Below are 56,292 nucleotides of genomic sequence, written 5' to 3'. Positions count from 1 at the left end.
CGTCATCGACTGGAAGCTGCCGGTCGGCGACGCGATCGGACTGCCGCTGATCTACGTCAACCAGGATGTCGTCGTCGTCGAAGCCGGGCCGCAGGGCGAAAAGCTGGTGCCGATGATCCCGGCGTTGAAGGCGCTTGGCCATAATGTCGTCAGCTTTCCGCTGCCGTTGAAGGCCAATGGGCTGGAACGTGTCCCCGGCGGCTGGCGCGGCGGCGTCGATCCGCGCAGCGAAGGCTTTGCCGCAGGTTTTTGAGGAACAGCCCCATGGCCCCCCCCAAATTTCCCCCGCTGCGCCCGGCGCGCCTTGCCGCGCGAGTCGATGCCGCGCCCAACCTCGTCACGCTGTTCCTCGACATGGCGGACGAACGCGGCGAAGCGCCGTTCCTGTCCCGAAAGCTCGCCGGCGTCTGGCAGACGCTCAGCTGGGCCCAGTGCCGCGACATCGTCGCCAGCCTGTCGGCAGCGCTGATCGGCCTCGGCATAAAGCGCGGCGACCGGATCGCGCTGGTCAGCGAAAACCGCCCCGAATGGTGCCTCGCCGACCTCGCCATCATGGCGGCCGGCGGCATCACCGTGCCGGCCTACACCACCAACACCCAAGCCGACCACAGCCACATCCTCGGCAATTCGGGCGCCCGCGCCGTCATCGTGTCCGGCCCCAAGCTGGCCGCCACCCTGCTGCCGGCGGTCGCCGCCAGCGACAATTGCCGCATCGTCATCGGCATCGATCCGCTCAAGGACGGGCAGAGCAGCGACATCGTCGATGAACTCCACATCCACCAGTGGCAGGCGATCGTCGCCGCCCGTGCCGGCCATCTGGCGGAGGATATCGCCGCGATGCGCGCCCGCACGCAGATGCAGCGCCACGACCTCGCCTGCCTGATCTACACCAGCGGCACCGGCGGCGCGCCGCGCGGCGTGCGCCAGCACCATGGCGCGATCATGCGCAACATCGCCGGCGCCATCACCATCATCGAACAGGATTTCGAACCCGGCGACGTCCAGGGCGAATTGTTCCTCAGCTTCCTGCCGCTCAGCCATGCCTATGAACACACCGCCGGCCAGTACATGCCGCTGGGGATGGGCGGGCAGATCTATTACGCCGAAGGGCTGGAAAAGCTCGCCGCCAATATCGAGGAAACGCAGCCGACCTTCATGGTCGTGGTGCCGCGGCTGTTCGAAGTGCTGCGCACCCGCATCGCCAAGCAGATCGAAAAACAGGGCGGCGTCGCCGTCACCCTGCTCAACCAGGCGCTGCGACTCGCGCGCAAGGAAGCCCGCGGCGAACCGCTCAACATCGCCGACCGGCTGCTCGACGCGGCGCTGGAACGCACCATCCGCAAGTCGATCCGCGCCAAGTTCGGCGGCCGGCTCAAGGGCCTCGTCGCCGGCGGCGCGCCGCTCAACCCCGAAGTCGGCGTGTTCTTTTCGGCCATCGGCATCATGATCCTGCAAGGCTATGGCCAGACCGAAGCGGGGCCGGTGATCAGCTGCAACCGCCCCCGTGCCAAGCTGAAGATGCACACCGTCGGCCCGCCGCTGACCGGCGTCGAGGTCCGCATCGCGCCCGATGGCGAGATCCTGGTCCGCGGCGAACTGGTGATGGACGGTTACTGGATGAACGACGCCGAAAGCCACAAGGTGCTGCAGGACGGCTGGCTGCTGACGGGCGACATCGGCCATTGCGACAAGGACGGCCACCTCGTCATCACCGACCGCAAGAAGGACATTCTCATCAACGATAAAGGGGATAATGTTGCACCTCAGCGCGTCGAAGGCATGCTGACCCTGCAGGACGAGATCGCCCAGGCGATGGTCTATGGCGACAAGCGGCCCTATCTGGTCGGCGTCGTCGTTCCCGAAACCGAATGGGCGCTGTGCTGGGCACGCGACAAGGGCGTGGCCCCCGACCTGAAGAAGCTGGCAAAGGAGCCCGAATTCCACCGCGCCGTCATGGCCGCCGTCGACCGCGTCAACGCCCGGCTGTCGGTCGTCGAAAAGGTCCGCCGCATCATCATCGCCGACGAAGCCTTCACCACCGACAACCAGCAGATGACGCCGTCGCTGAAAATCCGCCGCCATGTGCTGAAGCAGGTCTATGGTGCGCGGCTCGACAAGCTCTACGCCGGCTGAGCCGCGCCGCCGTCAGTCCGCCACCGGCACCGTGTAGTTCAGCCCCATCCGGCCGCCATCGGCGTAGATCGTCTCGCCGGTGATGTAGCTGGCGTCGTCGCTGGCGAGGAAGGCGGCGATCGCGGCGATTTCCTCCGGCTCGCCGGCCCGCCCCATCGGCGTGCGCGACAGGATCATCCGCCGCGCCGCATCGTCCGCCAGCACCGCTTCGCGTGCCAGGTCGGTCAGGATCGTGCCGGGGCCGATGCCGACGACGCGGATATTGTGCGGCGCCAGCGCAACGGCGGTGTTCCTGGTCAGCTGGTTGAGCCCGCCCTTGGCGACGTTATACGCCAGCAGCGACGGGATGGTCAGCACGGCGTTGACGCTCGACATGTTGATGACGACCCGCCGCCGGCGGCGATCAGGTGCGGGGCGGCCAGCTGGATGGCGTGGAACGCCGCGGTCAGGTTGGTGGCGATCACCCGGTCGAACTGGTCCGGGGTTTCGGTCAGGATATCGCCGCGCGGCGCGATGCCGGCATTGTTGACCAGCCCGTCAAGCCCGCCCCAGCGCGCCACCACGGCGTCGATGGCCGCTGCGATCGCGTCGCGCTGCGTCACGTCACAGGTGACGAACGCCGCTGCATCGCCGACCGCTGCCGCTTCTTCGGCGCCTTCCGGCAGCAGATCGGCGAGCATCACCCGCGCGCCTTCGGCCACAAAGCGCGTCGCGATCGCCAGCCCCAGGCCGCGCGCCGCCCCGGTGACGAGATAGCGCCGGCCCGCCAGCCGTGCCGTCACGCGCACCAGTGGATGTCGATGTCCATTTCAAGGTCGGCGAGCAGCCGGCCGATCGGCAACTGGCTGGCGGCGCCATCCTTGATTGCCTTTTCAACCAGCTTGCGCTTGTCCGTGCCGGTCAGCACCAGCGTCACCACCCGCGCCGACGCGAGCGCCGATTTGGTCAGCGTCACCCGGTTGACCGGCATGTTCGCCGGCATCGGATCGGGCCGCACACCCATGGCGCGGCGGATCCGGGGGCCGTTGATCGCCCCGTCATAATCGGGGCCGGGGAAGATCGATGCGACATGCCCATCGGCGCCGACCCCCAGCCAGGCGAGGTCGAGCGGCCATTCCAGCGCCGCCAGCCGTTCGTCGGCGGCATGGCCCGCCACCTGCGGATCGGTTTCGCCGGCGCACAGCGGCACCACGCGGGCGCGCCTGGGCAGGAACATCTTGGCCAGCATGCCGACGTTCGACCGCGGATCGGTCGGCGGCACCAGCCGGTCATCGGTCGGCACGATCGTCACATCGGCCCATTCGATCTTGCGCGCCGCCAGCAGTTCCAGCGCCGGCTTGGGCGTCTCGCCGCCCGGAAAGGCGACAATGGCGCGGCCGCGCGCTTCCAGCGCCTGTTCGATGATGAACCCGACATCGCCGGCAACGGCTTCGGCAAGTTCGGTGGCATCGTCATAATCCCACCATTCGGCTTCGATCATTGCAGGCTCCGGCAAAATTGAAGGCGGGCTTTGGCACAGAAGCCGCGGCGGGTCACCCCATCGCGGAACAGCGCGCGGCGGCAAGCGTTCCCCGGGCGACCAATCGTGGAGACCTGCCATGCCCGCCAAATCCGCCGCCCAGCAAAAAGCCGCCGGCGCCGCCCTGTCGGCCAAGCGCGGCGACACGCCGAAATCGAAGCTGAAAGGCGCGTCGAAGGCGATGGCCGAATCGATGACCGAGGCCGAGCTCGACGCGATGGCGTCGACGAGCCGCAAGGGCAAGCCGGAGCATGTGAAGAAATAGCAGGGCCGGCGGCCCTGCCCTAATCCGTCAAATCGTTCCAGGCGTCCTTCAGCTTGTCGAAGAACCCCGTCTGGCGCGGATTGTTGCGGCCGCCCTCGCCGGCTTCGAGCGCCTGGAATTCCTCGAGCAGCTCGCGCTGGCGCTTGGTCAGCTTGACCGGCGTTTCGACCTCGACCTGGACGACAAGGTCGCCATAGCCGCCGCCCGAAACGCCGCCGTTGAGCGCCGGCATGCCGCGGCCGCGCACCCGGAACTGCTTGCCGGTCTGGGTGCCGTGCGGAATCTTGACCACCGCCACATCGCGGTCGAGCCCGGGGACTTCGATCTCGCCGCCGAGCGCCGCTGTGGTGATCGAGATCGGCGCCACCGCGAACAGCGTCGTGCCGTCGCGCTTGAACAGGCTGTGCGCCTTCAGATGCACGAACAGATACAGGTCACCGGCCGGGCCACCGCGCGACCCCGCCTCGCCTTCGCCCGCCACCCGGATCCGCGTCCCGTCATCGACGCCGCGCGGCACGTTGACGTTCAAGGTCTTCTGCTTTTCGACGCGGCCGGCACCATGGCAGGTCTCGCACGGATCGGCGATGATCTGGCCGGCGCCATGGCAGGCGGGGCAGGCGCGTTCGACCGCGAACAGCCCCTGGCGCATGGCGACGCGGCCCTGGCCGTTGCAGGTGGTGCAGGTGCGTGCCGACGTGCCGGGCTTGGCGCCGCTGCCAGCGCAGGGCTCGCAGGCGGCAGCGACCTCGATGGTCAGCGTCGCCGCCTTGCCGCCGAACGCCTCCTCCAGCGTCATTTCGAGGTCGTAGCGCAGGTCCTGGCCACGTTGCGCACCGCCGCGGCCGCGCGGCTGGCGCGCGCCGCCCATGAACTCGCCGAAGATGTTTTCGAAAATGTCGGAAAAGCCGCCGAAGTCCTGCGCCCCGCCGCCACCGCCGCCGCCCTGGGTGAAGGCCGCATGGCCATAGCGATCATAGGCGGCGCGCTTCTGCGGGTCCTTGAGGCAATCATAGGCCTCGCTGATCGCCTTGAACTTCTGTTCGGCGGCCTGGTCACCGGGGTTCTTGTCCGGGTGCCACTTCATGGCGAGCCGACGATAGGAGGATTTCAGCACCGAATCATCGGCACCGCGCTCGCATTCCAGCAGCTCGTAATAGTCGATTTCAGTGCTCATCAAGTGGCTCGCCCCGCAGCCGTGCGTCCCTCGACTTCGCTCCGGATGAGCGGTTCTGGGTCACCATGTCCCAAAAGGAATGCGGTGCATCCCCCTCATCCGCTCATCCCGAGCGAAGTCGAGGGACGCACCCATTCCCGACCGCTTACTTCTTGTCGTCCTCGACATCCGAGAATTCGGCGTCGACGACATTGTCGTCCTTCGGCGCATCGCCCTCGGGCGATGCCGCCTTGGCCGCCTCGGCCGTGTAGATCGCCTCGCCCAGCTTCATGGCGGCGGTCTGCAGCGCCGTCGTCTTGGCGGTCAGTGCCTCGGGGTCGCCGCCGTCGAGGATCGCCTTCAGGTCGGCAACCGCGGTCTCGATCTCCGCCTTCACATCGGCACCGACCTTGTCGCCATGTTCGGACAGCTGGCGCTCGGTCGAATGAATCAGCGAATCGGCCTGGTTGCGCGCTTCGGCGACGGCCCGGCGCTTCTTGTCTTCCTCGGCGAACTTCTCGGCATCCTTGACCATCTGCTCGATGTCGTCCTTGGACAGGCCACCCGACGGCTGGATGCGGATCTGCTGTTCCTTGCCGGTGCCCTTGTCCTTGGCGTTGACCGCGACAAGGCCGTTGGCGTCGATGTCGAAGGTCACTTCGATCTGCGGCATGCCGCGCGGCGCCGGCGGAATGCCGACCAGGTCGAACTGGCCGAGCAGCTTGTTGTCCGCCGCCATCTCGCGCTCGCCCTGGAAGACGCGGATCGTCACGGCCGACTGGTTGTCGTCGGCGGTCGAATAGGTCTGCGACTTCTTGGTCGGGATCGTCGTGTTGCGGTCGATCATCCGGGTGAACACGCCGCCCAGCGTCTCGATGCCCAGCGACAGCGGCGTCACGTCGAGCAGCAGCACGTCCTTGACGTCGCCCTGGAGGACGCCGGCCTGGATCGCGGCGCCCATGGCGACGACTTCATCGGGGTTGACGCTGGTATTGGGCTCCTTGCCGAACAGTTCCTTCACGAACTGGCGGACGCGCGGCATGCGCGTCATGCCGCCGACGAGAATGACTTCGTCGATCTCGCTGGCCTTGACGCCGGCTTCCTTGATCGCGTCGAGGCACGGCTTGCGGGTGCGCTCGATGAGGTCGAGGACCAGCTTTTCGAGGTCGGTGCGGGTGATCGTCTTGACCAGATGCTTCGGCCCGGTCGCGTCCGCCGTGATGAACGGCAGGTTGACTTCGGTCGATGCCGACGACGACAGCTCGATCTTGGCCTTTTCGGCGCCTTCCTTGAGGCGCTGCAGGGCGAGCTTGTCCTTGGTCAGGTCGATGCCTTCGGACTTCTTGAAGTCGGCCGACAGAAATTCGACCAGCTTGGCGTCGAAATCTTCACCGCCGAGGAAGGTGTCGCCGCTCGTCGACTTCACTTCGAACACGCCATCGCCCAGTTCGAGCACCGACACGTCGAAAGTGCCGCCGCCAAGGTCATAGACGGCAACGGTCTTGGCTTCGGTCTTCTTGTCGAGGCCATAGGCGAGCGCGGCCGCGGTCGGCTCGTTGATGATGCGCAGCACTTCCAGCCCGGCGATCTTGCCGGCGTCCTTGGTCGCCTGGCGCTGGGCGTCGTTGAAATAGGCCGGCACGGTGATGACGGCCTGGGTGACGGTTTCGCCCAGATAGGCCTCGGCGGTTTCCTTCATCTTCTGCAGGATGAAGGCGGAAATCTGCGACGGCGAATAATCTTCATTGCCGGCCTGGACCCAGGCGTCGCCATTGGGGCCCTTGACGATCTTGTACGGCACCAGCGCCGCGTCCTTCTGGGTCAGCGGGTCGCTGAACGAACGGCCGATCAGGCGCTTCACCGCGAACACGGTGTTTTCGGGGTTGGTCACCGCCTGGCGCTTGGCCGGCTGGCCGACCAGTCGCTCGCCATCCTTGGTGAATGCCACCTGCGACGGCGTCGTGCGCGCGCCTTCGGCATTCTCGACAACCTTGGGGGTCGACCCTTCCATGACGGCAACGCAGCTGTTGGTGGTGCCGAGATCGATACCGATGACTTTTGCCATGATCTTGCTTTCGCCCTTTTGTTCGTGGAGCCCGTGCGACAGCACCCCGAGGCAGCGCCGCCCATCGTCTCCGGTTCGTGTGACCGGGCTGAGATAAGCGCAGCATCGTTGCGTTCAAGTCCGGCGCCGCATTTAAGCAACCGCGGGTCATAGGCAAGCCCCGGTTGCATCCCCCGCGCGCGCCGCCCATGGTCCCGCCATGCCCCGCCGCCCTCCCTCGCCCGCCCCCGGCCTGCCCAGCCGCGACGCCATCTTGGCCTTCATCCGCAGCCAGCCGACCGCCGTCGGCAAGCGCGAGATCGCCAAGGCCTTCGGCCTGCACGCCCAGGACAAGATCGCGCTCAAGGCGCTGCTGAAGGACATGCTGGACGACGGCGCGCTCGAAGTCGGCCCCGGCCGCACCCTGCAAAAGGCCGGCGGCCTGCCCAAGGTCGCCGTGTTGCGCATCGTCGAAGCCGCCGAGGACGGCCCCGTCGCCGTTCCCGACCGCTGGGACCACGCCGCCCCGCCGCCGCGCATCCGCCTGATCGAGGGGAAACGCCGCGCCGCGCTCGGCGTCGGCGACCGCGTGCTTGCGCGGATCGAGGAAACCGGCACAGGCTATACCGCCTTTCCGATGAAGGCGCTCGCCAAGACCGAGGAGTTCGTCCTCGGCATCCTGCGCCGCGACGCCGCCGGCTATCGCATGGTCCCCGTCGACAAGCGCGCCCGCGCCGACCTGGCGGTCAGCGACCCCGGCGACGCGAAGGTCGGCGACCTCGTCCTCGCCGAACCCGCCGGCCGGCCGCCGCGCCAGTCCGCCCGCGTTGTCGAAATCCTTGGCGATCCCTTCGCGCCGCGCTCCTTCTCGCTCATCGCCATCCACGCCAAGGGCATCCCCCACCGGTTCGACGAGGCCTCGCTGGAGGAAGCCGCCCAGGTCGCCCGCCGGCCCCTGAACGTTGGTAGCGGAGACCGCGAGGACCTGCGCGCGCTGCCGTTCCTAACCATCGATCCCGCCGATGCGCGCGACCACGATGACGCCGTCTGGGCGGCGCCCGATGCCGACAACCCGGGCCAGTTCAAGGCCATCGTCGCGATCGCCGATGTCAGCTTCTACGTCCGCCCCGGCACGCCGCTCGACCGCGCCGCCCGGCAGCGCGGCAACAGCGTCTATTTCCCCGATCGCGTCGTCCCGATGCTGCCCGAAACCCTGTCCGCCGACATCTGCTCGCTGGTCGAAGGGGAGGACCGCGGCGTCCTCGCCTGCCATTTGCAGATCGCCGCCGACGGCAAGGTGCTGGCGCAGCGCTTCACCCGTGCCGTCATCCGCTGCGTCACCAACATCGCCTATGAAGATGCGCAAGCGAGTATCGACAGCGCCAGCGGCGACTTCCTCCCCGTCCTGCGCGACCTCTGGGCCGCCTGGGGCGCGCTGTCCAAGGCCCGCGACGCCCGTGAACCGCTGGCGCTCGACCTTCCCGAACGCCGCGTCATCCTCGACGACGCCGGCCGGATCGTGTCGATCGCGCTGCGCCAGAGCCTCGACGCGCATCGCCTGATCGAGGATTACATGATCGCCGCCAACGTCGCCGCCGCCAAGGCGCTGGAAGCGAAGAAGTCGCCGTGCATGTACCGCGACCATGAGCCGCCGAGCCGCGAAAAGCTGGTGGCGCTCAAGGACTATCTCGACACCTTCGATGAAAAGCTGGCGCTCGGCCAGGTCATCAAGCCCGCCACTTTCAACCGCATCCTGGCGCGCGCCAAGGGCAAGCCCGAGGCCGAACAGCTGATGGAGGCGGTGCTGCGCAGCCAGACCCAGGCCTATTACAGCCCCGACAACAAGGGCCATTTCGGCCTGTCGCTGGGCAGCTACGCGCATTTCACCTCGCCGATCCGCCGCTATGCCGACCTTGTCGTCCACCGCGCGCTGGTGGCGGCGTACCAGCTCGGCGACGGCGGACTGTCCGATGCCGATGGTGCCGCGATGGGCCGCACCGCCGACCATGTCAGCATGACCGAGCGCCGCGCCATGGAGGCCGAACGCGACACCACCGACCGCTATGTCGCCGCCTTCCTGTCGACCCGGCTGGGTGAAGTCCTGCCGACGCGCATCACCGGCGTCGCCAAGTTCGGCTTTTTTGCCCAGGTCATCGGGCTTGGTGGCGACGGCCTCGTCCCCGTCTCCACCCTCGGCGACGAACGCTTCGTCTTCGACGAGGATCGCCGCACCCTGGAGGGCATCGAAACCGGCACCCGCTACCAGTCCGGCATGCGCCTCGACCTGCGGCTCGCCGAAGCCAACCCGATCACCGGCGCGCTGCGCTTCGAACTGCCGCTCGGCGAAGGCCAGCAACCCGGCGAACGCCGCGACCGCGTGCGGACCGGCCGCCGACCGGGCCAGTCACGCGTGCCGAAGGGCATCCGGCGCGGGGGGCGGTAGAGCCCCTCGCCGCCTCAGAACGTGCCCGAACGCGGGGACTTGTCTGTCGCCCGTCACTTGACACACGACAGGTACCGCGGTAGTCGGTGCCATGGAAATCGAATCCATCCGGCACAAGGCGCTTCGCAACTTTGCCGAGACCGGAACCACCAAGGGCCTTCCCGGCAATCTGATCGGCCGCCTGCGCAACATGCTGGCCTATCTGGTTGCCATCGAGGCGGCAGACGAATTGCTGGTGCCACCCAATTTCGGCGCGCATCTGCTGACCGGTGATCGCAGCGGCACCTGGTCGCTGACGGTGACCAAGAACTGGCGGATGACCTTTCGGGTGACGCAGGGCCTCGCCATCGAAGACCTCGATCTGGAGGATTATCACTGATGCCGATTACCCTGCACGCCAGCTTCGCCATCCATCCCGGTCCCTGGTTGCGCACCGAATTCATCGAGCCCCATGGCCTCAATGTCACCGTCGCTGCCCAGAAGCTTCACGTTACCCGCCAGGCGATGAGCAATCTTCTCAACGGCAACGCCGGTGTGTCGGCTGAAATGGCGATCCGCTTTGAAAAGGCTTTCGGTCTTCGCGCCGAGACGCTGTTGCGGATGCAGGCAGCGCATGATCTTGCCGCGGCGCGCGCGAAGGAAGCTGCGATTCTGGTGGACCGCATTGCGGCGTAGGGCGGCAGCCGGGGCGCCAACGCACGCCCGCCCTCAGCTGTCGCTGTCGCCGGCCCCCGCCGATCGCCCGAACGGTCCGATCAGGCGCCGGTATTCCGCTTCCGGCTGGCCATAGGCTTCACCGGAAATATCCTCCAGCCGGGCACGGTCGACGATGACGACGCGGCCGCGCTGGGACCGGATCATCCCTGCGCCTTCCAGGAAATGCAGCGTGATCGTCACCCCGCTGCGCTGCGCCGCGATCATCATCGCCATGAATTCATGGGTGATCTGGATCTCGTCGCCGTCCAGCCGGTCGTGACACATCAGCAGCCAGCGTGCCAGCCGCGCCTCCATGCGGTGATGGGCGTTCGACACCGCCGTATGCGCGGTCTGGACGAGGAAACTCTGCACATAGCGCAGCAGATGCGCCTGCAGCGACGGGCTGGCCGCCGCCGCTGCGAGCAGCCGGTCGCTGTCGATGCGCAGCGCGGTCTGCCCATCCACCTGCATGTGCGTATAATGCGGCGAAGACCTGGCACCGAGCATGACGGCCGACCCCGAAAAGCCTTCGCGGCCGAAAATGCCGATCTCGGTCATCCCCTGTTCGGGCAGGCGCGACACCACCGATGCGACGCCGCTTTCGAGGAAATAGACCTGGTCGATCGGCATGTTCGCGGTGACCAGGACCTGCCGCGGTTCCAGCACAACCCGCGTGAAGCCCGGCGCGAGCAGCGCCAGATCCGCGTCGGCCATCAGCCTGAGCAGAATATTGTGACTGTAATTGCGGAGATTCGACATTGTTCGCCTGATGGTCGGGGCGAAAACCTGCGCTGCCTTCAGTCAGTCGCGCCCTGAAACACTGGCGACCGATAGCCGATATATGGGAAAAATAAATTCTATTTACATAGGTAGTTCACGCATTGTCTCGCATAAAACAAGACTATATTAGTCCGGTATTTAGGAATACTGCCTTCGACACGTATCGAATACATCTGCAATCGGCACGTTTGCCGGGCTGGCACGCACGCAGAAATGGCCGCAGTCCGCGACGCGCTGCAGCGCCGCGAGATGGCGAATGACGACCTCGCGCCGGGCCAGCGCCACCAGTCCTTCGGCGCGCAGTTCCTGCAGTGTCCGTTCGATGGTGACCGGCGTCAGCGCCAGCACATCGGCCAGCCCATCGGCCGTCAGCGGCGGATCGAACCCGATTCCGCCGGCGCCGTCCGGCTTGCCCAGCCGATACGCCAGTTCGCAAAGCAGATGGGCGGTGCGCCCGGGCGCCGATTGCCAGTCGAGATGGGCGGACCATTGGGCGCGAATCGCTTCCTCGACATAGCGCAGCCAGGTAAAGCTGCACCTGATCCCCGGGTGATCGGCGACCAGTGCCAGCGCCTGTTCGCGGGTCACGCACACGACCGACCCCGGAGTCAGCATCTCGACACTGTAGTTCGCGCGCGCCAGCAGCAGGGCATCGATGGTGCAGGCATCGGTCGGCGCCAGCACGGCCAGCGTCTCGCGCTGCGCTTCGGGCCCTTCCCGGAACCGATAGGCGCGGCCGTCGGCGAGAAGATGCACTTCCCGCATCGGCTCGCCTTCGCGCACCAGCGGCTCCCCGGCGCTGACCAGCCGGAAATGCAGGCCGACCCCGGCGGCGTCGGGCTTGCCACCGGCCGACGGCGCCGTTGCTGGCCGGGGACCCCGCGGGCCGATCATTTCAGCCATGGGCACATTCACCGACGCTCGACACAACACGACTCCGTCACAATTTGTTAACCATGACTCCAAGATGAACGGGTCGATTGCCGGGCGAAAGCCTCTGTCCGGCAGCGAACATTCCACAGATATCAGAATATTATCTGATTCTTAACGATTGCACCGCAACCGACACGGCCGGCTGCCAACTGCCTGATCCTGTCCTACACGAACCGGATCGGTTACAAGGACGGATGCCCGAACATCCGACACCACGATCGGCAGTCGTATGCCCGCAGGCAGCAGGGCGTGGCGCCCGTTCGGGCGCAACGTCGCATGCCACAATCGGTGTGACTTTCGAGACTTTCGGCAGCGCCCGCCGCGCGGTTTACTCGCAGGCCAGCCCCGCCGCCATCGCCGGCGCGCGCACCAGCCCCGGCGCCACGCCGATCGCCGCATCGGCCCCGGCCAGCGACCAGCCGGCGAAGGTGCCGCCAGCGAACCACAGCGTCAGGCCATTCGGCCAGCGCGCGAAATCGCGGTCGCAGCCGGTGTCATGCCCTTCCGTCGCGGTGCCGAACGACCGTGCCAGGATGGCGAGCAGCAACGACTGGCGCAGCCCGAACGGCGCCGGCCTGGCGGCACCGCCGCGCGGATCGGTCAGCAACAGCCCGTCCTTCGCCACGGCGACGCGATACACCGGCAGCGCGTCCGCGGCGGCCTGCGCCGCGTCGGCGGCCGCCTTGGCCTTCACCTGCGCCGGGTCGGGTGCACAGCCGGCGAGCGCGAGCAGCAGCACGAAACGTTTCATGGCGCGATCACCAGCCTGTCGCCGGGCTGCAGCCGGTCGAGCCAGCGCGCCAGCACCGGCCGGTCGACAGCGACACAGCCTTGGGTCGGCCGGCGATCGGGCCGGGTGCAGTGGAAAAAGATGGCGCTGCCCAGCGGCGCCAGCGGCGGGCGGTCGTTGTGACCGAGGACGATGATGATGTCATAGGCGCCGTCATCGCGCCACAGCCGCTCGGCACCGAAGCGGTGGGGATGGCGCACCGGGCGGTTGTACGCCGGGTCGGCGGCATCGTCGGACCAGCCATCGTCGGCGCGCAGCCAGCGCCACGGCAGCGCCGTCGCCGGCGCCGCCATCCGGTCGGGGCGCAGCAGCGCCGCGCGGACCGGCCAGGCGCCGATCGGCGACGCGCCATCGCCTTCGCGCTTGGCGTCGGCGGCAATGGTGCCGGCGCGGCCGAAGACGGCGGGCACCGCCTCGTTGAAGGCTTCGACCGTGCCGGCGGACAGGCTGGCGAACAATGTCACAGCAAATGCCCCTGGCGGTCGCGCTTGGTGCCGAGATAGCCGATATTGTGCGGGTTGGGCGCCATGCTGTGCGGCACGCGGGACACCGCCAGCCCATGCGCCGCCAGACCTTCGACCTTCAGCGGGTTGTTGGTCATCAGTTGCACGCTGCCGACGCCGAGCTGGTGCAGCATCGCCGCCGCCAGCGTGAAATCGCGCTCGTCGGGCTCGAACCCCAGCCGTGTGTTGGCGTCGACGGTATCGAACCCCTGGTCCTGCAACGCATAGGCGCGCAGCTTGTTGATCAGCCCGATGCCGCGGCCTTCCTGTTGCAGGTAGAGCAGGATGCCGCCGCCGGGGTTGGCGGCGATCGCCGCCAGCGCGGCGTGCAGCTGCGGGCCGCAATCGCATTTAAGGCTGCCGAGCACATCGCCGGTCAGGCACGCCGAATGCAGCCGCACCAGCACCGGCTGGACGGGGTTGGGGTCGCCGATGACCAGCGCCAGATGCTCGGGGCCGCCATCGCCGGGGCGAAAGGCGACGACTTCGGTATCGGGTGCCTGCGCCAGCGGCAGCCGGGCGCGCGACGACAAGGTCACGTCGGCGGCGGCGGCGGGCAGCGCCAGCACGGCGTCGACAGCCACGGTGACGACCGGCGCCGCCGCGGCGATGGGCACCGCATAGACCGCCGGCAGCAGCGCCGCCTGCTTGGCGAGGGTGATCGCCGCCAGCGCCGCCACGCGGTCGCCATCGAGCGCCCGGCTGGTGAACGGCCCCTTCAATGGTGTCGCCATGTCGAGCACCGGGTCGGCGACGGCACGGCTGGCGTCGAGCCCGAGCCACGCCGGCCGCTCGACCCACACCGGCTCCGGGTCGGCGACGGCCGCGGCGCGCTGGTTGGTGATGGCGAGCACCGCCGCCCGCCGCGCGGTGATGATGAGGCCGGCGCGGCCGCTGCCTTCCAGCGCCGCCAGCGACGCCGCATCGGCAAGTTCGGCGGACAGGATCGCCAGGCCGCCATCCGGCCCCGCCAGCCCGACGATGCGCCCACGCCGCAGCGCGTCGATGGCGGCTTCGGCGACGCTCACAGGGCGAAGGTCGCGATCTGCGGGACATGGTCGGACGGCTTGCCCCAGTCGCGCGCGTCCTCGATCACTTCAAAGCCGGTTGCCGCCGCCGCCACCTCGGGCGATGCCCAGATATGGTCGAGCCGGCGGCCGCGATCGGACAGCCGCCAGTCGGTGGCGCGATAGCTCCACCAGGTGAACAGCCGCTCGGGCGGGGCGATGAAATGGCGGCCGAGGTCGACCCAGTCATGGCTGGCCTGCAACGCCGCCAGCGCCGCAACCTCGACCGGCGTATGGCTGACGACGTCGATCAGCGCCTTGTGGCTCCAGACGTCGCATTCCAGCGGCGCGACGTTGAAATCCCCGACGATCACGGTGCCGTCGCGCAGCGATTCCGACCAGCGCAGCATCCGCCCCAAAAAATCGAGCTTCTGCCCGAACTTGGGGTTGAGCGTGCGGTCGGGAACGTCGCCGCCGGCGGGGATATAGACATTCTCGATCAGCACGCCATTGGCCAGCCGGGCGCCGATGTGCCGTGCCTCGCCATTGTCCTGCCAGTCGAACCGCCGGTCCTCGGTCAGCGGAATCCGCGAGACGGTGGCGACGCCATGGTGCATGCGCTGGCCGTTGAGGATGCGGTGGTGATAACCCATCGCTTCGAACATGGCGTGGGGAAAGGCATCGTCGACGACCTTGGTTTCCTGCAGGCACAGCACGTCGGGGGCATGGTCGCGCAGGAAGCGTTCGACGATATCGAGGCGGAACCGCACCGAATTGATGTTCCAGGTGGCGATGCGCAGCGTCATGGCGCAGCGTCTAGCCCAACCCCGGGCAGGCGTCACCTGTGCGATGACAGGCGCGATGACAGGTCGGGCAGTCCGGGCTAAAGCGGCGCCATTCCTTGCAAAGGTCGGCGCCATGTTCATCCGCACCATCATCCTGTCGTTGCTGGCGGCCCCCGTGCTTGCCGCGGCGCCGGCACCGCCGGTCAAGGAAGCATGGGACCGCACGCGGCCGCAGGTCAGCGGCGCCTGGGTCCGCGCCGCGGCCGTGCCCGGGCGCCCGGCCGCCGGCTATCTCGTGCTCGCCGGCGGCGGCCAGCCCGATACACTGGTGGGCGTCACGTCGCCCGGCCTGCGCATCGAGCTTCACAGCATGTCGATGGCGGGGGGCATCATGAAGATGGCAAAGCTTGATTCGGTACCGGTGCCCGCCGGGGCAAGGGTGGCCTTTGCCCCGGGCGGCAATCATCTGATGATCTTCGGCATGACCGGCGCGCCGACCTCGCTGCCGCTGACGCTGGTGTTCCGCAACGGCAAGCCGCTGACGACCGTCGCTGCCGTCCGCGCGCCGGGGGCGACTCCGCCGGCCGATCCGCACGCGGGCCATTGATGCCGCCGATCGACACCGACCGACCGTTGACGGCCGGCGAAGTCGCCATCTGTGCACAGGTGTTCGGGCCTGCGCTCAACCCGGCGCTGGCGTCGATCCGGCGGCGCAAATTCTGGCCGCTGCACCCGCGCCGTGTCACCATGGCGCCCGACGGCCATGTCTGGTGCCACCCGGACGGCAACAACTGGTGCACCGATTATGCGGCAGCATCGCTCGGCCTGCGCGCGCATTTCGTCCATGAAATGGTCCATGTCTGGCAGCATCAGCAGGGCCGCAAGCTGATCTTCGCGCGGCCGCCGCTGGCGCGCTATGGCTATACGCTGAAGCCCGGCAAGGCGTTCGCACGCTATGGCATCGAGCAACAGGCGTGCATCGTTGCCGACGCCTATGTGCTGCGCGCCCAGGGCGATCGCAGCGGGCTGGCACCCTATCGGGCGGTGCTGCCCTTCGGCGACTGGTCAGCCTAGTTCCACACCCTGCGCCGCCGCCGCCGCCGCCAGCACGGTGCGGACATCGACACCCGGCGCATCGAGCCAGCCGGTCATCTGCGCCTTGAGCGATCCCAGGTCGGCCGAGCGCACCATCGCCTTGATCGGGCCGACGCCGGCGGGCGTGATCGACAGGCTTTCGACGCCAAGCGCCAGCAGCGCCAGCGCCTCCAGCGGCCGGCCGCCCATTTCGCCACAGACGGTCACCGGCACGCCGGCGGCATCGGCCTCGCGCACGATGCGGCGCAGCACGCGCAGGATGGCGGGCGACATCCAGTCATAGCGGTCGGCAAGCCGCGGGTTGGCGCGGTCGGCGGCGAACAGGAACTGGGTCAGGTCGTTGGTGCCGACCGAGACGAAATCGGTCAGCGGCAGCAGCACGTCGAGCATCTCGATCAGCGCCGGCACCTCGATCATCGCGCCATAGCGGACATGGGCCGGCAGATCATGGCCCTGGCGCGCCAGCAGTGCCCGCTGGCCTTCCACCAGCGCCTTGGCCTCGCGGAATTCCCAGGGTTCGCTGACCATCGGGAACATGATGTTGAGCGTGCGCCCGGCGGCACCTTCGAGCAGCGCGCGCGCCTGGACTTTCATCAGTCCGGCGCGGCCCAGCGCCAGCCGCAGCGCGCGCCAGCCCATGGCGGGGTTTTCCTCGCCTTCGCCTTCCTGCAGATAAGGCACCGCCTTGTCGCCGCCGATGTCGACGGTGCGGAACACCACCGGCCGCGTGTCGGCAGCTTCCAGCACCGTGCGATACAGCGCCTGCTGGCGTTCGCGCCGCGGCAGGGTGGCCGACACGAGGAACTGGAATTCGGTGCGGAACAGCCCGATGCCGTCGGCGCCGGTCAGGTCGAGCGCCTGGGCATCGTCGGCGAGCCCCGCGTTCATCAGGATGGCGACGCGCTGGCCATCGCGGCTGATCGCCGGCAAGTCCTTGACCGCTGCGAATTTTTCCGCCTGCCGCGCCTTCACATCGCGCATCGCCTCGTACGAGGTGATCATCGCCGCCTGCGGCCGCACCAGCAGCGCGCCATTGCCGGCATCGACGATCAGCTCGTCGCCGTCCGACACCTGGGCGAACAGGTCGGTGACGCGGCCCAGCACCGGCACCCCCATCGCCCGCGCCACGATGATGACGTGCGCCGTCAGGCTGCCTTCTTCCAGCACCACGCCCTTCAGATAGCGCTTGTCATATTCCAGCAGTTCGGCTGGCCCCAGGTTGCGCGCGATGAGGATGGTATCGTCGCGCAGCCCCGATTTCGCCGCGGTGCCGAGCTGCCCCGAGACGATGCGCAGCAGGCGGTTGGAAAGATCGTCGAGGTCGGTCAGCCGTTCGCGCAGATAGGGGTCGTCGATCGACCGCATCCGCGCCCGGGTGCGGGCCTGGACGCGTTCGATGGCGGCTTCGGCGGTCAGGCCGGTTTCGATCGCTTCATTGATGCGGCGGGCCCAGCCTTCGTCATAGGCGAACATCTTGTAGGTATCGAGAACGTCGTGATGGTCGCCGCCCCCGGCAAATTCGGCCTGGCCCATCATCGTGTCGATCTGCTCGCGCATCCGGGTGAACGCCGAATAGACGCGGGCGCGCTCGACATCGGTGTCGTCGGCAACTGTGTGCTCGACAACGACCCGCGGCTGGTGGAACACCGCCACGCCGCGGCCAAGCCCGTCGACCAGCTTCAACCCCGACAGCCGCAGCGGGCCGGAACTTGCCGCACGCGCCCGCGCCGCCTGGGCATCGTCGACCAGCCCGGCGCCGTGGATCAGTTCCGACAGCACCATGGCGACGGTCTGCAGCGCTTCGATCTCGACTTCGTCATAATCGCGCGGCTCGCGGTGCTGGACACCAAGGACGCCGATCGCCGCCTCGCGCCGCACGATCGGCACGCCGGCAAAGCTGTGGTAGTCATCCTCGCCGGTTTCGGGACGATAGGCAAAGTCCGGGTGTTCCTTGGCCTCGGCAAGGTTCAGCGGCTCGCGCGTCGCGGCGATGGTGCCGACCAGCCCCTGCCCCATGCTCAGCCGCGTCACATGCACGGCCGATTGCGCCAGCCCCTGTGTGGCGAACAGTTCGAGCATGCCGTCGCGCAGCAGATAGATCGACGCGACTTCGCTGGTCAGCAGCTCGGCAACGATGCGGACCACCTGGCCCAGTTTTGCCTCAGCGCCGCTCTTCGACGCCATCACTTCGTGAAGGCGGCGCAGGATTTCCCGAGCGGCGTTGGCGGCGGCCATCAGGCCGCCGATTCGAAGGGCGAAGCGCGGCTGTGGAGCGCCGCATCGGCCTCGGCAACGAGTTCGGCGATGATCTCCGCCACCGGCTGTTCGCGCGTGACCATGCCGACGGACTGGCCGGCCATCAGGCTGCCGTTCTCGATATCGCCATCGACCACGGCGCGGCGCAACGCGCCGGCCCAATAATGTTCGATGGCCAGCTGCCCCGCCGCAAGGTCCATCGCGCCGCGATCGACCGCTTCGGCAATCTCGCGCTGCTTGGCGGTGAAGGCCTCGGTGCCGGCGTTCTTGAGCGCGCGCACCGGTATGACCGGCAGCCGCGGGTCGATCTGGACGCTGGCGACGGCGTCGCGGGCGGAAGCGCGAAAAAACGCCTTCTTGAAATTGGCATGGGCAACACTTTCCGCCGATGCCGCAAAGCGCGTGCCGAGCTGGACGCCCGACGCCCCCATTTCGAGCCAGGCCGCGATCGCCGCGCCGCGCCCGATGCCGCCGGCGACGAACACCGGCACATCGGTGATGACCGGCAGGATTTCCTGCGCCAGCACGCCGAGCGATACCGGCCCGATATGGCCGCCGGCTTCCGACCCTTCGATGATGATGGCGTCCACACCCGATCGCACCAGCTTCCGGGCCAGCGCCGCCGTGGGGGCAAAGCACATCAGCTTCGCACCGGCGGCCTTGATCGCCGCAATGGCGGCCCCCGACGGCAGCCCGCCGGCGAGGACGATGTGGCTCACGCCGTGGCGCGCGCAGACGCCGATGAGTTCCATCATCGCCGGATGCAGGGTGATCAGATTGACGCCGAACGGCTTGTCAGTCAGCGCCCGCGTCGCCGCGATTTCGGCATCGAGCAGCGCCGGCGTCATCGACCCGCAGGCAATGACGCCAAAGCCGCCGGCGTTGGAAATGGCGCTGACCAGATGCCGTTCGCTGACCCAGGTCATGGCGCCGGCCATGATCGCCTGGCGCGCGCCCAGAAAGTCGCGGCCGCGTTGCGACAGCTGGTCGAGCCGGGTCATGCCGCGACGCCTTCGGGGGCATCGAGCCCATAGGCCGAGTGCAGGACGCGCACCGCCAGCTCGACATATTCCTCGGAAATGAGGACGCTGACCTTGATTTCGGAGGTGGTGATCGCCTGGATGTTGATGCCGCGATCGGCCAGTGCCCGGAACATCGTCACCGCAACGCCGGCGTGGCTGCGCATGCCGACCCCGACCACCGAGATCTTGGCGACGGCCGCGTCCGACAGCACCTGCGCATAGGCGATGTCGCCGTGCGATTTCGCCAGGACATCGAGCGACAGCGGCAGCTGGGTGCGCGGTACGGTGAAGGTGACGTCGGTGGTCCCCTCCCCCTTGGCGATGTTCTGGACGATCATGTCGACATTGACATTGGCATCGGCGAGCGGGCCGAAGATGGCGGCCACCACGCCCGGCCGGTCGGGGACGCCGACCAGCGTGACCTTGGCCTCGTTCTTGTCATAGGCGACGCCGGCGATCAGTTCGCGTTCCATGTCTTCATCCTCGTCCACAACCAGCGTCCCCGGCGCGTCGGTAAAGCTCGACAGCACCTGGACCTTGACCTTTTCCTTCATCGCCAGCTCGACCGAGCGCGTCTGCAACACCTTGGCCCCGACCGACGCCAGTTCGAGCATTTCCTCATAGGTGATGCGCGCCAGCTTGCGCGCCCGCGGCACGATCCGCGGGTCCGTCGTATAGACGCCGTCGACGTCGGTATAGATATCGCAGCGGTCGGCCTTCAATGCCGCCGCCAGCGCCACCGCCGATGTGTCGGACCCGCCGCGCCCCAGGGTGGTGACGCGATTGTCGTCGCTGACCCCCTGAAAGCCCGGCACCACGGCGACCTCGCCGCGCGCCATCGCCGCGACCACGGCATCGGTTTCGATGCCTTCGATCCGCGCCACGCTGTGCGCGGCCGAGGAATGCACCGGCAACTGCCACCCGAGCCACGACCGCGCCGGCACGCCGGCGGCCTGCAGGGCGATGGCGAGCAGGCCGGCGGTCACCTGCTCGCCGGCGGCGACGACGACATCATATTCGCGCGGGTCGGCCAGCGGCGAGGCTTCGCGGCAAAAGCCCACCAGCCGGTCGGTTTCGCCGGCCATCGCCGACACCACCACCGCCACCTGATTGCCGGCCGCGACTTCCCGGCCGATGCGCGCGGCGACCCCGCGAATGCGTTCGATCCCCGCCATCGAAGTGCCGCCGAATTTCATGACGATGCGGGCCATTGCGAACGAAGGATCCTTACCTGCGGCCGAGGACAGTGAAACACTTGGGCGCCGCGTGCGCGTCTGATAGGAATGACAGCCGCCCTTGGCAAGCAAGGTTGGGTTTCAGCTCGGACATGGTTCCGCGAACAGGATGGCGATGGCGACCCAGGCGCAGACAGATATCACGGCACCCAGCATAAACGCCGGCGAGGCCGAATTCTTCGGCAGGCTTGCTGCCGACTGGTGGAACCCGAACGGATCATCGGCAATGCTGCACCGCATCACGCTGCTGCGCAGCGCTTTGGTGCGCGATACTGCCGCGGCGCACTTCGGCCGTGGCATCGGGTCGCGGCGACCGCTCGTCGGGCTGCGCGCGCTCGATATCGGCTGCGGCGCCGGCTTGATGACCGAGCCCCTGGCCCGCATGGGTGCCGTTGCGACAGGCATCGACGCCGCACCCGAAAACATCGCCGCTGCTTCGGCGCATGCCGCGGCAGGGGGCCTGTCGATCGACTATCGCGCCGTGTCGGTCGAGGCGCTGGCGGCGACGGGCGGCGTCTATGACATCATCACCTGTTTCGAAGTCGTCGAACATGTCGCCGACCGTGACAGCTTCTTTGCCAGCCTGGCAATGCTGCTGGCCCCCGGCGGCGTTGCCATCCTGTCGACGCCGAACCGTACCGCGGCGAGCTGGGCCGTGCTGATCGCCGGCGCCGAAATCATCACCCGCACGATCCCGCGCGGCGCCCATGACTGGCAGCGCTTCATGACCCCGCCCGAACTGTCGGAGGCGCTGGTCAATGCCGGCCTGTCGGTGACGGCGACCCGGGGGCTGGGATGGTCGCCGGCGCGCGGCTTTGTGGTCGGCGACGATGTGGCGATCAACTATTTCCTCGTCGCGAGCCGCGCCGGGTGAAGCTCTACCACTGCCTCGGCGCGCGCAGTCTGCGGGCCCTGTGGACGATCGAGGAACTGGGGCTCGATTGCGACCTCGTCGTCCTGCCATTTCCGCCACGCAAGCGCGTTGCCGGCTGGATGGAGGCCAACCCGCTGGGCACGATTCCGCTGCTGGTCGATGGGCCGCTGCGGATGACCGAATCCGTGGCGATCGCCCAATATCTGGCGACCGTCGGCGCCGACACGTCGCTGGCAGTCGCCCCCGACGAAACCGATTATGGCTGGTATCTCGACTTTCTGCACCATGCCGATGCGACGCTGACATTCCCGCAGACCGTTTACATGCGCTATCGCCTGTTCGAGCCGCACCGCGGCCTGGAGGTCGCCGGCGACCTTTACGCGCAATGGTATGTGGCACGGCTGGCCAAGGTCGCCGCGCGGCTGGCTGACAGGGCCTATCTGTGCGCCGACCGTTTCACGGCGGCCGATATCGCGATTGCCTATGCCCTGTTCCTGTCGACCCGGATCGGGCTCGGCGACCGCCTGCCGCCCCGGCTGGTCGCCTGGCTGGCCACAATGACGGCCCGCCCCGCGTTCCAGTCGGCGCTTGCGCGGGAAGCGGCAACGCCGGTCGTGGACAGCATGATCGACTGAATTCGCTGCGCCGCAAAGCAAAGGGCCCGGAAGCATCGCTTCCGGGCCCCCTCGACGACTTGGATCGGCGCCTGTTGTCAGGCGACGACGAAGCCGCGGTTGCGGCGACGCGAGGCAAAACCGACCAGGCTGAAGCCAACGATCATCATGGCCCAGGTCGATGCTTCCGGAACCACCGAGATGCTGACATTGTCGATCACCGCACCATAGTTTTCGCCGGCCGAAAGAAGCGAGCGGAACTGGATGTTCTGAAAGTTGTTGCCGGCGATGAAGTCATAGGAAATCGTGTCATACAACATCGACGACGACGTGTTGGCATCGGTCAGCGTGTAGGAATAGATCTCCGCAAGACCGCCGGTCACCGAGGTGAGCACGCGGCTCGGCTTCGGGCGGGCTGCCGGATCGAACGGATTGGCCGAAACGTCGAAGGTCAGGCGATAACGCGAACCGACGGTAAAGCCCGACACGCGCTGCCACACACCGCCGGCGCCGAGGTTGGTGCCCAGTTCAACGCTGCGGTCGCCCGTGGAGGCCGCCCAGACGCTGCTGTCGACATAGTTCACGCCCTCGCTGAGCACGCGCCAGCCGGTGATCGACGTCACATCTTCGCTGGCGAGGAAGGTGCTGCCGGCCGGCGACACGCCATTTTCGAAGCTGCCGTTGACGACCAGATTGACCGCAGCCTGTGCGGAGGTCGAAGCCAGCAGCACGGCGCCGAGAGCGATAAGCGTACGCATTTTGCATCCCTTCTTTTAAACAACGCTAGATTGGTAACGCCAGAAGCGATGCAGGAATCGTGCCAAACGCCGAGTCCATGAAAAATATCGAAGATTTCGCAGGTGCAGCAAAAGCGTTGTAAGCTGTGCTTTACAGTTATGGTTAACGCAGTGTGATACTACCGAAACAATATGTTGCCCAACTATTTACAATAGCATTTTGCGGCGTTTTTGTGGATTTTGGCGTGTATTATGCCAAAGCAGGCACGCATGTTTCGGCATTTTGCTGCCAAAACCATTGCGACAAGGAAAATTAAACCGCTTGTGCAGTCACCATCTCTGGTGACTGTTTTCAAATTCTCGTTCTGTGCGGCTTTCTAGAGAAAGCGCGCCACGACTTCACGGTAACTGCGGCTGACCTTGACCTGGGTGTTCGATCCCAGAACGAGGAAACATTCGCCATTGGTGTGCGGCTTGACGCTCTTGATATTGTCGAGGTTGACGATCGTCGACCGGTGAATGCGCTGGAACTTGCGCGGGTCGAGCCGGCGTTCGAGGTCCTTCATGGTCTCGCGCAGGATCAGCGTCTGGTCGGCGGTGTAGATGCACATATAGTCACCGGCCGCGTCGATCCGCTCGATATCGGCGACATCGACACGGAAGATCTGGCCGCGATCCTTGATGTTGAGCACCTTTTCATAGCGGTTCGCTGCCGGTGCATCGGCATCCGCTGCCAGGTCGTCGGGCATCGCGCCGGGGGCAACCTCGGTCAAAATGCCCTTCAACCGCTCGCTGTCCTCGCAGCTGCGCTTTTCGGTCAGCCGCTGGCGCACGCGCTCGATGGTCGCCGCCAGCCGTTCCTCGTCGACCGGCTTCATCAGATAATCGACCGCCTGGGCATCAAAGGCCTTCAGCGCATATTCGCCGAACGCCGTCACGAAGACGAACAGCGGCGGTTCGATATCGGCGAGCCCGGCGACGACCGAAAAGCCATCGAAGCCGGGCATCTGGATATCGAGGAAAACCAGATCGGGCTTCAGCGTCTTGATGGCGCGGATAGCCTCCCGGCCATTGGCACAGCGCTCGATGATGGTGACATCGTCGAACGCCTGCAGCCGGAGCTCGAGCCCCTGAACGGCGAGCCGCTCGTCATCGACGATGATCGTGGTGATGGACATTGCGTGCTTCCTAATGGGCCGGGACCGGTTGTGGCCCAGGGTTGTTTGCCCCCATTCGGTTCTCGATCCGGTCGTCGCCCCCGACGACCGCGTGTGACGCTTCGGTCTGATATGGAATGTCGATCAGAACGATCAACCCTTGCGGGCTGTTTTCCGCCAATTCGAAACGGTGGTCCTCGCCATAGGCCTGCACCAGGCGTTCCCGGATATTGGCGAGACCGACCTGGGTGCCGCCCGGCATGCCATCGCCGTTGCTTCCTGCCAGGCCCGGCCCGGTATCGGCCACGGTCAGCACCAGCCGGTCGGCCATGCGCCGCGCGTCGATCAGGATATCGGCGCCGTCCTCGCTTGGCGTCACGGCATATTTGATGGCATTTTCGACAATCGGCTGCAGCAGCAGCGACGGCAGCCGCGCTTCCATCACATCGGGCGCGATGTCGAAGCGCGTGCGCAGCCGGCTTTCGAAGCGGGTGCGCTCGATATCGAGATAGAGCTTCAATGCTTCGGCCTCCTGCGCCACCGTTGCCAGCCCTTCGCGTTCGCCGACCAGGCTGTAGCGCAGGAAGGAGGCAAGCCGTGACAGCATGGCATTGGCGCGCTCGGTCTGCTTGAGCAGCACCAGTGTCGAGATCGAGTTGAGCGTGTTGAACAGGAAATGCGGGTTCAACTGGTAGCGCAGCATCTCGAGCTGCGCCGAATTGGCCTGGGCGGCGACGTTTATCATGCGTTCCGACTGTTCGGACAACAGCAGATAATAGTTGATGCCGTAGTAAAGCCCGCTCCACGCCGCCAATACCGAAAAATCGAGAAGGATGGCGCCGAGGAATTCGATGCCCTGCGGCTGCCAGCCCGGTTGATAGAAGGTGGCGTGCGCCCAGACTTCCAGCACCGAGAACAGCGCCGATGCACCGCCCAGGATGATCAGCGTCAGCGTCCAGACATAGACCGGCTTCATCACGATGATCCGGCGATAGGCCGCCGCCATCAGCAGCGTCAGCGAAAATCCGGTCGCGGTGACGATGACCGCGGGCAGGATGAAGGCAACGCCCATCGAATTGGCAAGACCCGACAGCGCCCGCAGCAGCAGATAGGCGACCCAGCCGCCACCCTGGAGGATCCAGAAGGCGCGGTTCTTGTCGTGAAAAAAGCCGAGTGGGCGCTGGTCTTCGAACATGATCCCAGCCTTCTTACCCGATAGCGGGGGCGGTCGACTACCCCGGCCCCTTCCGGCCCCGCGTCCGGCCCGCTACAAGCGCCCGATGTCCCTGACCACCGCCCAGCTCGCGACCGCGCTCGACGCCATCGCCGCGACCGAACCGGCGATTGCCGCGGCGCTGGCCCGCGCCGGCTATCCGGAACCACGCGGCCGGTCGCGCGGCGCCGCCACGATGATGCGCGCCATCGTCGGCCAGCAGGTCAGCGTCAAGGCCGCCGCGAGCATCTGGAACAAGCTGGAAGCGGCGTGCGGCGGCGATATGGACGATCATGCCCGGGTGGCAGCGACGCCGGTGGACGCGCTGCGCGCGGCGGGGCTGTCGGGGCAGAAGGCCAGCTATGTCCATGCCCTCGCCGAAGCGCTGGCCAGCGGTGCACTCGATTTCGCCGCGCTGCCTGCCGATGACGAGGACGCGATTGCGGCGCTGACCGCCGTCAAGGGCATCGGCCGCTGGAGCGCCGAGATCTACCTGTTGTTCGCCGAAGGCCGGCCCGACGTCTTCCCCGCCGGCGATCTCGCCGTCCAGATCGAACTGGGCAGGATCCTGGGCCTCGACGCGCGCCCGACCGAGAAGCGCACGCGGGAACTCGCCGAGCCATGGCGACCGAACCGGGGGGCGCTCGCGGTGTTCCTTTGGCACCACTACAATATCGATGCGTTGGGATGATTGCTGCCGCATGATCACCGACATCACCAGTCCCGCGAACCCGGTATTCAAGTCGCTGAAGGCGCTTGCCGACAAGAAGGCGCGGCGCGAGCAGCAACTGTTCCTCGCCGAAGGACTGCGCGTCTGCACCGAGGCACTCGCCACCGGCCATGTCCCCCACACGTTGATCTTCGCCGCCGATGCCGAGGACCATCCGTTGACCGGCGCGCTGGTCACCGCGACCCTGGCGCGCCGCGGCACGGTGCTGCGGGCAACGCGCGACCTGCTCCACCGGCTGACCGGCAAGGACAATCCGGGGGCGGTCGCGGCCGCCTATCCCATTCCCGACACCGGCCTCGCCGGCATCGATCGCAGCGCGGCGCGGTTGTGGGTGGTTGCCGAGAATTTGAAGGACCCCGGCAATCTGGGCACGATGCTGCGCACCTGCGACGCCGTGGGGGCCGGCGGCGTCATCCTGCTCGACCAGTCGTGCGACCCGTTCAGCCTGGAGGCGGTGCGCGCCTCGATGGGCGGCCTGTTCACCCGGCAGGTGGCGCAGGCGAGCGGCGCCGATTTTCTCGCCTGGCTGCGCTCCGGGCCGGGCAGCCTTGTCGGCGCGGCGCTGTCGGGCTCGACGGTCGACTATCGCAGCCATCCCTTCACCGACCCGACCTTCCTGTTCATGGGCAATGAACAATCGGGCCTGCCGGCCCCCTATGCCGATGCGTGCGACGCACTGGTCAAGCTGCCGATGAAGGGCACCGCCGACAGCCTCAACGTTGCCGTGGCGACGGCGGTGCTGCTCTATGCGGCGCTGGCGCAGTTCGAGCCGGTCTAGGCTGCGCGGCCGCCGACGGGTCAGCCCGCGGCCCAGCGCTGGAGGCCATCCTCATCCACCGTCACCCGGCCTTCGTCGCCGATCGGCGACCGGTCGAGCGACAACAGCGGACCGAGCGTGTCCGTATCGGCAATCTCGATCCGGCCGAACACCCGGTCCCCCGCCGGCGTGCGGCCGATGACGCTGCCATAGGAAGGCGCGCCGTCGCGATCATAGACGACGCTGAAGGTTTCGATCCGCGCCGGGCCCGAATAGGCGGCGTCGAAGAACGGCACATCGCCGCGCGCTGCCTCCGCATCTTCCTGGACGTCCTTGGGCAGCATCAGCGCCGCCGCGGCGCCCGGTGCGCTGCCGACGACCAGCGCGTGATGCTTGGTGACATAGCCGCCCTGGCCATAGAGCAGGGCATGGGTGGCCGGCGCCGCGCGCAGCGCGCGCACCATCGCACAGGTGGCGTGGAGCATATAGCCGTTGAGCGGCGTCCCGAAGAAGCTGAGCCCGCCAGTGACGCTGAACACCTTTGCCGGGTCCAGCCCCAGCGTGCGCCGCGCCATCTTGGGCACCGTCGGGAAGCAGGAATAAAGCTCCACCCGGTCGAAGCCGGCTTCGGCAATGCGCATGGCCTGGCCCAGCACGGCGTTCTGCGCCACCGAATGGGTGAACTGGTCGCGCATCAGATAATCCATCGGCTCCGCCGCCGCCGCGCCGCCATGGATGAACACCATCCGATCCTCGGCGATGCCGGCTTCGCGCGCCAGCGCCAATGTCGTCAGCACCACGGCGGCACCCATGTTGACGGTGTTGTTGGCGACCATGCGCTTGGTATAGGGCCAGGCGATCATCCGGTTGTCGGGCGACGGCGTCACGATCGCGTCGGCCGTGAAGGCCTTCGGCGTCCAGGCGTGCGGGTTGGCGGCGGCGACGTCGGAGATCATCGCATAGGCGGCGCCCGATTCCGCCAGCGCCTCGACCGGGGTCAGCCCCCAGGCGGCGGTGGTGGCGTTTTCGTACAGCGGATAGATGTGGACCGGCTGCATGATGCCGTGGCGGATCGCCATCGGCGTGACATGGTCGGACGGGATGATCGGGTTTTCGGGCGTTTTTGCCGGCGGCGTCCACGGCAGCTCGATCCCGGCAGCGCGGGCCTTGCCGACGGCGTGCTGCGCCTCCCCGGCCGTCACGATCGCGATCCGGCTGTTGCCATTCATGATCCGCACCGCGGCTTCGTGGATGCGCGCGGTCGGCGTTTCGCCGCCCACGACACCATAGACCGACCGCGCCGGATTGATGCCCAGCCGGGCATTGAGCCGGGAGGCGACACTGTCATAGCGCCAGGACACCATGTTGATGATGTCGATGCTGTCGACCCGGTCGAGCCAGCCACCCCCGGCATCGGCGTCGGCGGCGCGAATGGCGGCATCCATCAGCGCCAGCGGTTCCAGCGCCAGGGCAGGGTCCGCCGGCCGGTCGACGATCTCGCCGATGCCGATGATGACGGGGGTGCGGTCGGCAGGAAGCGTCATGGAATCTCCGGACTTATCAGCCGATGTTTCCTAGGTCATTCGGCCGGTGACCGGAACCTGCCAGATTGGCGGAAGCGGCCGCCGGATGGTGCGACAATCGCATCGCGCAAAAGTGTCACATGGGGGACTTGCGCCGATCCGAATCGCTCGCCAACATGCGCTGGTGCTGCGGTGCACAACGCGGGACGGGGGAACTGTGGATGGACATGGCAGGTGGGATGCCGACGCGGCGGGACATGCTGCATGCCATCGGCGTGCTGGGCGGCGCATCGGTCCTCTACCAGGCCATGGAAGCGATGGGTCATGCTGCGGAATCGCAGTTCGCCGGGCCGCCGAACCTGTCAGGGGCGAGGCCGGGGGCATCGGTGGTGGTGCTCGGCGCCGGGCTTGCAGGAATGCTAGCTGCCTATGAACTGCGCAAGGCCGGATATACCGTCGAGATCATCGAATACAACACGCGCCCCGGCGGCCGGAACTGGTCGCTTTATGGCGGTGACAGCTACACCGAACTCGGCGGCGCAACCCAGAAGGTCGGCTTTGCCAAGGGCAATTACCTCAACCCCGGCCCGTGGCGCATCCCCTACCACCACCGCACCGTGTTGCATTACTGCAAGGCGTTCGGCGTTGCGCTCGAACCGTTCATCCAGCTCAACCACGCCGCGCTCATTCACAACAGCAAGGCCTTTGGCGGCAAGGCGCAAAGCTATCGCGAGCTCGCCGCCGACTGGGACGGCAATGTCGCCGAACTGCTGTCGAAAGCCATCGACAACAAGGGCCTGAACGGAGTCGTCACCGCCGAGGATGGCGACCGGCTGAAGGAGGCGCTGCGCACCTGGGGCATGCTCGACAAGGACATGCGCTATGTCCGCGGCGAGCATTCGGCCGAGCGGCGCGGCTGGGACCGGCCCCCCGGTGGCGGCATCAATGGCGCGCCCATTCCGTCGACGCCGTTCGATTTCAGCGAGGTGCGCAAATCCGGCGTCTGGCGCGCCTTTGCCCAGCATATGGGGCATGAACGCCAGACGACGATGTTCCAGCCGGTGGGCGGCATGGGGATGATCGGCCAGGCCTTTGGCAAGCAGGTCGAAGGACTGGTCCGTTATGGCGCCAAGGTGACGCGGATCGACCAGAGCGGCGGCGCCGTGACGGTGACCTATACCGATGTCGCCAGCGGCACCCAGCGCATCGCCAAGGCCGATTATTGCGTCTGCACCATCCCGCTCGGCATCCTCAGCCAGATCGAACTCGATGCCTCGGCCGGGTTGCGGGCGGCGGTGGCGGCGGTCCCCTACTCCAACTCGGTGAAGGTCGGGCTGGAGATGAAGACCCGTTTCTGGGAAGACGAGAGTGCCATCTATGGCGGCATCAGCTTCACCGACAAGCCGATCAGCATGATCTCCTACCCCAGCGGCGGCATGACCAGCAGTGGCCCCGCGGTGATCCTGGGCGCCTATACCTTCGGGCCGGCCTCCTACAAATTCGCCGGCATGACGCCCGAGCAGCGCGTTGCCGAGGCGCTCGAACAGGGGTCCGTCTTCCACCCGGGGCGTTACAAGGAAGAGTTCAGCAACGGCACCGCGGTGGCATGGAGCCGGTCGCCCTTCACGCTGGGCTGCTGCGCCCAGTGGAACGAGGACACCCGCAAGGAACATTACCAGACGCTGGTGGCGGTCGACGACCGCATCGTGCTCGCCGGCGAACATGCATCCTATATCGGCTGCTGGATGGAGGGCGCGCTGCTGTCGTCGCTCGACGCCATCACCCGGCTTCACAAACGTGCGCTGGAGGCCTGACATGAAAACCGTGGCGTTTGTGCTTCTGGCCCTGGCGACGCCGACCTTCGCCGCGCCCGCGCCCGACCCCGGTGCCGTGGTCTACAAGGAGGTCTGCCAGGCCTGCCACATGGAGAATGCGATGGGCGCGGAAGGCGCCGGCCGCATCGCCGCACTGGCGCGCAACCGCAATCTCGAATCGGCCGATTACCCGATCACGGTGGTCACCGGCGGCAAGGGGCCGATGCCGTGGTTCCGGGGCGGCCTTTCGGACCAGCAGATCGCCGATGTCGTCAACTATGTCCGCAGCCATTACGGCAATCATTATCGCGACAAGATCACGGCGGCCGATGTTGCCGAACGCGGCGTAAAGGCACCCCCAGGGCGCGAACGCTAGCCGCCGGGCTCTTCGAACGGCTTCTCGCTTTTCGGCAACATCGCCGATCGACCGCGTTCGTCGCCGCCCTGACGGTCTGACTCATTTCATCGGATGCGGGGGCCTCCGGCCATGCCCGCAAAAAACCCGGCGGGACTTGCCCGCCGGGTCATTGCAGCGCGCCCGGGTCGGATCAGGCGGCTGGTTTGGTCGTATCGGCAGCGGCGACGGGGGTCGCTGCCGCAGCAGCGGCGATCGGCACCGCTTCGGCCGGAAGCGCCGGCACCGGGCCCGCGACGGGACCCTTCAAGGCCGGATAGTCCTTCAGCATCGGGACACCGCCCAGCGGTTTGGAAATGCCGCGATGGCAGGTCGTGCAATTGACCTTGCGCGGGTCGCCGTTCGGCCCGACCCGGTTCGCCGGCCAGGTGTTGCCGAGCGCCGTGATGTAATTGTCGTTGACGTCGCGCACCATGCGGATGCCGTACCAGGCGTTGACGCGCTGGACCCGCGAGTGCGACCAGTTGGCGAAGTTCTGGCTGTTGTGGCAATAGGTGCAGTTCACGCCTAGGCCCTGCGACATGTGCATCATCAGGCCATAGGTCTGTTCGGTTTTCTGGATCGAGGCTTCATGTCCGGTCGGGAAAGTCCGCGGACCCTGAACGCGGATCTCGTTCTTGCCCTGCAGGAGCGCGCTGAACGGATCATAGGGCAGCGATGCAAAGGCGACGGAGCGGGCCGGCGTGTTCTGGCCGTTCTTGTTGCCCCAGATCGTCGGAGGCGTCGGAACGCTTTCGGTCCAGTTCGCAACCGGCACCGGCTGGCCGCGGTGGCACGTCCAGCAGGTCACACCGGCACCCTTGCCGGCATAGTTGCTGTTGGAAAAGTGCGGCGTCCAGGTGGCGTTGATGGCGCGCGTCATCTGCAGCATCTTGCGCGCAACGACCTTGGTGTAAAGCTCGTCCGAGGCCATGTTTTCCGGGTTGTGACAATAGTTGCAACCGCCGTTTTCGACCGTGCCGTCTGCCGGCGAAACCCATTCGGTCAGCGCCGCCATTGTGTAGTTGAACTCGTCGGCGCTGATGTCGCCCAGCACCTGAACGTTCTGGTAGGTGTCGCGGGCGCGCGGGCCTTCGAGCATGTCCGGCGTCAATTCATATGGCGGCGCCGGTACCTGCGCGACGGTCGGCAGGTTGCGCTTTTGCGCAACCTGGGCGAGCCCGGTCCCGCGCGGACCGACCTGTTCCACGACCTTGGTGCCGAACTCGCACCCAGCCAGCATCAGGGCCGGGACGACAAGGGCGAGAAGCTTGAGTTTGCGCGTCATTGTGGTGCCCCCGGAAGAGTGGAGGGATCGACGACACCGGTTGCCGGATAATCGACAGCGAAATGATGTTCGACGGCCCAGAGATACCAATTGTCGACCACCGTGCCTGTCAGCAGGATGCCGATACCGCCGGTCAGCGTCGTCAGCACGGCGAACCACCAAGCCCAGCGATGGATCGATTCCATACTGGCGTTGAAGCCCATTGTCCAGCGCCAGAACAGCGCAGCGCGTTCTGACGCAGTGCCGCGATCGGTGATCTGTTCGATTTCACGTTCCCCGCCATAGCGGCCGACGGCCAGAATGGTGGCGCCGTGCATCGCGAACAGCAGCGTCGAACCGTACAGGAAGACAATCGAAAGGCAGTGGAAGGGGTTGTAGAACAGATTGCCGTACCGGATCGAAAAGGCTGCGGTCCAGTCGAGGTGGGGGAAGATGCCGAAAGGAACGGCTTCTGCCCAGCTGCCCATCGCCAGCGGCCGGATGAAGCCGAGGACAAGGTAGAGCCAGATCGCGCTGGCAAAGGCCCAGGCGACATGGGTGCCCATGTTGAGCTCCCTGGCGCGGCGATAGGTACGGGCCCACCAGAGCAGGATCGACAGGGTGAGGAAAAAGCCCGTGATGAGCCACCAGCCGCCTTCCGCCAGCGGCGGCAGGATGGTCAGACCGTATTTCGCGGGTGGCGGTTCGAGCGCGAGCCAGAAAAACTGGCGCACGAACTGGATCGGCGACCAGTTGACCGAGGCCAGCATGTTGAAGCCGATGATCTCGATGGCGATGAAGCCGCTGATCAGCGAGGCAATGCCCAGGCCACCGAGATAGATCGGCCCGATCTGGGTACCGCCGAGCTTGCCCATCCAATAGGTGAAACCGAACGGCCCGATGCGACCATCGTTGTGATTGCCGAGCGGAACGCCGGGTTCAAGCTCCCCGCGCAGCTGGACCTGGGTGAAAATGTTCTGATAAGCCATTGTCTTATCTCCCCTCAGCGCCAGACCGGCAGGTTAAGCCACCAGGTCCACCATTCCGGCCAGCCGCGCGACCAGAACGGCCCGCTGATGATGATGCAGACGGCGCTCCAGAAACCGGCGTTAAGCGCCAGCAACAGCCCGACACGGTGGATGCCCAGGGTGCCGACCGAATAGCCGACGAGATCGCGGAAGAACGTATCTTCATATTCGGGCGATTTGACGTCGGTGCCCTTGGCCGGGTTGACCGCCGACAGCACCAGCGAGCCGTGCAGGCCGAGTGCGAGCGTCGTGGTGAAGAAGAACGACACCGCCAGCATGTGCGCCGGATTATAGTGGAAGTGGAGATACTGGTAGCCGGTGTTCGACACCCAATCGAGGTGGGTGAAGATGCCGTAGGGGAAGCCCCAGCCCCATGCGCCCATCAACATGGGACGAATGACGACCAGCGAGACATAGGCGAAGATGGCGACGCCGAAGGCGACCGGCACATGATAGCCCATGCCGAGCTTGCGACAGATTTCGGCCTCGCGCAGCGCCCAGCTGACGAAGGATCCGATCGCGCACATGGTGATGATCTGCCACAGCCCGCCTTCGCGCAACGGCGCCAGCGCCAGGCCATATTTGATATCGGGCGGAGCGATGCTGATCAGCCAGGGGTTCCACGTCGGACCAATGGCGGCGCCGTACAGGATCAGTGCCGTGCCGAGCGCGGCAAAGAAGATCGTCGTTACGCCGAAGAAGCCGACGTAAAAAGGACCGACCCAGAAATCGAAGAGGTCACCTCCGATCAGCGTGCCACCGCGAACGCGGTATTTTCTTTCGAAACTCAAGAGCGCCATGGCGCACCTCCCCCCTGGGCTGGCACAAAAAGGCTCAGCGCGGGAAATCTAGCTGTTGGTGCGGGAGGGCGGGGACCGTTTTGCGGGACCCCGCCCGTCTCGCCTTGTCTCGTACGCAACGTAACTTGGTTGTCAGGCCGCTTCGCTGCCGGTGACAGCGATCGAAGCCACCGGCTGTGCGGCCGGTTCGGCGCCGTCGAGCCAGTTGTAGCGCGTCGTGCTGAGCAGGATGAAATGGATCAGGATCGCGAGCGTGAACAAGAACACCGCAAGGGCGGTCAAGATACGCTGCGGGTTGAACGTCTGCCAGATTCTCCACATCGTCGTTACTCCTTAACCACGGCCCGGGACGGCGCGCGTAGCGTCGGCCTGCTGAACTGATTCGATTGCGGCGAAGCCCTTGGGCGCACCGAGCCACGGACGCCACGACCAGACGAGGAAGTGGGCGATGACGGCGACGAACACGAAGAACGCCATGCTGACGACGAACCCCTTGTGGAGCTCCTTCGCTTCAGCGTCGGTCAGGTAAGTACCTGGCCCCATTGATTTGTCACTCATTTATTTTCCTCCATAGTATCCGCCGCACGGGGCCGGGAATGGCCTCGCCCGACCGGCAGCTTTGCGGCGTTGGAACCCACCGCAAAGTGGTCGAGACCCCCGAAGGGACCAAGATATGAGCGCGCCGCGATGCGGGCGCTTTTGTTGAACAGCCAGCGGCTCATGCCGCCTGGGCTTCGAAAAGTCGGGCCGCGGCGTGAAGCCGGTCCCGGGTGACCTGTTTTTCGCCGGCGTCGCGCGCGGCGCGTTCGGCGGCATCGCGCAGGCGCTTGGCGGCAGAAATCCGCACCAGCACCGGCTGCGCATCGACCAGGACATCAAGCTCCGACCGCGCTTCATCGTCCCAGCCGACCGGCTCGAGCAGACGCGACGGTGTTGCTTCGGCACGGTCCATCTGGCCGGCCAGCGGCAGGATGAAGAACAGCGCGTCGAACAGCGCGTTGCAGACTTCCTGGATCAGATAGGTGGCGCCCGAATAGCCCATATAGGGCGTTCCGGTATGGCGGCGGATGGCGGCACCGGGGAAGCTGGCGGCGACATAGATGGCGCGGCTGCCGTGCTCGGCCATGTACATCCGCTCGTTGTAGCTGCCGAACAGGATCAGCGGCGGGCTGGTCTTGATCGCTTCGATGACGGCTTCATTGTCGGGCTTCACCCCTGCCGTGCGCATGAAGCTGAAGGTGCAGGGCAGCCCCATATCGTCTTCAAGGAAGCTGCGCAGCCCGCGGACATAGGTTTCGGTGGCGACAACGGCGAAGCTTGCGGTCCCGAAGAAATCCTGGGTGACCGACCGCCACAGATCCCACAGCGGCTTGATTGTGGTGTGCTTCTCGCGCTCGATGAACGGCTCGGCGTCGAGCCCCGTAAGCTCGGCGAGCTTGCGCAGGAACAGCGTCGTCGAATTGAGACCGATCGGCGCCTGGAGATACGGGCGTTCGAGCGTTTCGCAAAGGCCGCGGCCCCATTCGCGATACATGCAGATGTTGACTTCGGCATCGGCGAGCCGGCGAATGTCGGCAAGGTGCGTCCCGAGCGGGAAGACCAGATTAACCTCGCAACCGATGCCTTCGACGAGACGACGGATTTCGGCGAGGTCGCTGGCCATGTTGAAGGTGCCGTACATCGGGCCGATGATGTTGACCTTGGGCCGGGCGCCTTCCTTGCGCGGGCGCAGCGGCGGTACCTTCTTGGGACCGAACTGCGTCCACAGCCAGGTCAGCGCGCGGTCGCCGGCCTGCCACTGGTCTTCATCGATGGTGCGCGGCAGGAAGCGCTGAACATTGGTGCCTTCGGGCGTCACGCCGCCGCCGATCATTTCGGCGATCGAGCCGGTGACGACCACCGCCGGCAGCGAAGGGTCGAGCGTCTTCCACGCGCGCTTCATCGCGCCTTCGGTGCCATCACGGCCCAGTTCCTGTTCCGACAGGCCGGTGACGACGATCGGCAGCTCGTGCGGCGGCAGGCCGTCGGTATAGTGCAGCACCGAGGTAACGGGCAGGTTCTCGCAACCGACCGGGCCATCGATGATGACCTGCAGGCCCTTGATGGCGGTGAACGCATAGACCGCGCCCCAATAGCCGCCGGCCCGATCATGATCGAGAATCAGCGTCATGAGCCGATCGCCTCTTCGGCCTTGGCCGAGGCCAGCATCTTGGCGGCGTACTTCTTCTTGAAATCGGGGCGGTCGGTCGGCGTATCTTCCCAGATGCCGGCGGAAAAGCCTTCGCCCACGCCTTCAAAGAAGGTCCGCATCGTGTCAAACCGCGCCTTGTTGCCGAGCGCCGCATTGATCACCTGCGCCAGGCTGCCGGCGCCGGCCGGGCCCATCAGCGGGCGGGCGGAAATCAGGTTGGTGAAATACAGCGCCGGTATGGCGTGCGACTTGGCGTGCTGCACGACCGGCGTCGTGCCGATGGCCAGATCGGGCTTGAAGGCATCCACCGCCGCCAGGTCCTGCGCCAGGCTGGCGCGATACTGGATGTGGACACCCTTGGCCTCGAGCCACTCGCGGTCGGGATCCGACCAGCGCGTCCGCGGGCAAGCAGTGCCGACATAATGGACTTCGGCGCCCGATTCGACGAGCAGCCGCGCCACCAGCAGTTCGGAGCCTTCATAGCCTGACACCGTGATGCGGCCCTTGATCGGCTTGGCCGCCAGCGCGCCGGCGATGGCAGGCAGGAACTTGTTCTGCGCAGCAGCGACCTTGTCTGCGGCAATGCCGCACGCGTCGCCGATGGCGGCGAGCCAGGCTGCGGTGCCGTCGCGACCGACCGGCGCGCTGCCGACGACCTTGCGGCCGGCAGCTTCGAACTCGCGCACCGACGCCGTGTAGAAGGGGTGGATCGCAGCGACGGCCGCGCAATCGAGCGCGGCGTAAAGTTCGCGCCACTCGCGAGTCGGGACGACCGGACCGGCGGCGAGCCCCATCGGCTCGAGCATCATCGAGATGCCGACCGGATCGGCGGGGAACATCTCGCCGAGAAGGGTGATGGTCGGCTTGTCGGGGCGCACTGCGGGGGCCGCGACCGGGCCGGCCTGGATTTCCTTGCGGGCGAAGGCGAGCATCGCGCCTGCAAGGACATCCTTGGCTTCGGCATGGGTCGGTACGCCGAAACCGGGAACGTCGATACCGATGATGCGGACGCCGTTGATGACGTCGGGAATGAGCTGCAGCGGCACGCCCGATGCCGTCGGGACGCACAGGTTGGTGACGACGATGGTGTCGTACAACGCCGGGTCGGCCATCTTGTACACCGCTTCGCGGATGTCTTCGAACAGCTTGCCGGTGACGAGCGTTTCGGAATTGAACGGCACATAGCCGACGGTGCGGCGGGCGCCATAGAAGTGCGATGTGAAGGTCAGGCCGTAAACGCAGCAGGCCGAACCCGAGAGGATGGTCGCTGTGCGGCGCATCCGCAGGCCGACACGCAGCGACCCGAACGCCGGGCACATCGACTGCGGCTGATCGTGCGGCCCCTTGGGATAATCGGCGGCATAGCGATCGAGAATGTCGGATTTGCCGGCCTTGGCCGCCGCGTCGCGCATCGTGTCGGCGCCGGCATGGCAACCGTCCGCTTCCGCCACCGGCAGTTCAAGATCGAGATGGTCAGACATTGTCGTAAACGACCTCGAGCGACGGCTTGGTAACAAACTCGCCGCCGCGCATATCGGCCTGGGTGGCCGGGCGCAGGGTGAAGCTGCCGCCGGTATCTTCGGGCTTGAACAGGCCGAGCAGCCCGTCCTGGTCGAGCGGCTTCGGCCGCACCGGCGGCGCTGTCGCGACATTTTCGGCCAGGCTCTCGAACAACGGGCCCCATTGGCTCTCGTTGGTGCCGATGATCTGGTAGTTGGCGGACTTCTTGCGAATGTCGTCATCCGCCGGGATCGACACCAGGATCGGGATGCCGACGGCATTGGCAAAGGCCTGGGCTTCGCCCGAGCCATCGTCCTTGTTGATCAGGATGCCGGCGACGCCGACATTGCCGCCCATCTTGCGGAAATATTCGACCGCCTTGCAGACATTGTTGGCGACATAGAGCGACTGCAGGTCGTTCGAAGCGACGACGATGACCTTCTGGCACATGTCGCGCGCGATCGGCAGGCCGAAGCCGCCGCAAACCACGTCACCGAGGAAATCGAGCAGGACATAGTCGAAGCCCCAATCGTGAAAGCCCAGCTTTTCCAGCGTTTCGAAGCCATGGATGATGCCGCGGCCGCCGCAACCGCGACCGACTTCGGGCCCGCCCAATTCCATTGCGAAGACGCCGTCGCGCTGGAAGCAGACGTCCTCGATGCTGATTTCCTCGCCGGCAAGCTTCTTGGCTGCCGATGTCTCGATGATCGTCGGCGTGGCCTTGCCGCCGAACAACAGGCTCGTCGTATCGGATTTCGGGTCGCAGCCGATGAGCAGAACGCGCTTGCCCTGCTGCGCCATCATGTAGCTGAGATTTGCCAGCGCGAAGGACTTGCCGCTGCCCCCCTTGCCATAGATGGCGATGATCTGGGTTTCCTTGGTGACCGGGCCGGTGTGGACCGGATCGGGCTCCATGTCGGCTTCGGCGCGCAGCGCCAGCACTTCGTCGAGCAGAGCGTTGACGCTCATGACATGTCTCTCCAGTCAAACACCATCTTCAGACAGGCCGGATCGGTGAAGGCGCGGCCATAGGCCGTCGCTGCCTCGGTGGCGGGCACGGTGTTGGTCACCAGGCCGTCGAGCGACAGCCGCCCGCTGCCGACCATCGCCACCACGGCGGCAAGGTCGTCGGGCAGGAATTCGGTGGCGATCCGGATCCGGGTTTCGCGGCGAAATGCCGGGGCGAAATTGAAGCTCAGCGGATCGCTGTAGAAGCCGGCAAGGACGATCTCGCCGCCATGGCCCATATGCGCCACCGCCGGGTCGAGGATCGCCGAATCACCGCTCGCGTCATAGACGCTGCGATAGTCGCGGCGGTCGTCGGCATCGGGGGCAACAACGTGGTAGCCCGAGGCGCCGTCCATGCGGGCACCGTTGATTTCCCAGACTGTCGGGTGACGGCCTTCGGCAACCGCCATGCGCGCCAACAAGCGGCCAAGAACGCCATGACCGATGATGAGATCGGGAAGGGCGCCGCCGGCAAGGGCGTGACGGGCGGTGGCAGCGAGCGACAGCAGCACCGCCGATTCGCCGAGACCTTCGGGAATCGACAGCACGCGCGCCGAGCCGGTGACCAAAGTCTGCGCCGAGCCGCCGAACAGCCCGCGGGCGCCGATGAACTTCGACGATCCGGGCACGAAGACATGTTCGCCTATGCGGCTGCGCGATGTCGCGCTGGCATTCGGACCCGCATCGACGACGCGACCGACGGCTTCATAGCCCGGGACCAGCGGATAGCCCATTCCGGGAAACGCCGGCATTGAGCCGTTGTACATCAGTTTTTCGGTGCCCATCGAGATGCCGCTGAAATCGACGGCAATGACCAGGTCGTCGCCTTCCGGCGGTGCCATGTCGAGACGGCGCAGGGCCACTTGACCCGGTGCCTCTACAACAACTGCCAGCGTATCCATCCCCGATCCCCGGAGAGCCTCCATTCCTGGTGGCTCTTCTCTTCCGGCAGCATCCTACCAACCCGATAGCAGATGTAAAGCTGGCTTGACGCTTTTTGGCGTCAATTTGTTTTGACACAGGTTTCTGGCAGTCGTCAGCGGTCGGCGACGAGCAGGCGGGTGACCATGGGCAACGCCGTGCGCTGTTCGCGGATGCGGCGGAAGCCGGCGCCCTCCAGAAAAGCCCGATAGGCAGCGGCAGTGCGCGGACGCCCCGACCCCATTGCCCAGAGATAAAGGCCGAAATAGGCGTCACCCATCGCCTCGGCGCCGCGCGTACCGGCCATCGGCTCGGCCACGATCAGCCGGCCGCCCGGCGGCAGCGCCGCATGGATCTTGGCCAGGAGCGCCTGCACCACGGCGTCGTCATGGTCGTGGAGGATTCGCACCAGGCTGACCAGATCGGCACCGGGCGGCAGCGGATCGTCGCGGAAGCTGCCGCCATGAACCTCGACCCTGGCGAGTCCGCGCGCGGCCAGCACGCCGCGTGCCGTTTCGACGACCGGCGGCAGGTCGAAGATCGCCAGGTCGAGCCCCGGGTGGCGCGCCGCCACCTCGGCGACAAAGGCCCCATGGCCACCGCCGACGTCGAGCAAACGGCGGTGACGGCCGAAGTCATAGGCGGCAAGCACCTGTTCCGCGACCATCGGCTGTGATGCCGCCATCAGCGCCGAATAGGCGCTGGCCTTGGTCGCCGCCGCGGGGTCGGCGCTGCTGCTGGCCGGCACGCCCTGCCCCGCTGCTGCCGCATAGCTCCAGAAATCGGCGAGCTTGCCGCCGCCGCGCCCCTGACGCAGCATGGCCAGCGGGTCGGCGAGATCATCGTAGAACAGCTTGTGATGCTCGATCATCGCCAGCGCGCCGCTGTTGTTGGCCAGCGCCGCCCCGCGCTGCCCCAGCGTCCAGCGGTCGCCGGGCAGCGGCGTCACGAGATCGATCGCCTGCGCCGCCGCAAGCAGCCGCGCCATCGCCGCCGGCGACAGGTCGGCGGCCGCGGCCAGCGCGGCCGTCGCCGCCGGTGCCCGGGCCAGGCCGCTGATGATGCCGGCGTCGACAACCGCGGTCAGCGTCTTGGTGTAGACAAAGCCGGTAATGACGCCGAACATCGCATTGGCATGGTGCGATGCGACCCGGCGCAGCAGCGGCAGGCGCATCGACCAGTGCTGGAATCGCGGGTCACCGAGCCAGCGGTTGCGCCACAAAAGCCATTTCTCGCGCCAGCCAGGCCCAGGTATCGGATCGGTCATTGTGTCATCGACACTGGACAGTCGGCCTTGTCCGGTCAATCATATGCCGGTGATTTGGCGCCTTTGCCGGCGCATCGAGGACGCATTTTTTGAGCCGGACAGGCGATCAGGACCGCAGCGAACGGGATGGCGTCGTCATCATCGGCGCCGGCATCGGCGGCCTGGTGGCGGCGGCGTTGCTGGCGGGTCGCGGCGTGCCGGTGACGGTTGTCGAGCGGATGGCGGCGCCCGGCGGCAAGCTGCGCACCGTCGATTGCGGCGGCGTCGCGGTCGATGCCGGGCCCACGGTGTTCACCGCCCGCTGGGTCTTCGAAGCGATCTTTGCCGAACTCGGCGCCGACCTCGACGATCATCTGACGCTGGTGCCGAGCGAGCGCCTGGCGCGCCATGCCTGGCAGGACGGATCGCAGCTCGACCTGTGGGCCGATCCCGCGCGCAGCCGAGATGCCATCGCGGCGTTTGCCGGGCCGGACGAGGCGCGCGGCTGGGACGCGTTTCGGGCCGAATCGGCGCGGATCTGGAATGCGCTCGAACATCGCTACATGGAGGCGCCGGTCACCTCGCCTGTCGGCCTGGCGCTGCGCTTCGGCATCGGCGGCATGGGGGAAATGCTGGCGATCAACCCCTTCCAGACCTTGTGGACGGCGCTCGGCAAGCATTTCCGCGACCCGCGCCTGCACCAGCTGTACGGGCGCTATGCCACCTATTGCGGCGCCTCTCCGTACGAGGCCACCGCGACGCTGATGCTGATCGCGCATCTGGAAGCGCGCGGCGTCTGGCTGGTCGAAGGCGGCATGCACAAGGTGGCGGAGGCGCTCGCCGGGCTGGCCGCGGCCCGCGGCGCGCAGTTCCGCTATGGGGCGCATGTCGAGAGCATCCGGGTGGTGGCGGGACGCGCCGCCGGCGTGGTGCTGGCGAGCGGCGAAGTCCTTCCCGCCGCCGATGTGATCGCCAATTGCGATGCCAGCGCCATTGCCAACGGCTGTTTCGGCGATGCGGTGCGCGGTGCCGTCGATGGCACGAAAGCCGCCGATCGTTCGCTGTCGGGGCTGGTGACGATGATGACCGCCGAGGCCAGGGGGTTTGACCTCGACCGCCACAACGTGTTTTTCTCGGTCGACTATGAACGCGAGTTTCGGGAGATTTTCCGCGACCGGCGCTTGCCATCGGCACCCAGTGTCTATGTCTGTGCGCAGGACAGGCCCGGCGCGGCCACGGGTTCGGAACGTTTTCAGCTTATCGTCAATGCGCCCGCCACCGGAGACGGACGCGCACCAACCGCGGGGGAGATCGAAGCATGTCAGACGGCGACATTCGCGGCATTGGAACGATGCGGGCTGCAGTTGACACCGCACCGGACAGTGCCGGTGGGGCCGGCGACGTTCGAGGCGCTTTTCCCTTCGACGGGTGGAGCCCTTTATGGTCGGGCCTCGCACGGGTGGCGCGCCAGCTTCCGCCGGCCGGGCAGCCGTTCCCGGTTGGCGGGGCTGTGGCTCGCGGGGGGTTCGGCGCATCCGGGAGCGGGCGTGCCGATGGCGGCCTTGTCCGGCCGCTTGGCGAGCGCTGCGATCCTTTCGGCCCGCGCTTCGACGCGGCTGTCGGTGCCAATGGCTATCGCTGGTGGTATGTCGACGCCGAAAGCGACCCCGGCAGCCGGGACAGCTTCGGCCTGACCATCATCGCCTTCATCGGCTCGGTCTTTTCCCCCTATTACAAGGCCAGCGGGCGGCACGCGCCCGAAAACCATGTGTCGCTCAACGTCGCGCTCTATGGCCCGCGCGGCCGCCGCTGGGCGATGACCGAACGCGGCAACAACGCCCTGTGGCGCGACCGGACGCTCCTCAAGATCGGCCCGAGCCAGTTGCACTGGGACGGCAACGGCCTGACCATCGACATCGACGAGAAGGCCGCGGTGATTCCCCGCGCCGTGCGCGGCCGCATCCGCGTCACCCCCGAAGTGCTCGGGCAGCGCCGCTTCCGACTCGACCCGCAGGGCCGCCATGTCTGGGAGCCGCTGGCGCCGCGATCGCGCGTCGACGTCGCCTTTTCGGACCCCGATATCGCCTGGAGCGGCCACGGCTATTTCGACGCCAACCATGGCAGCGAACCGTTGGAAGACGGCTTTGCCGACTGGCAATGGTCGCGCGCCCACCTGAAGGGCGGCGACACCGCCGTCATCTATGAAGGGAAGCTGCGGTCGGGCAATGATTTCGGCATGGCGCTGCGCATCGGCCGGGATGGCAATGCCGAAGTCTGCGAGATGCCGCACGGCGTCGTCCTGCCGCGCACCGGCTGGGCGATCGACCGGCTGACCCGCGCCGATTCGGCCGCTGCCGCCCGCGTGCGCGCAACCTGGGAGGACACGCCCTTCTATTCGCGCACGGCGCTGTCGAGCCGGATGTTCGGAGAGGACGTCCACGCCGTTCACGAATCGCTGTCGCTCGACCGTTTTCGTTCGCCGATCGTGCAATGGATGCTGCCGTGGCGGATGCCGCGCCGAAATTAGGGCGCGCGCGCCCGCCGCAGGTCATTCGGCGCGGCGTTCCGACCGATATTCGTCCATGATCTCGTCGACGTCCCGGCGATCCTCCGCCGAAACCGGCTCGGGCCGATCATTGCCGGTTGCACCGGCGGCAAGGCACAATATGGCGCTGACCGGCAGATGGTCGGAGCCGACATTTTCGAGCACCCTCAGCGAACGAACCTCGAACTCGGGCGTGACGAACATGTGGTCAAGCGGCCAGCCGAGCAATGGCGCCCAGGCAGGGAAGGTCGCGAAAGTCCCGCGTCCGATCCGCGGATCGAGATAGCCGCCGATGCGCTTGAACAGCTGCGACGTGCGCGACCAGGCGACGTCATTGAAGTCACCGAAGGCAAGCACGGGGCGCTTGTCCCGCGCTGCCCTGCGGGCGGCAACGGCGATTTCGGCGTCGCGTGCTTCCGTATCCTGGCCAGGCGAGGGTGGACGCGGATGCAGGCCGATCACCCGAAACGGTCTTCTGGCCGTGAGCACCGCGCTGACGGAGGGGACATCCGCCTCGGCGATCATTTCGACTCGGCCTTCCCGCATCGGCAGCCGCGAGGCAAAGATCAGACCATAGGTGTTGTCCTGGGGCTGCGCGACGACATGCGGATAGCGCCCGAGTTGCGGCGCGAGCGCAGCTTCCCACCGCCGGTCGGTTTCCAGCAGCAGCAGGATATCGGGCCGCTCGCGGTCGATCAGCTTTGCAGTACGCGCATAATCGCGGTTCGATTCGAGGACATTGAGCGACAGCGCACTGAAGCACCCGTCGCCTTTGTCCTGCCGGTCGGCAAAGGCGATCTCCTTCGATCCCAGGGGCGTGTAGGGCATGATGCGGTACAGTTGCCAGCCTCCGGCCAGGGCGCAGCCAACCGCAAGCCATTTCCCCCATGCTCGGTCCCGCCACAGGACCAGGCCAGCAGCGATGATCAGCAGCGCAAGGATCTGCGCGCGCGGAAAATCCCAGATGCGGACCCACCATTCATTCGATTCGACAAGGCTGAGGCCGGTTGCAAGGATAAGCACGGCGGCAAGCAGTCGGGTGACGATGATGATCGCGCGATCCTTCGCTGGTCACCGCAGCAACGGCCAGGCCGCGACGATAGCCACGCCAATGGCGCAGGACCAGTCAAAAGCCGTCGCTCGCCCACGCCGGAGTCGACACATGCCACAAGTGGCGTCACAGGCTGCAAGCATGGCATCGGGCGCCCGTCCCGATGCCGAGGAGCGCGACCGAGCATGACCGAACCGCCAGCCCCTGCCAACAACCGCGCCGACGACCTGGGACGCATCGCGACGATCATTGTCATGGGCGTCGTCATCCTGGGTGTCGCGTGGCTGCTGCTGACGCTCAGCAGCTTCCTGATGCTGGTGTTCGCGGCGCTGGTGCTGGCGGCGATCTTCGATGTCATGACGCGCTTCGTCAGCCGGATCACGAAGCTCAAGCGCGGGCCGTCGCTGGCAATCTCCGTCATTGCCCTGCTCGGTGTCTTTGCCAGCGTTTTCACGCTGTTCGGTTCGCAGCTGGCTGACGAATTCGACACGATCCGCGAGAGCATCCCGCCGGCGATCGAGGAGGTCCGCGGGTTGCTCGACCGCGTCGGGCTCGGCAAGCCGGCACGCGACCTTCTCGACCAGGGCGGCGGCGATATCTCCGCGCTGGCCAGCCAGGCCGGCAGCTATGCGCTGACGGCCGGCAACGGCATTGCCAATCTGGTGCTGGTGTTCGTCGGCGCCATTTTCGTCGCCAGCGACCCGGGCGTCTATCGTCGCGGCCTGCTGTTGCTGATCCCCAGCCGCGCCGAGGACACGGCAGCGGCCGGGCTCGACGACGCCGCCCATGGCTTGCGCGGCTGGATGGTCGGCCAGGCGGTGTCCTCGCTCGTCGTCGCTGCCGTCACCTGGATCGGCCTTGCCCTGCTCGGCGTTCCGGCGTCGGGTGGGCTTGGCCTCATCGCCGGGCTTCTCGACGTGATCCCGATGGTCGGGCCGATCATTGCGGGCGTGCCGGCGGTGCTGCTGGCCTTCACCGTGTCGCCGACCACCGCCTTGTGGACGGTCGTCCTGTTCCTTGTCGTCCAGCAGCTGCAGGGCAATCTCCTGCAGCCGATGATCCAGAAACATGCCGTCGACGTGCCACCGGCCATCCTGCTGTTCGCGGTGGTGGCGGCGGGGCTGCTGTTCGGGTTCATCGGCGTGCTGCTGGCGGCACCCCTGACGGTGGTCGTCTTCGTCCTCGTCCAGCGCGTCTATGTCCGCACGCTGCTGGGCAAGGACATCAAGGTCGCCGGGCGGGACTGACGGCGACGCTACGCCGTTTAGACGGTTGACGGCGCCGCTACGCCGTCCAGGCGGTTAGGTCGTCCTGCGCGCCGATCAGCGCGAGGCCATGGGCGATCGACGTCAGTTCGCCGCCGGTGGCGATGCGATCGGCACCGAAGCGGTCGGCGAACAGCCGTCCGATGCACGGGATCAGCGACGAGCCGCCTGTCAGGAACACACGGTCGATCGCGCCGGCATCGACCGCCGCAGCGGCCAGGGCCCGGTCGACGGCGGCCGCGATTTCGGCGATCTCGGGCGCGATCCAGCGTTCGAAGGCAGCGCGGGTGACGTCGGCTTCGATCGCCAGCCCGGCGCCGCTGAAGTGAAAATGCGCGGTCTCCGCGGATGACAGGTCGCGTTTGACCTTGCCGACGGCCTCGTGGAGCCGAAACCCCAGCTCTTCCTCGATGATCGCGATCATGCGGCCGATGGCGCCCGGATCGAGCGCCGTACGCTGCAGCTTTTCCAGCTCGGCAACGGTCTTGCGGTTGCGCATCAGCGCCAGCCGCGACCAGTCGGCAAAGTCGGCAAAATAGCCGCGCGGAATTTCAAGCACCTTGCCGAAGGAGCGGTAGCTGCCGCCCAAACCGAGCAGCGGCATGACAAGCTGTTCGACGATCCGCGCATCGAAGCGGTCGCCGGCAATGCCGACGCCGGCATAGCCGAGCGGGATGCAGCGCCGCGCGGCGCCCGGCGCCTCGATGCGGACAACCGAGAAATCGCTGGTCCCGCCGCCAAAATCGGCGACCAGGATCGTCGCGGGATCGGTGATGCGCGTGGCGTAGCTGAAGGCGGCGCCGAGCGGCTCGTAGACATAGTGCCGCTCGGCAGCGATGCCATCGAACATCAGGTCATAGCGCTGCCGCGCCAGCACAGTGTCGGGGGCGTGACCCGCGTAAACCACCGGCCGACCGATGATCAGCCGGTCGACATCGGCCATGCTGCCACGGCTGTGGCCCGCCATTGTCCGCAGGAAGGTGCGGCCGAGATCTTCGAAGCGGTACCGCCGCTCGAAGATCGTCGCATGTTCGAAGCTCGGGCTCGCCGCGACCGATTTGAACGACTGCAGGAACCGGCTGCCTTGGGGAAATTCCAGATATTCGGCGATGGCCTGCGGGCCGGCTTCGACGGCGATGCCGCCGCGGACCGCCTCATCCTCCCAGAAGCACAATGCCGATCGAAACCCGGTCGTGCCGCCGTCCGGGCTGTCGAGGACGACAAGGTCGGATCCGTCGCCGCGCGCGACTGCGGCGACGGAGTTGGTGGTCCCGAAATCGAGACCGAGGATGCGGGGTGCGGGCATGGGCCGACGTCGCTACACAGGCGGACGGCTTTGCGCAAAGTCTTAGGACGCTGCCGTCCCCGCGTGCGGCTCCCTCAGCGGCGGCGATTGCCGAGCATCGACTCGATCTCGCCATAGCGCCGCGTCAGATAGCTGCGCTGCTCGGCGCTGTAACCGCGCGCCGAATAGGCTGCGTCGAGGCGCGCCAGATCGCTCAACTGCGCCCGCACCTGCACGGCGTCGTTGCGGGTGATGCTGCCGTTGCGCTCCGCCGTCGCCAGACGGGTTTCCATCTGTGTCCATCGTGCCGTGTTGCGGTCATTGCCGAAACCGCCGGTTTGCCCATAGCCCTGGCCGTAGCCCTGACCATTGCCCTGCGCGCTCATCCGCTGCGTCAGCGCGCGATAGCGCGACCGGAGTTCGGTGCGCTGCTGCTGCGACATCGCACCATTGGCCGAATATTGCGATTCGAGGCGGACGATATCGTCATATTCGCGCCGCATCTGGTCGGCCTCGTTGCGGCTCAGCGAACCATTTTGCACCGCGGTATTGATGCGCGCGTCGAGCTGGTCGCGGCGTTGTTCGAATGGGCGACGCCCCTGGTTCCAGTCCGATTCCAGCGTCTGTTCGCTGGCCTGCTGATTGCCGCCGAAAACGGAGCCGAGCAATTGGCCGAGGATTCCCCCTTGCTGCTGCTGGCCCTGGACCTGCGCCGTTGCCGCCGTGGAAAATGCCAGTGCGCCGCCGAGGACGCCGATGAGGACACGGGATTTGATGGGGGCTGTCATGGAAATTTCTGCTTTCAAACCGAAAATCGAGACCGGCAGGGGTCCACCGGTTGCACGGTTGAACGCGCCGTCCGCCACGTCGTTCCGCCCGCGTTGCGCGATGGCATCGGGTGACGTGCGTCGCTAGCCATCGTCCAAGCAGCGACCCGTGGCAAACGCTGGGCGGTTACCGCGCTACGTGCCACGCAAAATCGCCTCCAGCAAATCATGCCAGCGCAGAGCGGCCGGTGCAGGTCGGCCGCGTCTCCGGACGGATCATTTCTGCGCTGTTTTTGCAGCAGCTATCCCATCGAGCATCGTGTGCTCGACAAAGATGCCCGTGACCTCTTGGCCTCCAATGGTCAAAAGCCCATCCCGGCCCTTTCGCAGAACGATGTCGACGTCGTGAAAAGGTCTCAAAACGGTGACCTTCGGGATTGGCTTTGTCACGAGATAGCGTGGTTCGCCCGGTGTCAGGGGATAAAGTCCCAGCGTCGCCCAGATGTACCAGGCGGACATCGTGCCCGCATCGTCGTCCATGCCGTCGGCAAAGCCTTGCGGTGCCAGCGCAAAGCTGCGGCCAATCCAGGGTTCGGGGCGGACGCCCGAATTCGTGTAGCGATGTGCCACCGGCAAGGACAGATAGCGGCGAACAATTGCCAGGCTCGCATCACGCCGGCCGGCCCAGGCCAGCAGATAGGGCACGTGCAGGTCAGGCTGGTTGGTAATGTTGAAAAGATTGTCGCCGAAAAAGCGCTCCAGTTCGGGGATCAGCCGCGGTTCCATTGCCTGTGCCAGCCATGGCAGGTCGAAGACGGGGGCCCAGCGATACTGCGCCAGCGTTCCCTGGTACAGGCCGCGCGCCTTGACCACATCGGCGTCCGGCCCCAAATCGCGAAACGTGTCGAGCCACATGGGTCGATAGCCCAACGCCTTGTCGTGAAAGCTGCGGGCAAGGTCGGGTTCGCCAAGGTCGGCCGCAAGCTCAGCGGTCGCCCAGTCGTCATAGGCGGCCTCGATCTGCTCATCGGGCGTGTTGCGGGCCAGCGTCGAGCTTTCCGCCACCATGCCGGACAGCGCCGCCTTTGCGTCGAACCCGATGATACCCTTGCGGCGGAAATCGAGCAGAGCGATGCCGGCGTGCTCGGTCCGCACGGTCAGGAAGGGTTCGTCCGAGGTTGCCCAGCGCTGTTTGCCGCTGGCGTAGAGCCGCACCAGCGCGCGCGCGATCGCCTCGGCACGCACCGGGTCGATGAGCGCGAGCAGCGGCATCTGGGTCCGGTAATTGTCCCACATCGCCCAGCTGGCATAATGTTGTTCGCCCGGGTCGAGCTGCAGGATGCGGCCGTCGCTGCCCCGCGTCCGGCCATCGGGATCGGTGATCGCCACGGGCGTTTGCATGACGCGAAAAAGCGCGGTGTAGAACAATGCCTGTTCGGCGCGGCTGCCGGAAATCGTCAGGCGCGACAATTGCGTGTTCCAATCCGCCAAAGCGCGCGCGGCAACATGATCGAACGACATGTCGCCCATTTCGGTCTCGCGCACGGCAGCAGCTGCGGCGGCATCGACCGCCGAAAGGCCAGTGCGCAATTCGACGACATCGCCGCTGCGCACCGTCAGCATCAAGGTCGCGCGCGATCCATCGCCTTGCCAGTGCGCCGTCACAGGCTTGCCGGCCCGCAACAGCCGAGTCGCGGAATGCAGGTGATAGATCCCGGCATCGCAGACGGTGCCGGCCGAAAAATCGGCGTGCAGATCGCCGTCGGCCTTTGCCTGCCATTTCGCAGCGATCCGCTTTGCATAGCCAGGCCCGAAGTCGACGCTGACCGTCACCGGGCCCGAACGGGGCATGGTGAAGCGAATGGCGCCGGTGCCGCGTGTCGCGGTCATCTCGGCGATGATGCCCCTGCCGTAGGCGACGCGATAATATCCGGCATGCGCACGTTCGCGGCGCTTGTCGATCGGGGCCGCGAGAGGATCACCGCCATAGCCGACATTTATCCGCACATCGCCGCCGGCACCGCCACAGCCGACACCGACGCCGCGCGTATGCGAAAACCCGACAAGTCGCGTCGCTGCATGGTCATATCCGGCATGATTTGCCGGATCTGTATCGGGACCGATCTGGACCATCCCATAGGGCGCAACCGCCGCCGGACTGAGTTGGCCGAAGTCAGCGAGCGTGCCGACAAAGGGATCGACCAACAGCCCCGGCGGGCGCGCGACAGCTGGCGCCGAGCCGGCGGAAACGACGGTCGCTGCCAACGCGACAAGGAAGCGAAATGCTCTGAACCGCACGTTCATGGATCGAGCGGATCGGCAACTTCGACATGGAATGCCGCCGGATCGGGCTTGAACATCAGCGAAAAGCGATCGGGGCCAGGCGCCAGCGTGCCGGGCTGCAACCCCATTTCACGCAGATTGCGCACGGATAGTTCGGCACTGCCGATGTAGCGGATCGTCGCGTGGTCCGACACCACCAGCGCGGGCCGGTCGGCCGGAAAGCCGGCTGCGAGCAGCAGCCGCGCCGTATTGCGCAAATTGGTGGTGGTGTGGCGCGCATGCGGTTCGATCAGGATGCGATCGGCCGGAACGCCATGCTGTTCGATCAACAGGCGCTTCATCTCCACCGCCTCGTTGAACGGCGTGCGGTTGGGATGGACATTGCCGCCCGACACGATGATGAACGGCGCCAGCCGCCGCGCGAACAAGTCCGCCGCGATGCGCATCCGGATATGTCCCATGACACCGGTCCGCGACTGGGCGTCCTCCGGGCCGTGGCCGAAAACAAGCAGCGCGGAATGACGCTCGCCGCGCCAGTCGGTGCCGGCAATCGCACGAACGGTCGCGGCATTGTCGCCGCCCAGCAGCGGCCGGAAGGCGCCGGCATCGGCCCGCTCGTTGATCATCAGCAGCCCCGTCGCATAACGCTGCACGGGATCGAACACGGTGTCGTCCGGGGGCGGCAGCGCGGCAATGCTCGTGCCGTGCGCCGCCAGCAGCTGTGGATACTCGGGCCGCGCAACATCGAAGATCATTGCATCGATTTTGGGATATCGCGGCGGCTCGCCCTTGGCATAGATCGCGATGACGCGGTTGATGCCGTTGGCAGCATCGGCCCAGGCAGCACCCAGCAAATCCGCATCGGCAAGGGCTGCATGCCGTGCAAAGCGACCCGAAGGCCGCATCTGACGCACCACAAGCGCGTCGGCCAGCGCGCGGTCGCGCATGATCAGCCGCAACCGTTCCGAAACCTTGGCGATGTCGTCTGTCGTCCATAGCCAGGCATCGGCGAGGCATTGCGGTGCCGGGGCGCAGGCGTCGGGCGGGATGCGCGCCGCACGGGCAGACGCCAGCCGGGCGAGTTGGGGGTCAGCGCGCAGCGCCGCCGTCCAGCCCGGGGCGGCGTGCAGCATGGCAAACAACGGAAATACGCGCGTTTCGAGCGTATCGGCGAAAGGACGCGCATAGCCTGGCGGGTCCTGTGCCAGCACCGGCACCGGTCCTGCCAATACGGCCGCAAGCATCAAGGCGCCAAGCACAAGCCGCATCGACACGTCTCCAGAGCAGGGAGGCGCCGGCGCGATGGCCGGCGCGATCTTCGTCCGCTTACCAGCTGCGGCTGACGATGAAGCGGAAATTGCGGCCGAACAATGGGCGGCCGTAGATGGCCTCCGAAGCGTCCTGGCCGGCGAGCTGGTCGGTCCGCGGGTTGCCTTCGGTCACGCCCCTGGCATTGGTCAGATTGTCACCGACGAGCTGGAAGCGCCAAGCATCGCGGTTGACGGTCACGCCGGCAGCCAGCGTCTGATAAGCGGCCATCGATGTCTGGTTGAACAGGTCGACAAAGCGTTTGCCGACGAAGTCGAGGCGGCCATAGACTTCGATCTGGGTCTTGCCGGTTTCGAAGAACAGGGTCGGGCGGATATTGCCGAACACCTTGGGTTCACGGATGATCTGGTTGCCGTTGACCGCGCTTGGATCGGCGCCCGCGGTGTTCTGCAGGTTGCGATATTGGGGATCGGCAAAGGTGACGGATCCGGCCAACGAAAGCCAGTCGACGGGAACGAACCGGCCGTCGACTTCGACACCCTTGACGATGGCTTCGCCGATGAACGGCACGGACTGGTCATTGCGGCCCGTGACCGGATTGAACGCCACGAACGAGGCATTGAACGGGTCGAACTTGGTGTAGAAGCCGGTGACGAACAGGTAGGATCGGCCGAAGTCGGCGCGTATCCCCGCCTCATACTGGCGCGCCACGGTGGTGACTATGGTCGGCGTCGTGCTCAACGCGACCGTTGCCTGCGGCGGCACCTCGAGGGTCGAAACGCGGCCATAGGCGCCGAGGTTGGAGGTGAAGTCATAACCGAGGCCGACCGTCCAGTTGGTCGCCGTGGGTTTCAGCTTCGTTGTCACTCGGGCGCCGGTGAAACCGCGCGTGGCGTTGTCGGCCAGGGTTGTCGCATTGCCGAGGTCAATTCCCCCGGTCGACAGCAGCGAATAGCCCGAATAATCATACCATTCGTGGCGAATGCCTGCGTCAAGCCGCAGGCTCGGCACGATTTCCCAGGTGTCGTTGGCGAAAAGCGCCAGGACCTTGCCATCGGCTTCGCCCTGGTTGAGCGTGGTGGTAGCGCGCAAAGTGCCGTTGTCGGTCACATACCCCAGCACCTGGCCCGACGCGCCATAGGCGACCAGATCGAGCGTGCGCGGCTTGCCGGCGACTTCGATCAGCATGTCGCTGTAGACGGCGAGGTTGGTGGCGCCATAAGCGGCGCCATAGATGCCGGCCTTGACATCATGCGTTCCGATTCCGGTGACGAACTTGCGGGTGACACTCAATGTGCCCTGGCCCGAGTAAAAATCCGATTCCACGGCGCGGTACTGGCCCGACATGACGAGGCCCGAAGCCGCGGAAGGGTCATAGACCGCGGTGCCGTTCGAGCCGGCAATTGCATAGCCGAGCCGAGCGACCGGGGTGGCAGCGGTGCCGAACGCGGTTCGCGCGGCAGGCAGGAAGCCAGCCGCAAAGGTCCGAGCGTCGACGGGATTGGTCGTTGAATAAAAGGCATCGAAACTGTTCTTGCCCTTGGTGTAGCCAAGGTTGGCGGCAACGAGCCAGCCGCCGAAATCGCCCTCATACTGCAGGCCGATGTTGCCGAAGCGGATATGACGGCCATCGGCGAGATCGCGCTGCAGGGTCTGAACACTGTTGTTGCCGTCGCGATAGCTGATGTCCAGCCCGCGGAGCGATGGCGAGTTCATCGTGCCGGTGAAGAAGTTGATGAACGGATCGAGCGAAACCGCGGGGTTGCGCGGGTCAGCGAGCGGAATCGGCAGATAAAAGGTGTTCTTGTCGTTGAGATAGGTGCCCGACAGCTTGATGAAGCCATTGTCGAGCTCACGCTTGATGTTGGCGCGGATCTGGCCCCCCTTGTCATTGGGATAGCCATTGTCGCGGTATCCGTCGTGATGGCGCAGGAAGCCGCCGATCGCATAGAAGGTGCGGTCGGCAATCTTGCCGGACTGCACGAGGTCAAGCCGATAAAGGCCGGTGTCACCGAGCGTGACCTGCGCCATGCCGCGCGATTCTTCGCTGCCAGTGACAGTGATGTTGTTGGCAATGGCCGCAGCGCTGCTGGCATAGATCGGCGCCGGGCCGCCGCGCACGACCTCGACGCGTTCCGTCATCAGATCGAACCGATTCATGCCGTCGCCGGAGTTGAAGAACACGCCGTCGATTTCGTGAAAGAGCGGCAGGCCGTCCTGCTGGAAGATAAGGTAGCCGCGGTCGGTCGGGATGCCGCGCACGCGGGTGACGTTCTGCACTTCGCCCCCGGTCGCCTCGACATGGATGCCGGGCATGATGCCAAGCAGCTCGGCATAATTCTTCGGGGCGATCCGCCGCACTTCGTCTTGGGAAAGCGAATTGACTGCAAAAGAAGCATCAAAACGGCGCTGTGCGCGGGATGCCCCGGTGACGATGATCTCGCTTTCGGTTTCGACAGCCGCGTCGGCGACAGCCGCGTCCGCGACGGCGGCGGTTTCAACAGGCTGGGCGGCGAGAACCGGCGCGGCGAATGCCAACGCACTGACGGTCGCCAGCGCCCGCGCATGAATAGCTATGAATCGCGAAAACATTAAGCTCCCCTAACAAGCAAGGCGTGCAGTTAGGGGAGGTTTGTGACAGGTGGGCGGCGGGTCGATGACCATCTCGCGCAATGGCGCCGAGCGCGTTCCGGGCGGAACTCTCACATGCCATCACGAAACGGAAGCGTATCGGTCACTGTGCCGACACATTCAGACGGCGATCACGACCGCATCGGGATTGGACCGGCGTTCGGCGTGAACGGTTGCAACAGCCACTGCTGACGGTCGGCATCTGATCGCCAAGCTACAAAGCAGTGCCTGCCCCATTTCGTCGGCGTTGCTGGCCGGTGCCGGCGGACAGGTGAGCAATGTCGCAATGCCGGTCTGCCAGCGTCAGCCTCGCGCCGCGCCGCGTGTCGTCGCCATGCCATAGCCGGTGATGACGAGATAGCAGAGCGCCGGCAGCACCAGCGCCACGCGCAGGCCCGCCGCATCCGCCAGCACGCCGGTCAGCGGCGGGATGACGGCGCCGCCGACGATCGCCATGCAGATGATGCCCGAGCCTTCGGCGGCACGCGGACCCAGACCCTCGATCGCCAGGCTGAAGATGGTTGGAAACATGATGGCGTTGGTCAGGCCGATCGCCAGCAGGGCCCAGCCGGCGGCGGGTCCGGCCAGCGTTGCCGCCAGCAGCAGCAGCGTGATCGCGGCGGCGCTGACGCCGGCCAGCACAAGCCCCGGACGCAGCAGCCGCAGCACGAACGAGCCGATGAAACGCCCGACCAGCGCGCCGCCCCAGTACAGCGCCAGCATCCGCCCCGCCGCTTCGCCGCCGAGGCCCATGACATCGCCGGCCATCAGGAAGCTGACGATCAGCGAGCCGATGGCGACTTCGGCGCCGACATAGAGAAAGATCGACAAGGCGCCGAGGGCGAAGCGGCGGCGGCGCAGCAGGTCGAACGCCTGCAGCACGGGGCCGCGTGCATGCACATCCGCCAGCCGGTTGCGCATTGCCCAGACCGCAGCCGCGACCAGCAGCAGCGCGGCGGCAAGGCCGAGATAGGCGTGCCGGATGACGGCACTTTCCGCCACCAGATAGGCGCTGCGTTCGGCAGGCGCCAACTGCGCCGGGTCGGCGCCGCCAAGACTGCCAAGGATCAGGATCGCGCCGACATAGGGAAAGACCGTCGTGCCGAGCGCGTTGAAGGCCTGGGCGAAGGTCAGCCGGCTCGACGCGGTGCGGACAGGGCCGAGCAGCGACATCAGCGGATTGGCGACGACCTGGACGATGGTGATGCCGGCGGCCAGCACGAACAGCGCGAACAGGAACATCGGATATTGCGCCGAAGCGGTCGCCGGCAGGAACAACAGGCAGCCGGTCGTCATCACGCCGAGCCCGACCGTCGCGGTGCGCAAATAGCCGAGCCGCTGCACGATGGCGGCAGCGGGCAGCGAGACCACCAGATAGGCGGCAAAGAACGCCGACTGGACCAGCATCGCCTGGGCATAGTTGAGCGCGAACAGGCCCTTGAGCTTGGGGATGAGGACATCGTTGAGGCTGGTGATGCCGCCGAAGATGAAGAACAGCGCGAACATGAACGCCTGCAGGCCCGGCGCGCTGACCGACTCATCGCTGGACGCATGGCCAGGCGGCGCCGCGGTGACGGCCATGCTCAGCGGTTCCAGGCGGCAACGAACGCCGCGGCGTCGGCGGCAACGGCGCCGGCCGGCTTGCCGGGCTTGTAGAGGGCGGAACCGAGACCGAAGCCATCAGCGCCGGCGTCGCGCCATGGCGTCATGGTATCGGGCGTGATGCCGCCGACCGCCAGCACCGGCACTGTTCGGGGCAGCACGGCGCGGTGCGCCTTCAATATGGCAGGCGGGGTCGCGTCGGCAGGGAACAGCTTGAGACCATGGGCGCCCGCCGCGAGCGCGGCAAAGGCTTCGGTCGGGGTGGCATAGCCCGGCAGCGAGATCAGCCCGGCGGCAACGCTGGCGCGAATGACGCGCGGGTCGCTGTTCGGCGAGACGATCAGCGTGCCGGCATTTGCCGCGACGCGATCGACCTGCGCCGGATCGAGCACGGTGCCGGCACCCACCATCGCGCGATCGCCCAGCCGGGCGGCAAGGCGAGCGATGCTGTCGAACGGATCGGGAGAGTTGAGCGGCACCTCGATCAGGGTGAAGCCGGCACCGACCAGCGCGTCGCCGACGGCATCGACTTCGCCCGGGGTGATGCCGCGCAGGATCGCCACCAGCGGGCAAGCGGCAAAGGCGCGGGTGAACCGGGCGAAGGCGTCGGTCATCTGGAAAGCTCCCAAAGGCGATGGATGCCGGCCACAAAGGCGCGGTGGCTGTCGATATGTTCGGCGGTGCCGCCGAGCCGCACGATGGCGGCCGTGTAAAGCGCAGCCAACGGCCCTTCGGACAACAGATGCACTGGCGCGCCCGCATCCCCGGCCGCGGCGATTTCGGCGCCGATCAGCAAGCCGCTGGCAAAGGCAGCCCCGTCCGCTGCGGCGCGGCGACCGAGCAGGACCCCGGCCCGCACCTCGAACAACGCCGCCGTCAGATCCTCGCCGCGCCGGTCCACACCCTCGCAAAAGGCCGGACCCGGCGCCACCGGACCCTGCATCATCTCCGCCAGCACGCTCCGGTCGCGCAACAGCGCAAACAGTTCGCCGGTCATGCGCGTCCGCCAGCCGGCGATGCGGCCGCCCGCCATCGTCACCCATTTGCTGTGGGTGCCCGGCTGCACCAGCACGGCATCGGCGGGCACCAGGCCGGCAGCGACCGCCCCGAGCAGCTGCACTTCCTCGCCGCGCATCACGTCCGGGCGGTCGCCGTCGGCCT

The 56,292-nt window shown here is 66.6% G+C and carries 51 protein-coding genes and 1 pseudogene (2 of these 52 only partly in view); 16 read left to right on the top strand and 36 right to left on the bottom strand.

Annotated features, from left to right (window positions below):
• Positions 1 to 253: the end of a gamma-glutamyltransferase gene (gene ggt, locus GGQ62_RS12775; protein ID WP_152578677.1), read on the top strand. 1,472 nt of this gene lie to the left of the window's left edge; only the last 253 of its 1,725 coding nucleotides appear in the window; its start codon lies off the left edge, out of view; it ends in the stop codon at positions 251 to 253.
• Positions 254 to 264: 11 nt separating this feature from the next.
• Complete coding sequence (locus GGQ62_RS12770) at positions 265 to 2,133, top strand: AMP-dependent synthetase/ligase (RefSeq protein WP_152578676.1); 1,869 nt, start codon at positions 265 to 267, stop codon at positions 2,131 to 2,133.
• Positions 2,134 to 2,145: 12 nt separating this feature from the next.
• Here the strand turns inward: GGQ62_RS12770 and GGQ62_RS12765 are convergent.
• Both GGQ62_RS12765 and pgl read right to left on the bottom strand, forming a co-directional pair.
• A pseudogene (locus GGQ62_RS12765) lies at positions 2,146 to 2,834 on the bottom strand (SDR family NAD(P)-dependent oxidoreductase).
• 77 nt (positions 2,835 to 2,911) lie between these two features.
• Entirely contained in the window at positions 2,912 to 3,613 is a 702-nt protein-coding gene (pgl, locus tag GGQ62_RS12760; protein ID WP_152578675.1) for a 6-phosphogluconolactonase, read from the bottom strand.
• 118 nt (positions 3,614 to 3,731) lie between these two features.
• On the opposite strand from pgl, the gene GGQ62_RS12755 reads away from it, so the two are divergent.
• The gene (locus GGQ62_RS12755; RefSeq protein WP_152578674.1) at positions 3,732 to 3,917 is read left to right on the top strand and encodes a DUF3008 family protein; all 186 of its coding nucleotides are present in this window, start codon (positions 3,732 to 3,734) and stop codon (positions 3,915 to 3,917) included.
• A 19-nt stretch (positions 3,918 to 3,936) separates the two neighbouring features.
• Here the strand turns inward: GGQ62_RS12755 and dnaJ are convergent, their stop codons facing one another.
• Entirely contained in the window at positions 3,937 to 5,091 is a 1,155-nt protein-coding gene (dnaJ, locus tag GGQ62_RS12750; RefSeq protein ID WP_152578673.1) for a molecular chaperone DnaJ, read from the bottom strand.
• Positions 5,092 to 5,236: 145 nt separating this feature from the next.
• Entirely contained in the window at positions 5,237 to 7,135 is a 1,899-nt protein-coding gene (dnaK, locus tag GGQ62_RS12745) for a molecular chaperone DnaK (RefSeq protein WP_152578672.1), read from the bottom strand.
• Between the two features lie 199 nt (positions 7,136 to 7,334).
• Here dnaK and rnr point away from each other — a divergent pair, with 199 nt between their 5' ends.
• From rnr to GGQ62_RS12730, 3 genes are all read left to right on the top strand, one after another.
• The gene (rnr, locus tag GGQ62_RS12740; RefSeq protein ID WP_152578671.1) at positions 7,335 to 9,557 is read left to right on the top strand and encodes a ribonuclease R; all 2,223 of its coding nucleotides are present in this window, start codon (positions 7,335 to 7,337) and stop codon (positions 9,555 to 9,557) included.
• A gap of 91 nt (positions 9,558 to 9,648) precedes the next feature.
• Positions 9,649 to 9,936, top strand: a complete 288-nt coding sequence (locus GGQ62_RS12735; RefSeq protein WP_152578670.1) for a type II toxin-antitoxin system RelE/ParE family toxin — start codon at positions 9,649 to 9,651, stop codon at positions 9,934 to 9,936.
• The gene (locus GGQ62_RS12730; RefSeq protein WP_152578669.1) at positions 9,936 to 10,232 is read left to right on the top strand and encodes a HigA family addiction module antitoxin; all 297 of its coding nucleotides are present in this window, start codon (positions 9,936 to 9,938) and stop codon (positions 10,230 to 10,232) included. Before GGQ62_RS12735 ends, GGQ62_RS12730 begins: the two co-directional genes overlap by 1 nt.
• Before the next feature lie 33 nt (positions 10,233 to 10,265).
• On the opposite strand, the gene GGQ62_RS12725 is transcribed toward GGQ62_RS12730, so the two are convergent.
• The 6 genes from GGQ62_RS12725 to GGQ62_RS12700 all read right to left on the bottom strand — a co-directional run bounded on the left by GGQ62_RS12725 (position 10,266) and on the right by GGQ62_RS12700 (position 15,072).
• Positions 10,266 to 11,012: a Crp/Fnr family transcriptional regulator gene (locus GGQ62_RS12725; protein ID WP_152578668.1), complete on the bottom strand. Its 747-nt coding sequence runs from the start codon at positions 11,010 to 11,012 to the stop codon at positions 10,266 to 10,268.
• 159 nt (positions 11,013 to 11,171) lie between these two features.
• Positions 11,172 to 11,936, bottom strand: a complete 765-nt coding sequence (locus GGQ62_RS12720) for a Crp/Fnr family transcriptional regulator (RefSeq protein WP_152578667.1) — start codon at positions 11,934 to 11,936, stop codon at positions 11,172 to 11,174.
• A gap of 358 nt (positions 11,937 to 12,294) precedes the next feature.
• Positions 12,295 to 12,717 (bottom strand): hypothetical protein, encoded by a 423-nt coding sequence (locus GGQ62_RS12715; RefSeq protein WP_152578666.1) that lies wholly within the window; start codon positions 12,715 to 12,717, stop codon positions 12,295 to 12,297.
• On the bottom strand, positions 12,714 to 13,220 hold the full coding sequence (locus GGQ62_RS12710) for a L,D-transpeptidase family protein (protein ID WP_152578665.1): 507 nt from the start codon (positions 13,218 to 13,220) through the stop codon (positions 12,714 to 12,716). Before GGQ62_RS12710 ends, GGQ62_RS12715 begins: the two co-directional genes overlap by 4 nt.
• Entirely contained in the window at positions 13,217 to 14,287 is a 1,071-nt protein-coding gene (ribA, locus tag GGQ62_RS12705) for a GTP cyclohydrolase II (RefSeq protein WP_243446685.1), read from the bottom strand. Before ribA ends, GGQ62_RS12710 begins: the two co-directional genes overlap by 4 nt.
• The gene (locus GGQ62_RS12700; protein ID WP_194163397.1) at positions 14,284 to 15,072 is read right to left on the bottom strand and encodes an exodeoxyribonuclease III; all 789 of its coding nucleotides are present in this window, start codon (positions 15,070 to 15,072) and stop codon (positions 14,284 to 14,286) included. The genes ribA and GGQ62_RS12700 overlap by 4 nt, the downstream gene beginning before the upstream one ends.
• Positions 15,073 to 15,184: 112 nt before the next feature.
• Here GGQ62_RS12700 and GGQ62_RS12695 point away from each other — a divergent pair, with 112 nt between their 5' ends.
• A complete protein-coding gene (locus GGQ62_RS12695) occupies positions 15,185 to 15,658 on the top strand; it encodes a copper chaperone PCu(A)C (protein WP_167649621.1) in 474 nt (157 codons plus the stop codon).
• Entirely contained in the window at positions 15,658 to 16,125 is a 468-nt protein-coding gene (locus GGQ62_RS12690; RefSeq protein WP_152578662.1) for a vgr related protein, read from the top strand. The genes GGQ62_RS12695 and GGQ62_RS12690 overlap by 1 nt, the downstream gene beginning before the upstream one ends.
• Here GGQ62_RS12690 and ptsP read toward each other — a convergent pair.
• Genes ptsP through GGQ62_RS12675 form a run of 3 tightly spaced genes read right to left on the bottom strand, consistent with a single transcriptional unit; the run spans position 16,117 to position 20,635 of the window.
• The gene (gene ptsP, locus GGQ62_RS12685) at positions 16,117 to 18,381 is read right to left on the bottom strand and encodes a phosphoenolpyruvate--protein phosphotransferase (RefSeq protein WP_194163396.1); all 2,265 of its coding nucleotides are present in this window, start codon (positions 18,379 to 18,381) and stop codon (positions 16,117 to 16,119) included. The two genes, GGQ62_RS12690 and ptsP, sit on opposite strands and share 9 nt — an antisense overlap.
• Complete coding sequence (locus GGQ62_RS12680; RefSeq protein ID WP_152578661.1) at positions 18,381 to 19,403, bottom strand: NAD(P)H-dependent flavin oxidoreductase; 1,023 nt, start codon at positions 19,401 to 19,403, stop codon at positions 18,381 to 18,383. Before GGQ62_RS12680 ends, ptsP begins: the two co-directional genes overlap by 1 nt.
• Complete coding sequence (locus GGQ62_RS12675; protein ID WP_152578660.1) at positions 19,400 to 20,635, bottom strand: aspartate kinase; 1,236 nt, start codon at positions 20,633 to 20,635, stop codon at positions 19,400 to 19,402. Before GGQ62_RS12675 ends, GGQ62_RS12680 begins: the two co-directional genes overlap by 4 nt.
• Positions 20,636 to 20,768: 133 nt before the next feature.
• Between GGQ62_RS12675 and ubiG the strand changes: the two genes are divergently transcribed.
• Together ubiG and GGQ62_RS12665 are read left to right on the top strand one after the other, a co-directional pair.
• Positions 20,769 to 21,533, top strand: a complete 765-nt coding sequence (ubiG, locus tag GGQ62_RS12670; protein WP_243446256.1) for a bifunctional 2-polyprenyl-6-hydroxyphenol methylase/3-demethylubiquinol 3-O-methyltransferase UbiG — start codon at positions 20,769 to 20,771, stop codon at positions 21,531 to 21,533.
• A complete protein-coding gene (locus GGQ62_RS12665) occupies positions 21,530 to 22,168 on the top strand; it encodes a glutathione S-transferase family protein (RefSeq protein ID WP_243446684.1) in 639 nt (212 codons plus the stop codon). Before ubiG ends, GGQ62_RS12665 begins: the two co-directional genes overlap by 4 nt.
• A 77-nt stretch (positions 22,169 to 22,245) precedes the next feature.
• Here GGQ62_RS12665 and GGQ62_RS12660 read toward each other — a convergent pair whose 3' ends face one another.
• The 3 genes from GGQ62_RS12660 to GGQ62_RS12650 form a co-directional block, all read right to left on the bottom strand.
• The gene (locus tag GGQ62_RS12660; RefSeq protein WP_152578658.1) at positions 22,246 to 22,905 is read right to left on the bottom strand and encodes a DUF642 domain-containing protein; all 660 of its coding nucleotides are present in this window, start codon (positions 22,903 to 22,905) and stop codon (positions 22,246 to 22,248) included.
• Between the two features lie 356 nt (positions 22,906 to 23,261).
• Complete coding sequence (locus tag GGQ62_RS12655; RefSeq protein ID WP_152578657.1) at positions 23,262 to 24,062, bottom strand: LytR/AlgR family response regulator transcription factor; 801 nt, start codon at positions 24,060 to 24,062, stop codon at positions 23,262 to 23,264.
• Between the two features lie 10 nt (positions 24,063 to 24,072).
• A complete protein-coding gene (locus GGQ62_RS12650; RefSeq protein ID WP_152578656.1) occupies positions 24,073 to 25,236 on the bottom strand; it encodes a sensor histidine kinase in 1,164 nt (387 codons plus the stop codon).
• A gap of 85 nt (positions 25,237 to 25,321) precedes the next feature.
• On the opposite strand from GGQ62_RS12650, the gene GGQ62_RS12645 reads away from it, so the two are divergent.
• Together GGQ62_RS12645 and GGQ62_RS12640 are read left to right on the top strand one after the other, a co-directional pair.
• On the top strand, positions 25,322 to 25,945 hold the full coding sequence (locus GGQ62_RS12645) for a DNA-3-methyladenine glycosylase family protein (RefSeq protein WP_152578655.1): 624 nt from the start codon (positions 25,322 to 25,324) through the stop codon (positions 25,943 to 25,945).
• 10 nt (positions 25,946 to 25,955) lie between these two features.
• Complete coding sequence (locus GGQ62_RS12640) at positions 25,956 to 26,762, top strand: TrmH family RNA methyltransferase (protein ID WP_152578654.1); 807 nt, start codon at positions 25,956 to 25,958, stop codon at positions 26,760 to 26,762.
• A 20-nt stretch (positions 26,763 to 26,782) separates the two neighbouring features.
• Here the strand turns inward: GGQ62_RS12640 and GGQ62_RS12635 are convergent, their stop codons facing one another.
• Entirely contained in the window at positions 26,783 to 28,285 is a 1,503-nt protein-coding gene (locus tag GGQ62_RS12635; RefSeq protein ID WP_152578653.1) for an acetyl-CoA acetyltransferase, read from the bottom strand.
• A 236-nt stretch (positions 28,286 to 28,521) separates the two neighbouring features.
• On the opposite strand from GGQ62_RS12635, the gene GGQ62_RS12630 reads away from it, so the two are divergent.
• Positions 28,522 to 30,078, top strand: a complete 1,557-nt coding sequence (locus GGQ62_RS12630; RefSeq protein WP_243446255.1) for a flavin monoamine oxidase family protein — start codon at positions 28,522 to 28,524, stop codon at positions 30,076 to 30,078.
• A gap of 10 nt (positions 30,079 to 30,088) precedes the next feature.
• A complete protein-coding gene (locus GGQ62_RS12625) occupies positions 30,089 to 30,454 on the top strand; it encodes a c-type cytochrome (protein ID WP_207790534.1) in 366 nt (121 codons plus the stop codon).
• A gap of 172 nt (positions 30,455 to 30,626) precedes the next feature.
• Here GGQ62_RS12625 and pufC read toward each other — a convergent pair whose 3' ends face one another.
• The 10 genes from pufC to GGQ62_RS12575 all read right to left on the bottom strand — a co-directional run bounded on the left by pufC (position 30,627) and on the right by GGQ62_RS12575 (position 40,454).
• The gene (pufC, locus tag GGQ62_RS12620; RefSeq protein WP_152578650.1) at positions 30,627 to 31,760 is read right to left on the bottom strand and encodes a photosynthetic reaction center cytochrome PufC; all 1,134 of its coding nucleotides are present in this window, start codon (positions 31,758 to 31,760) and stop codon (positions 30,627 to 30,629) included.
• A complete protein-coding gene (pufM, locus tag GGQ62_RS12615) occupies positions 31,757 to 32,728 on the bottom strand; it encodes a photosynthetic reaction center subunit M (RefSeq protein ID WP_152578649.1) in 972 nt (323 codons plus the stop codon). Before pufM ends, pufC begins: the two co-directional genes overlap by 4 nt.
• Before the next feature lie 14 nt (positions 32,729 to 32,742).
• Positions 32,743 to 33,567 carry a photosynthetic reaction center subunit L gene (pufL, locus tag GGQ62_RS12610; protein ID WP_152578648.1) on the bottom strand — a complete coding sequence of 275 codons (825 nt, stop codon included), beginning with the start codon at positions 33,565 to 33,567 and terminating at the stop codon, positions 32,743 to 32,745.
• 132 nt (positions 33,568 to 33,699) lie between these two features.
• A complete protein-coding gene (gene pufA, locus GGQ62_RS12605) occupies positions 33,700 to 33,888 on the bottom strand; it encodes a light-harvesting antenna LH1, alpha subunit (RefSeq protein WP_152578647.1) in 189 nt (62 codons plus the stop codon).
• Positions 33,889 to 33,900: 12 nt separating this feature from the next.
• Entirely contained in the window at positions 33,901 to 34,125 is a 225-nt protein-coding gene (pufB, locus tag GGQ62_RS12600; RefSeq protein ID WP_152578646.1) for a light-harvesting antenna LH1, beta subunit, read from the bottom strand.
• 160 nt (positions 34,126 to 34,285) lie between these two features.
• Positions 34,286 to 35,737 (bottom strand): chlorophyllide a reductase subunit Z, encoded by a 1,452-nt coding sequence (gene bchZ / locus GGQ62_RS12595; protein ID WP_152578645.1) that lies wholly within the window; start codon positions 35,735 to 35,737, stop codon positions 34,286 to 34,288.
• The gene (gene bchY / locus GGQ62_RS12590) at positions 35,734 to 37,239 is read right to left on the bottom strand and encodes a chlorophyllide a reductase subunit Y (RefSeq protein WP_152578644.1); all 1,506 of its coding nucleotides are present in this window, start codon (positions 37,237 to 37,239) and stop codon (positions 35,734 to 35,736) included. Before bchY ends, bchZ begins: the two co-directional genes overlap by 4 nt.
• Complete coding sequence (locus GGQ62_RS12585; protein WP_152578643.1) at positions 37,232 to 38,227, bottom strand: chlorophyllide a reductase iron protein subunit X; 996 nt, start codon at positions 38,225 to 38,227, stop codon at positions 37,232 to 37,234. The genes bchY and GGQ62_RS12585 overlap by 8 nt, the downstream gene beginning before the upstream one ends.
• Positions 38,224 to 39,168 (bottom strand): chlorophyll synthesis pathway protein BchC, encoded by a 945-nt coding sequence (gene bchC, locus GGQ62_RS12580; protein ID WP_152578642.1) that lies wholly within the window; start codon positions 39,166 to 39,168, stop codon positions 38,224 to 38,226. Before bchC ends, GGQ62_RS12585 begins: the two co-directional genes overlap by 4 nt.
• 134 nt (positions 39,169 to 39,302) lie before the next feature.
• Complete coding sequence (locus GGQ62_RS12575) at positions 39,303 to 40,454, bottom strand: methyltransferase (RefSeq protein ID WP_152578641.1); 1,152 nt, start codon at positions 40,452 to 40,454, stop codon at positions 39,303 to 39,305.
• 89 nt (positions 40,455 to 40,543) lie between these two features.
• On the opposite strand from GGQ62_RS12575, the gene crtD reads away from it, so the two are divergent.
• Positions 40,544 to 42,127 (top strand): 1-hydroxycarotenoid 3,4-desaturase CrtD, encoded by a 1,584-nt coding sequence (crtD, locus tag GGQ62_RS12570; protein ID WP_152578640.1) that lies wholly within the window; start codon positions 40,544 to 40,546, stop codon positions 42,125 to 42,127.
• A gap of 854 nt (positions 42,128 to 42,981) precedes the next feature.
• Here the strand turns inward: crtD and GGQ62_RS12560 are convergent.
• Positions 42,982 to 44,001 carry an endonuclease/exonuclease/phosphatase family protein gene (locus tag GGQ62_RS12560; protein WP_152578639.1) on the bottom strand — a complete coding sequence of 340 codons (1,020 nt, stop codon included), beginning with the start codon at positions 43,999 to 44,001 and terminating at the stop codon, positions 42,982 to 42,984.
• Positions 44,002 to 44,214: 213 nt separating this feature from the next.
• Here GGQ62_RS12560 and GGQ62_RS12555 point away from each other — a divergent pair, with 213 nt between their 5' ends.
• Positions 44,215 to 45,276: an AI-2E family transporter gene (locus tag GGQ62_RS12555; RefSeq protein ID WP_152578638.1), complete on the top strand. Its 1,062-nt coding sequence runs from the start codon at positions 44,215 to 44,217 to the stop codon at positions 45,274 to 45,276.
• A 37-nt stretch (positions 45,277 to 45,313) separates the two neighbouring features.
• Here GGQ62_RS12555 and GGQ62_RS12550 read toward each other — a convergent pair whose 3' ends face one another.
• The 8 genes from GGQ62_RS12550 to GGQ62_RS12515 form a co-directional block, all read right to left on the bottom strand.
• Entirely contained in the window at positions 45,314 to 46,600 is a 1,287-nt protein-coding gene (locus GGQ62_RS12550; RefSeq protein WP_152578637.1) for an Hsp70 family protein, read from the bottom strand.
• A gap of 74 nt (positions 46,601 to 46,674) precedes the next feature.
• Positions 46,675 to 47,367: a hypothetical protein gene (locus tag GGQ62_RS12545; RefSeq protein WP_152578636.1), complete on the bottom strand. Its 693-nt coding sequence runs from the start codon at positions 47,365 to 47,367 to the stop codon at positions 46,675 to 46,677.
• Between the two features lie 255 nt (positions 47,368 to 47,622).
• Positions 47,623 to 49,650: a glycoside hydrolase domain-containing protein gene (locus tag GGQ62_RS12540; RefSeq protein ID WP_152578635.1), complete on the bottom strand. Its 2,028-nt coding sequence runs from the start codon at positions 49,648 to 49,650 to the stop codon at positions 47,623 to 47,625.
• Positions 49,647 to 50,897 (bottom strand): YdcF family protein, encoded by a 1,251-nt coding sequence (locus GGQ62_RS12535; RefSeq protein ID WP_243446254.1) that lies wholly within the window; start codon positions 50,895 to 50,897, stop codon positions 49,647 to 49,649. Before GGQ62_RS12535 ends, GGQ62_RS12540 begins: the two co-directional genes overlap by 4 nt.
• 58 nt (positions 50,898 to 50,955) lie before the next feature.
• A complete protein-coding gene (locus tag GGQ62_RS12530) occupies positions 50,956 to 53,490 on the bottom strand; it encodes a TonB-dependent receptor (RefSeq protein ID WP_152578634.1) in 2,535 nt (844 codons plus the stop codon).
• A gap of 342 nt (positions 53,491 to 53,832) precedes the next feature.
• The gene (locus GGQ62_RS12525; protein WP_152578633.1) at positions 53,833 to 55,110 is read right to left on the bottom strand and encodes a sugar MFS transporter; all 1,278 of its coding nucleotides are present in this window, start codon (positions 55,108 to 55,110) and stop codon (positions 53,833 to 53,835) included.
• A gap of 2 nt (positions 55,111 to 55,112) precedes the next feature.
• A complete protein-coding gene (locus GGQ62_RS12520) occupies positions 55,113 to 55,745 on the bottom strand; it encodes a 2-dehydro-3-deoxy-6-phosphogalactonate aldolase (protein ID WP_152578632.1) in 633 nt (210 codons plus the stop codon).
• Positions 55,742 to 56,292 carry the 3' portion of a 2-dehydro-3-deoxygalactonokinase gene (locus tag GGQ62_RS12515; protein ID WP_152578631.1) on the bottom strand. The gene runs 319 nt beyond the window's last position, so 551 of the gene's 870 nt are visible here — the last part of the coding sequence; its start codon lies off the right edge, out of view; the stop codon is at positions 55,742 to 55,744. The genes GGQ62_RS12520 and GGQ62_RS12515 overlap by 4 nt, the downstream gene beginning before the upstream one ends.

The organism is Polymorphobacter fuscus (assembly GCF_011927825.1).
Taxonomy (GTDB): Bacteria; Pseudomonadota; Alphaproteobacteria; order Sphingomonadales; family Sphingomonadaceae; genus Sandarakinorhabdus; species Sandarakinorhabdus fusca.
This window is presented reverse-complemented; position numbering and strand designations above follow the sequence as displayed.

What these genes read in the sequence shown, in the direction of transcription:
- pufA (WP_152578647.1), bottom strand. Translation starts at nt 33,888, where the DNA reads ATGTGGAGAATCTGGCAGACGTTCAACCCGCAGCGTATCTTGACCGCC.
- GGQ62_RS12540 (WP_152578635.1), bottom strand. Translation starts at nt 49,650, where the DNA reads ATGAACGTGCGGTTCAGAGCATTTCGCTTCCTTGTCGCGTTGGCAGCG.
- GGQ62_RS12730 (WP_152578669.1), top strand. Translation starts at nt 9,936, where the DNA reads ATGCCGATTACCCTGCACGCCAGCTTCGCCATCCATCCCGGTCCCTGG.
- GGQ62_RS12660 (WP_152578658.1), bottom strand. Translation starts at nt 22,905, where the DNA reads ATGCGTACGCTTATCGCTCTCGGCGCCGTGCTGCTGGCTTCGACCTCC.
- bchC (WP_152578642.1), bottom strand. Translation starts at nt 39,168, where the DNA reads ATGGATACGCTGGCAGTTGTTGTAGAGGCACCGGGTCAAGTGGCCCTG.
- GGQ62_RS12525 (WP_152578633.1), bottom strand. Translation starts at nt 55,110, where the DNA reads ATGGCCGTCACCGCGGCGCCGCCTGGCCATGCGTCCAGCGATGAGTCG.
- GGQ62_RS12530 (WP_152578634.1), bottom strand. Translation starts at nt 53,490, where the DNA reads ATGTTTTCGCGATTCATAGCTATTCATGCGCGGGCGCTGGCGACCGTC.
- pgl (WP_152578675.1), bottom strand. Translation starts at nt 3,613, where the DNA reads ATGATCGAAGCCGAATGGTGGGATTATGACGATGCCACCGAACTTGCC.
- GGQ62_RS12675 (WP_152578660.1), bottom strand. Translation starts at nt 20,635, where the DNA reads ATGGCCCGCATCGTCATGAAATTCGGCGGCACTTCGATGGCGGGGATC.
- GGQ62_RS12550 (WP_152578637.1), bottom strand. Translation starts at nt 46,600, where the DNA reads ATGCCCGCACCCCGCATCCTCGGTCTCGATTTCGGGACCACCAACTCC.
- GGQ62_RS12715 (WP_152578666.1), bottom strand. Translation starts at nt 12,717, where the DNA reads ATGAAACGTTTCGTGCTGCTGCTCGCGCTCGCCGGCTGTGCACCCGAC.
- GGQ62_RS12770 (WP_152578676.1), top strand. Translation starts at nt 265, where the DNA reads ATGGCCCCCCCCAAATTTCCCCCGCTGCGCCCGGCGCGCCTTGCCGCG.
- GGQ62_RS12725 (WP_152578668.1), bottom strand. Translation starts at nt 11,012, where the DNA reads ATGTCGAATCTCCGCAATTACAGTCACAATATTCTGCTCAGGCTGATG.
- pufM (WP_152578649.1), bottom strand. Translation starts at nt 32,728, where the DNA reads ATGGCTTATCAGAACATTTTCACCCAGGTCCAGCTGCGCGGGGAGCTT.
- GGQ62_RS12700 (WP_194163397.1), bottom strand. Translation starts at nt 15,072, where the DNA reads ATGACGCTGCGCATCGCCACCTGGAACATCAATTCGGTGCGGTTCCGC.
- GGQ62_RS12535 (WP_243446254.1), bottom strand. Translation starts at nt 50,897, where the DNA reads ATGCGGCTTGTGCTTGGCGCCTTGATGCTTGCGGCCGTATTGGCAGGA.
- GGQ62_RS12735 (WP_152578670.1), top strand. Translation starts at nt 9,649, where the DNA reads ATGGAAATCGAATCCATCCGGCACAAGGCGCTTCGCAACTTTGCCGAG.
- bchY (WP_152578644.1), bottom strand. Translation starts at nt 37,239, where the DNA reads ATGTCTGACCATCTCGATCTTGAACTGCCGGTGGCGGAAGCGGACGGT.
- GGQ62_RS12545 (WP_152578636.1), bottom strand. Translation starts at nt 47,367, where the DNA reads ATGACAGCCCCCATCAAATCCCGTGTCCTCATCGGCGTCCTCGGCGGC.
- ubiG (WP_243446256.1), top strand. Translation starts at nt 20,769, where the DNA reads ATGGCGATGGCGACCCAGGCGCAGACAGATATCACGGCACCCAGCATA.
- GGQ62_RS12650 (WP_152578656.1), bottom strand. Translation starts at nt 25,236, where the DNA reads ATGTTCGAAGACCAGCGCCCACTCGGCTTTTTTCACGACAAGAACCGC.
- GGQ62_RS12755 (WP_152578674.1), top strand. Translation starts at nt 3,732, where the DNA reads ATGCCCGCCAAATCCGCCGCCCAGCAAAAAGCCGCCGGCGCCGCCCTG.
- GGQ62_RS12655 (WP_152578657.1), bottom strand. Translation starts at nt 24,062, where the DNA reads ATGTCCATCACCACGATCATCGTCGATGACGAGCGGCTCGCCGTTCAG.
- GGQ62_RS12690 (WP_152578662.1), top strand. Translation starts at nt 15,658, where the DNA reads ATGCCGCCGATCGACACCGACCGACCGTTGACGGCCGGCGAAGTCGCC.
- dnaK (WP_152578672.1), bottom strand. Translation starts at nt 7,135, where the DNA reads ATGGCAAAAGTCATCGGTATCGATCTCGGCACCACCAACAGCTGCGTT.
- bchZ (WP_152578645.1), bottom strand. Translation starts at nt 35,737, where the DNA reads ATGACGCTGATTCTCGATCATGATCGGGCCGGCGGCTATTGGGGCGCG.
- GGQ62_RS12585 (WP_152578643.1), bottom strand. Translation starts at nt 38,227, where the DNA reads ATGAGCGTCAACGCTCTGCTCGACGAAGTGCTGGCGCTGCGCGCCGAA.
- GGQ62_RS12680 (WP_152578661.1), bottom strand. Translation starts at nt 19,403, where the DNA reads ATGACCCGGCTCGACCAGCTGTCGCAACGCGGCCGCGACTTTCTGGGC.
- GGQ62_RS12555 (WP_152578638.1), top strand. Translation starts at nt 44,215, where the DNA reads ATGACCGAACCGCCAGCCCCTGCCAACAACCGCGCCGACGACCTGGGA.
- GGQ62_RS12695 (WP_167649621.1), top strand. Translation starts at nt 15,185, where the DNA reads ATGTTCATCCGCACCATCATCCTGTCGTTGCTGGCGGCCCCCGTGCTT.
- pufC (WP_152578650.1), bottom strand. Translation starts at nt 31,760, where the DNA reads ATGACGCGCAAACTCAAGCTTCTCGCCCTTGTCGTCCCGGCCCTGATG.
- ptsP (WP_194163396.1), bottom strand. Translation starts at nt 18,381, where the DNA reads ATGGCCGCCGCCAACGCCGCTCGGGAAATCCTGCGCCGCCTTCACGAA.
- pufL (WP_152578648.1), bottom strand. Translation starts at nt 33,567, where the DNA reads ATGGCGCTCTTGAGTTTCGAAAGAAAATACCGCGTTCGCGGTGGCACG.
- rnr (WP_152578671.1), top strand. Translation starts at nt 7,335, where the DNA reads ATGCCCCGCCGCCCTCCCTCGCCCGCCCCCGGCCTGCCCAGCCGCGAC.
- GGQ62_RS12640 (WP_152578654.1), top strand. Translation starts at nt 25,956, where the DNA reads ATGATCACCGACATCACCAGTCCCGCGAACCCGGTATTCAAGTCGCTG.
- dnaJ (WP_152578673.1), bottom strand. Translation starts at nt 5,091, where the DNA reads ATGAGCACTGAAATCGACTATTACGAGCTGCTGGAATGCGAGCGCGGT.
- GGQ62_RS12635 (WP_152578653.1), bottom strand. Translation starts at nt 28,285, where the DNA reads ATGACGCTTCCTGCCGACCGCACCCCCGTCATCATCGGCATCGGCGAG.
- GGQ62_RS12720 (WP_152578667.1), bottom strand. Translation starts at nt 11,936, where the DNA reads ATGGCTGAAATGATCGGCCCGCGGGGTCCCCGGCCAGCAACGGCGCCG.
- GGQ62_RS12520 (WP_152578632.1), bottom strand. Translation starts at nt 55,745, where the DNA reads ATGACCGACGCCTTCGCCCGGTTCACCCGCGCCTTTGCCGCTTGCCCG.
- GGQ62_RS12575 (WP_152578641.1), bottom strand. Translation starts at nt 40,454, where the DNA reads ATGACCGATCCGATACCTGGGCCTGGCTGGCGCGAGAAATGGCTTTTG.
- GGQ62_RS12645 (WP_152578655.1), top strand. Translation starts at nt 25,322, where the DNA reads ATGTCCCTGACCACCGCCCAGCTCGCGACCGCGCTCGACGCCATCGCC.
- pufB (WP_152578646.1), bottom strand. Translation starts at nt 34,125, where the DNA reads ATGAGTGACAAATCAATGGGGCCAGGTACTTACCTGACCGACGCTGAA.
- GGQ62_RS12630 (WP_243446255.1), top strand. Translation starts at nt 28,522, where the DNA reads ATGCTGCATGCCATCGGCGTGCTGGGCGGCGCATCGGTCCTCTACCAG.